Genomic DNA, 57671 nt, shown 5'->3' with positions numbered 1-57671 from the left:
TACAATGGCTTCGAGGTTGAAAAGAAATAGAATGTTTGTACCCATGCAAGACGCATATTTTGATATGACGCCGACTAAATTTGAAGAATACTCTTTACAATTATTAAGAGAACAATTTTATGGCGCGGAAAACTTAAAAATCGAACACAATGTCATTGAAAAAGCGATTGATGGAAATTATCAAATAGACGGCATTATTACCTTTACACAAGGCGGCTTTAATTTCAAAATATTAGTCGAGTGTAAACATTATAGGAGTAGTATTTCGAGAGAAAAAATTACTGTATTATATGATAAATTGCGAGCATTAAATGCACATAAAGGAATTTTTATATCAAGTTCTAATTATCAAAAAGGCGCGATACAATATGCAACAGAACACAAAATATCACTTGTGCAATTAGTGCCAGCCAATACAAATAAGCCACTATTGCGATTAAATAAAATAGTCAATCATATTTCATTTTATAATAACGGTGAACCATATATCGGCGTGTTGCAATCGTTTGATACAAGTTTACATATTGAAACATTACAATCACCCAATAAAATATTAAATCAGATAATAACAAAAGAAAATTCGTTTTAGATTAATACCACACACTCCAAAACACCCGATTTGAAACCAAGCGATTGAAATCACGTTGCCACAATATAAATGTTAAAAAGCGGCTATTACGGGCGCTTTTTTATTGGCGCTATTTACAAACCGCGATAAATGTGTTACAATTAAAAGAAAGACGGGCGAAAGGGAGAAAATATGTATTGTTTACAGAACAGGTGGAAACTCGAAAATAAGCGATTGCGGTATTACGGTTTGCGCAATAAATCGGTAATGTTCAAAAACGTCGTAAAACTTACCGCCAAACAAACAAAGATAGTCAGCCGTCTTCCGTGCGAACTTACCGACCGAGAATGTAAATGCGTCGGCAAACTTGTAGGCGTGCAAATAGTAGAAGAAAACGCAAAGCGCGTTACCCCGCGGTCGCTCGACGAAGCGCGGTTTTGCGCACGTTGCGCGGCTAACGATTTTATCATACCCGGGCTTGAATTCGACGAAAACGGTTTGTGTCCGATGTGTCAGACCGTGGACGAAACGAAAAATCTTAAAAGCGTGGTGCCCATCAAAAACGTTTTTCCCCGTTCCAAAAAGTCACGGTTCGACGTGGCGGTCTTTTACACGGGCGGCAAGGATTCTACGTTCGTTTTGTACTATCTGTCCAAGGTTTTGAACCTGCGGGTATTGGCGCTCACTTGGGAAATACCGTACATATCGGAAAACGCCGCTCAAAGCATACAAAACGCAAAGCGGAGCTTGCCTAACGTTGAGTTTATTATGCGCAAAGTATGCGACGCCGATCTTAAAAAAATATACTCGTATTTATATAAAATAGCCGACAACACGTGCCTATGTCCGTCGCTTGCGTATGTATTATTTTATCCCGAGTTGGTGGCAAACAAAGTTCCGTATTTTGTCGCGGGCAACGAACCCGCACAGCTCGCGGGGCTATACTACAATCACATGGCGCCCAAACTGGCATACGGTTTTGCCAACAACAAATTCCTCAATTTTATTATCAATCTGGGACGCGTTCTCACTCTTCATCCCCCGCTCAAAAAAGGACAGTTCCACACCCTCGCGACAATGAAACAACTCGCTTACGGCGACCCCGCAATAAAAAAGATATCGGGATACGGCAACGCGCTTGTAAGCAATGCTGTCGAGGCTATACACACCGTGCCGCTCATGGTCAAGCCGCTTAAACGCGCTATAAGAAAATCGTCGCGGAGCGGAAATAGCCCCGCGTTCGTGCAAGTGGATTTGGACGGGATTTGCGGCGGCACATATAATTGGCGACAAATCAAAGACACCATAGTATCGGAGTGCGGATGGGTTCCGCCCGACGAGAACGACAAAGGATTGCACACGAGCTGTAAGATAGAAAAGTGCAAAGAATATTCGCAATTCAAGCGTTTTTACGAAATGAAAAGCGACATGATCCCTTTCAGCGCGCTCGAAATCTCGCTTGCGAGCAGGGACAAGGCGTTGTCCAGAGCGGAAGCGATTGCGGAGCTAAACGCTGCGCTCGGGTTCAGTTTGGACGAAATTCCCGAATGCGCGATAATGAGCGAGTATTTTGAACAATGAACGCCGTGCTATACTATTCCGCAACGGGACAAAGCGAACGCATTGCCCGATATATCGCCCAAAAAACCGCGTTCGAGGCGGCGGATATACTTTCGCTCAAACACCGACAATTCGACAACGCAGTCGTCGTATTTCCCGTGCATTGCCAAAGCATACCCGATCCGATTAAACAATGTCTTAAAAAGATTGTCGTTTGCAATCTTACGGTTATCGCCGTTTACGGCAGAATGTGTCACGGGAATGTTTTACACGAGATCCAAAAAAAGTACGCGCATAACATAGTTGCGGCGGCGTATGTTCCCGCCAAACATGCGTATTTGCCCGACAAAGACTTTGACAGCTTGGACGAACTTCAACCGATTTTGAATAAGATATTCAGCCCCGCACCCATAACTATACCAAAGTCATATAAAAATCCGCTGTCCAATGTTTTTAAAAAGCTACGCAGTAGAATGGGCATAAAGCTGTATCGCGACGCGCGGTGCGACGGTTGCGGCATTTGCGACAGCGTTTGCCCTTACGGAGCAATAAACAATGGCAAGCCGAATCGAAAATGTATCAGGTGCCTTTCGTGCGTGACACACTGTCCGCAAAACGCGTTGCACAGTAAGAACCGCTTTTTCATGCGCCTGTATCTTAAAAAGAAAAAAATCGACGATCTCGAACTATTTGTTTAGCGTTTCAAATATTAGGATAAACGCCTATAATCGAAGACTTTGAAATGCCGCAATTCACCGACGGCAGAACAAGAAATATCAGGGTTTGGACTCCCGCCGATTACGACAAAGGCGACGCGACCGCGCCGTATGACCAAGTTTTCGACTCCAATAAACAGCAAAGCAAAGAAGTGAAAATCGCGTTCGCCGATTTCGACCCGAACAACATCCCCACCGTTGAATTCGTATATAACGGAGCAAATTTCGGTTAAATCGATATACAAAAAGTTTTTAAAAGCCGTTTGATTACAGCGAAAGTCTTATGCAAGCCTCGGTTTGCATAAGACTTTTTATGCAAAACTCAATTCGCAAATCGCACGAACGCAGACAGAATTTTCATTTCTTGGCGGAAACTTGACAAAGGTATTGTCGAGTTATATAATATTACGGTACAAAGTTTGCCGAACGCGGCGGAGGTATAAATGGAACAGCTTTTGCTTAAAGCATGCCAAAACGGTCAAAAAGGCGTTGTCATAGCTTTTCTCAAAAAGGACGGAATAAATGTTGACGCGGTAGACGGCGCGGGGCTTGCGCCGTTGCACTACGCGTGCCGAAAGGGGTTTAAAGACATAGTTAAACTTCTTTTGGACAAGGGCGCAAACGTCAATGCGCTGTCCAACACGTCGGTGTCGCCGCTTCACTGCGCCGCCATATCGGGCAATAAAGAAGTTGTCAAACTGCTCGCGGACGGCGACGCGGATATAGACGCGACGGACAAGGACGGCAAAACGCCGCTCATGTACGCGATTGAGGCGAAAAAAGCCGAAGCCGCCAAGTATTTGATAGAACTGGGCGCGGACACCGCGACGGCGGACAATTCGGGACACACCGCATTGGATTACGCCAATGCTTACGGGCTTGTTCAGCTTATAGGCGCGCTCCCGACGGACGGCGCGGGCACGACCGACGCATACGGCAACACTCCGTTGCATCAGGCTTGTCACAACGGGCAGAGCGAGGTTGTAAAAGCTATGCTTGCAAGCGGCAAGTGCGATATAAATGCGCGCAACGACGAAATGTTTACCCCGCTGTGCACGGTCGCGGACGACGACAATCTTTTGATTGCGGAGCTGTTGCTCGACGCGGGTGCGGACGCGAATATAAGCGGCGCGGACGGCAATATGCCGTTGCATTTTGCCGCCGATAACGGCAACGAACGGCTTGTCAAAAAACTGATTGCGTGCGGCGCGAAGCTCGACGAACGCAACGAGTCGGGCGAAACCGCGCTCATACTCGCGGCGCAAGGCGGATACAATTATATAGTCGGCGCGCTTATCGACGGCGGCGCGGACGTTACGCTCGCCGACCTCGACGGGCATACCGCGCTATATTATGCGACGGAACGGGGCTTTAACGACATTGTCGAAAAGCTGATTATAGCCGGCGCGGAAAACTAATCGATTAAAGAGGCAATTATGGACATTAAGCAGTTTTCGGAAAAGCTCTCCAAATCGAGCACAAGCAACAACAGCAAATATATACCGTGGTGGAGCGGCTGGGAAGACGACTATATGTGCAAGTACAACATTATGTCCGCCGAGGAAATTTCCGAAGGCAATGCCGCGGTCGCAACCGCTACCGACGCGGATTTGACCGCGCCGGTATGGGCGTACAAGCACTCGTTGCTCCACTTGCTCGTTTGGTTTAATTTTTACGACGCAGTCAAGTCGATAATTGCGCGCAAGCTCGACGTCAATATAACGGACGGCGGGGGCAAAGGCATTACGCCGCTAATGCTCGCATGCTGCCGCTCTAATTTCAAAATGGTCGAACTTCTTATCGAGGCAGGCGCGGATAAACTTTGTGCGGACGCAAAAGGCAGAACGTGCTGGCACTTTTTATCGGGCGGCAGACCCGACCTCGTGCCCGATTATCATTGCTCGAACGCGAGCCGCGATCAGCTTGTGAAAATTGCCGACTTGCTCGCCGACAATTACGACGTTGCGGACGCGGATGGCAAAACGCCGCTCGCCTATCTTGTCACAAGCAACGACAACGAACGATCGAGCTATTTATTCGGCAACCTGCTCGAAAGAGGCGCAAAGCCCGACTACACTGACGAAGATGGCAATTCCCTGCTCCTTGCGGCTATTAAAAATAATCACAGGACAGTCGCGCTTCGGCTCGCGAAATATAAAACGCTCAATAACGTCGCTAATACGATCACGGGCAAAACGCCGCTCCAAGCCGCGGAGGATTTCAGAAAAGAAGATATTTGCATGGCGCTCAAAGAGAACGGCGCAACGGGCGAATGTCGATACACCGGACTTCCTCTGTCCGAGCTCGAACGCATAACGTCCAACGGCTTTGCGTTTTGCAATGAGCACGACCCGCTCGAACCCGCGCTGTACCTCGCGCAAAAACTGATAAACTCGGTTGACGAAGATGACGACGACGAAATAAAGCATATTGCGAACATACTGCCCGACGCGCTCGGCAAGGACAAAAACTGCACCGTGCTCGACATGATTAAAAAATCGGGCATCAGCCTTACGGAAAAGTTCAGTAGCGGCGGCGTATGGTGCTTGCGCGATAAATGCTTTTCGTTGCGCGCGGGGCTGAACGCTATAAAAAAACTCGTCGATATAGGAGTCGATATAAACTCCGCGATCATAGACGGACAAACGCCCGTACATATTATTGCCGAACACCCCACGCCGAGCTATTTCAACGGCGAAAAGATCACTTATTTCGAGGACGCGGCGCGCATGTTCGACGGCGAGTCGGCAACCGTGCTCGACAACGACGGAGTGTCGGCTATGCACGCGGCGGCGTTTATGGGACACGCGGAAATGTTGAAAGCAATGGCGGAACGCGGCGCGGACATAAACGTCACGCAGGACGCGCCCGCCAAAGCGGGCAACACGCCGTTACATGCGGCTTGCGAGCGCTGCCGCGTCGATGCGGTTAAAACGCTTATCGAACTGGGCGCGGACGACGGAATAAAGAACGTTGACGGTTTGACCGCGGCGCATATTATTGCTGACAAAAACGCGTGCAATGTAAACAATTCCGACCGCGAACTGAAAGACAAAAACAGGCTGGCAATACTCAAAATGCTTAAAACGCTCGACGAACCGAACAACAACGGCATGACCCCGCTAATGCTTGTGCAGTACAACTATCTTAACTTTATGACGGCGGCGCAGGCGGTACTTATCGAGCGCGGCGCGGACGTCAACCGCAAGGACTCGCGCGGCAGAACCGCGCTTATCATAGCGGCGGACGAACATTGCTATAAGGACGCAATCAAAGAGCTTGTGCGCGCGGGCGCAGACATCGACGCAGCGGACACAAACGGCAGAACCGCGTTGCATTACGCTCTGCGATACGGGTCGCAAGACGTGGCGCGGTATCTGATAAAGAAAGGCGCGGACTACAACCGCGCGGACAACAGCGGCGTTACGCCCGCGTCGCTCGCCGCGGAAAAAGGCTTTGAAACCGCGCTCGAGCTTATGACCGACATCAAATAATACAACGATTTCATAAAGCGCGCCCGTTTGTTCGGGCACGCTTTTTGCAATCGGCATGACTCTACTTAAATATTGTAATTAACAATAATATCACTATATTTTTATATACCAAGGAACACGAACGATGTACGGTTTAACCTTTATAAATATTGAAAGTGAAATAAAACAAAAAGACTATCACAGAAATGCAAAATTAGCATTTTTCATTATTTGGCTGGTAATAGCGGTTGTCGTAACTGCTTTGGCTTCAATGATATTTTTTAAACCCATTATTTCTTATGTCGGAAGCGCACTATTGATTTTAATTATTATAATAAGTTATATCTTATTTCTTGAAATTACAACTTATAAATATGTTAAACATTGCGATGTGCAAACTAAAATAAAAATATTCAAAGGAACTCGCTTTGAAAAAAAGTGTCAGTTGTCATGGTATAGATTGTTTTCTGTCGGCGCCGTGTATTCAAATATACAGTCAACTATGCCGTCTATAAAAAGAATTTTTGCCGCACACGGATTTAAAGACAAGTGTGCATTAAACGTAGCGATGAATTATTATCAAAATAAAGCTAACGGATCTAAACGTTTTAACGTAAGCCTATATTCCGTCTTTACATTTACTTTAAGTCTTACCGCGGTATTGATGCAAACAAAAACATCTTCGCTTTATCAAAATATATCGTTACTGATCGCAATAATAATATTTGTCATAATTGCATATTCGTTTTTAGCATTTATCGGTTATTTTATCAATAAACATATAGGCAACAAAGTGTTTTACGAAAATATTGTCGCCGCGTTATCGGAAATCCTCGTATTCGGCAATTTAAACGACAGGGACGAAAGTCTTGACCGAAGCTCCGCCGTCAAAAATCACTACTGCAATTCCGATTCGTTTTTGTTTATTTTATAAGTTTGCGCCAAATAAATGTTTTTCTACTGCCCTGTCTTTAATTCGGGGCGGCAACGATCTCGCAATACATGTCTTTAAACGTTTTTAGATGCATACGTTCGTCGAGAAGTATGCGGCTGATAAGCGCGCCCAATACGGGGTTTGTTATTTTGCAGAGCATTTGCTCGTATGTGCGGATCGCCTCGGTTTCGGCTGTTATGTCTGCTGCTATCATAGCTGCGGGACGGGTCGCATAGTTGACGTTGCACGTCGCGTAATAGTCGCATTTGTTGGGCGGACGGCGCACGTACATCGGGCTTACGCCCATGCGCAACAGCGCCTCGCCCAACAGGTCGAGGTGCTTCATTTCGGCTATCGCTATTTCTTCGAGCGCAGTTGCAAAACGCGAATTGCCCGCCACGTCGAAGTTTACGCTTTGAAATATGTACTGCAACACCGCGGTCATTTCGCTCTCGGCGTCCGCATAAGCGGGCATTATTATTTGCGCGTTTTTGCAATCGATCGTGAGCACGGACAAATCCGGATACGGCAAATCTTCTATCATGGGCTTGGGCATTTTTACCTCCGCATTTTACGGCGCTAACTTCGCGCCGCTATCTAACAATACTATTTATGCGCCGCGCGCAATTTGGTGCGCGTTTTATTCGCTTTTTCCCTCGCCGACATCCTCTTTAAAAATATCCCGCGAGTTTTGTTTGACGAGTAAAACTATATATGTTATAATAATAACATATAGTGAGTTTTATACTGCACGGGAGCGAGCATGGAAAAATTAACGGACAAGCAAATAGAGCAACTGCAAAAGTATTCGCGCGAAACGGAAGCGCTTTATTCGGAGTACGCGACCAAGGACGGCGACGCGGTACGCTTGCACGGCGACTTGCCGCTCGACCCGTTGCGGTCGCAGTTCGGACGGGACGCCGACCGCATTATTTACTGTAAGTTTTTCAACCGCGGCGCGGACAAAACGCAGGTGTTTTCGTTCCGCAAAAACGACGATATAACGCGCCGATCATCGCACGTACAGTTGGTTTCGCGCATAGCTCGGCGGATAGGCAAAGCGTTGCGGCTCAACCTCGAACTGATAGAAGCAATCGCTATCGGGCACGATATAGGACACACGCCGTTCGGACACGCGGGCGAAGAAATTTTAAGCGATTTGTACTTTGCGCATGCGGGCAAATATTTTAATCACAACGTGCACAGCGTGCGCGTGCTCAATTTGATTTCGCACAATAATTTGACTTTGCAAACGCTCGACGGCATAATCTGCCATTGCGGCGAAAAGGTGGACGAAAAGTATACGCCCGCACCGCTGCCGAAACCCGAAGAATTTTACAAAATTTTCGAGGACTGCTATACGCAGGAAAACGCGGTAAAAAAACTGCGCCCCGCCACGCTCGAAGGTTGCGTCGTGCGGTTGAGCGACATGATAGCTTATATCGGCAAAGACAGACAGGACGCAATGTTTTCGCTCGATATGAATTTAAATTTTTCGGCGACTACTCTCGGCATGCGCAATGCGGAAATTATCGAAAACATCACAAACGACGTTATCGCCAACAGCATGGACAAGCCGTACTTGTCGTTAAGTTCGGACGTGTTCGACGCAATCGAATCGTACAAAGCCGAAAACAACGAAAAGATTTACAAACTTCCCGCCGTCCGCGCCCCGTACAACAACGTTATCCGTCCGATGACCGAAAAAATGTACGAGAAACTGCGAAACGATATAATCAACGAAAACACGAACTCCATAATTTATAAGCACTACTTGTACGACGGATATGTTATAAGCAATTACTTCGGCGACAATACGAAAAAGGGTTATGTCATATCGACCGAACCCGACGACCTTGTGACGGACTTTATTGCATCCATGACCGACGACTACTTCCTCGACGCGTTTGCGCAGTTGTTCCCCGACGACGAACTCAATAATAAAGTAAAAATTATAGGCTACTTCGACAAATTGTAAAAAATTCAAATCGCAGCAATGCGGAACAAAATGCGCCCGATAAACTATCGAGCGTATTTTTCGGCTATGCGATTTTTAATAACGGAAATATACCCGTCAATATCGGAGAAAATCCCCGCCGACAGGTCGTATTCCGCAAGCGAAGCGGCTTGAACGGCGACGGGCGTATCGTTGCCGCCCAGTGCGCGGCGCAACGAAATAAACCCGAACGGAAAGTATTCGACATAATCGACCAGCCTTGCGTCGATAAGTTCGAGCGACGGCAAGAGCCGCTTGACGGTTTCCAGCCTGTTGAGCGTGCGCGACGCGGACAAGTCGTTTTCGTGCGGCACGAACCGCAAAAGCGCAACGGAAGTCGCGTCGTAACGGCATACGCCGGAAAGTATTTCCGCCGTTCGATCCTCGCCAATCAGTATATCGACGCTGATAATCCCGCCGCGCTTATCAAGGTATAAGCACACGTCGAGCGCAACTCGATCGTTCATAAAATAGACCGCGGCGTAACGCGCAAGATCCGCCTCGCAAACAATCTTAAATTCGGGCGCGGAGCGCAACAGCGCCTGTCGATACAGCGGCTTGACAAACGCAAAGAACGACGCGACGCGTTCGGTCACGCCCTCAACCCGCATAAGCTCTGACTGCGACGCGCCGAACACTCCCACCGCCCCGCCGAATTTTTCGATAAGCCGAAGCGTAAGCTGTTCGCGGTCGCCGCCGTACAGCGTTTTGAGAATAAACCGCATAATTTCGAGATCGCTGAAATCGGTCTGCCCGATAGCCCGTTCCTTTTTCAAAACAACACTCCCGCAAAAAAAACGTAAGTTCATGCCAATAAAATATAATAAATACTAAATCAGCGCAAACAATGTATAACCATACATAATTATACCATTTTTACAAAGTTTTAGCAAGACAAAAAATGTTTAAACTTGTTTTATAAAAAACAACAAAAGTCTTTTAGATCAACTGCTCAACACACCCGACAAGATTGCCGTAAAGTCGCAGCTGGCTTTGATCATAATCCGCGCGCCTAACGAACTGCGCGACACTCCACATTTGCTATATCCGCACCATATTTATTATTGTAATACTAATATGTTTTTCTATTGCTTATCAACCAAACGATAAACGACACTACGGATAAACTTCCCATAACCGATAAATAAATCACAGTAAACTTCACCGTGAAGAAATCCATAATAGCTACTTCAATCAAACCCATAAATAAAAATGCAACAGCACAAACTATCGACCAAAAACGGACTTTTTTCTTTTTGTTCTTGGATATTTGCACGGATTGATCGTCGTCATCAAACTGTTGCTTGTTATTCATCTCCACCTCCGTCTTTTTAATAGTATATCACACTTAACCATATTTTGCAAATACATCGATTGCTTTAACTGACAAACAAATTTTATATAACGATAAACCGTACAACATCAAAAAACTTTTAGTACGACAAACTTAATACACCCGACAAGATTGCCGAAAAGTCGCGGCAAGCTTGCGATTAGCGCGAGCGATTAGCGAACTGCGCACTCTGCCATACTTACGCAAAATATTTTCTCTTGCTTCCGCATTAGCCTCATAAAGATAATCAAAAACTGAATTGATTTTACTATCGATTATATCATGGTTAGTCGAGTACGTTATGTAAAAGCGAATTGCCGTGTTCGATTTTGGGAATATCGACGTCGTGCAAAAGCATATTGGTAACGCAAAGCATATACGGGAATTGCTTTTTTTCTCTGCCGTAAATGGATTGATTATAAAGTTCGACGTCGTCGGTTGTTTTCTTTACTTTGTCGAGTTCTTTAAGCCAGCTCGTTAAAAAGCCGCCCGTGCCGCAAGCGAAGTCGGCGCAACGCTCTCCGATTTTAGGCTGTATCATTTGCACCATAAAATCGGTGACGGGGCGCGGCGTATAAAATTCACCGGCAGAACCCGCGCTTTGCAGTTCGCGCAAAATGGATTCGTAAATTTCCCCGAAAGCGTGGCTTTCTTCATAGTCACTCAAATCCAAATCGTCGATTACGTTGATGATTTGACGGAGAAGAACGCCGTCTTTCATATAGTTGTTTGCGTCCTCGAATGTGGATTTTACGATTTGTTTTTTCGGCGGCGTTGCGGGATCGACTTGTATACCAGCTATCAAAACATTGCCGATAGAATCTTTAATATCGGTTCCTTTCAGTACCCTGTCGAAAATTGCGATTGTAAATCGCACCATGAAAAGCGGGTTTCCCGCTTGTTTCGAGCGAGCGAAGCGAGCGGCTCGAAAATACCACTTTGTGGCATTTTCCTTAAATTTGTACGCACAATGGACGCAAAATACCTATACAGTAACACTAAATGCAAATGGCGGTGTAATCGGTTCCGCATCCACCGTAGTAACATTTGATAACGCAATGCCTTCGGGATTGAATGCACCTACAAGAACAGGATATGAATTTCAAGGGTATTATTCCGGTATAAATGGTTCCGGTATAAAATACTACCACAAAGATATGTCAAGTGAAGAAATTACATTTACGGAGATTCTCGACACGATTATCGGACAAGGTATGTTTTCCGGTTGCGCTTATTTGAAAACAATCAATATAGCTAGCAACAAGGAAAACCGCTTCCCTATTTAAAAGTTGTTTTAACTGTTCAGCTGTTTTGTCTTTTCGCTGTTGCTTGCTTTCTCTACCCGGGAGATTCAAATAAGTTACGACTATGCTTTCCAATAAATCCGCATCGATATGTGAACTATCTAAAAATTGCGAATCTCCATTTCCCACACAAAATGTACCTAGCTTAGCATTACGCATCCCAACCTTCAAATTACTGAGCTGCGTGGCATACTGTTCTAGCAACTCACAACTTGAACTAATAAACATTAAATCACTACCACCACTGTTACCTGCCCCACCACGCTTTATTTCAAAAGAAAATTTATCCAGTCGTTCAAACACCTTGGAGTTCTCAAATTGTTCTTTTACAAAAGTAACAGCTTCAACCATTTCGCTGTTTAAAGCGCGCCACCCATCGTTTATGGAATCAATAAATTCTGATTTTGAAATAATTCTTCCAACAACACCCGGCATTTGGGACGCAAAAACAGAAGAATATTCGTCGTTTAACATTTGTTCAAATCGATGAGAATCAAGATTAGGGATGTTTTCGTAGCTTGAAAGAATCTTTATAGTTTCCGATGGCTGCAGTGCCTTTCCGACAAGAACGCATGTGTCTTTTGTAACATCATCAAATATCCCAGTGCCTGGATATGTAAAAATAGTATTTAGGCCTAAATTTTCAATTATCAATTTTCTAATAATGCGAGCTTCCGTTCCTCTGGCAAGCAAATGAGTTTTAGGAAAAACACAAGCAATAGTTGTTCCCGGATTGACCAATAACGTAATCAACTCTAGAAATACTGCTTCAAGAGGCATTTGCCCCACATTAGTTTTAATGTCGCCATGGGCTAACGATTTTATTGCCCGGTAAAATTCTTCCTTTCTTGTCACACAATTAATACCCGCTACAAAAGGCGGATTCATAATTAAAATTTTAACATCGCAAAAAAAATCTCTAGTCAAATCCACAACATTGTAATTGTAAATAGCTGGTGAGTTCTGCTTATTAACCGTTATAGCAAAATTCAAGCCCAATCTTAAAGATAACAATTCCAATAATTTAGAATTATAGTCATTTGCGATAATCTGCTTAGGTGTAAGATGTAAAATTTCTATTGCCGAACTTATCAAATTCCCGCTTCCCGCCGCTGGATCACATACAAGATCGGTTTCAGAAAGCTCTCCACAAGAATGTTTTGCTAAAACCGCAACTAACCTGCCTAACTCCAAATCCGTGGGAACTTCACCATCATGCTCATGCCCAAATGATACAATTTGATGTAGAATCGCAGATAAAGAATCCCCTGAAACGTTCTGATTGCCCAAATCATATAGATTCGAGAGCATTGAATTAGTAATATTATGCTGCGGTTCAAATTCACTTTCAGAATAATTAAAAATATCCTTAAAATTTACCGCTGCCGCTTCTTCACAAATTTTGGGCACATCGTTACCAAAAATTCTGATATCATGAAGAACATTACGATGTAAAAATGTAAATGCGCCCCTTATATATTCATATAATAATACCGCTAAATGACTTTTCCATTGCTTCGAGTTGCTTTTAATTTGTTCCATATGAGTCGCAAACTCCTCAAGTGTAACAGAATACTCGAATTTGTTATTGAAGAAATCCGCAAGTAAATCACTAAAAAACTCTGATAGATTGTTGGTAAAGCTTTCCTCGGTGCTTGCTGAAAAATCATCAATATGGAACAATCCAGGTTTTAGCATTTGCTGAAATACACGAGGTCTTGTAGAATCATATCTAAAAGAAAAAGCATATTCAAGATTAGTAAGAATATAAAAAGGTTCCTCATTAGTATTAGCATTCATTTGAACATAAGAGAGTGCCTGATACTGATATCTGGCACTATGGATGTCCGCTGGGGTTCTTTTTACTTCGATTACACAAAAATATTTACCTGTCACAATATTTTGTATAACAAAATCCATCTCCAATGTTCCTGTGTATTGGTGATGCAGAACTCTATATTGAGCATTTTTACCCAACAATACTAACGCCCTGTTTAATGCCGTTTCACAAACTGGATGGAAATTAGCGACTTCGGAATCAGAATAAGTAATCCACATATGCCCTCCTAGGCAAGGTGCTTTTTTAATTCACGAGCAATCATTTTTGCTAACAACGGAGGAACTGCATTCCCTACAATAAGGCTTTTTCCTTGTTTGCTTGAAGAAACCAAAACATAATTATCTGGAAATGATTGTAATCTCAACGCTTCGCGTATTGTTATCAATCTATCATACTGATAGTGAATATTGCAACCCACATTGGGTCTATTGAAATATGTGTTAATTGTGTAAGCGGGCGAATCGGGGAATAGCCTTCCATAACATGTAGTATGCCCACCACTTTGTTGTAGCCTTTTTATCCTTTTGGAATCAACTGTAGAAGGTATATCCATATAATTACCGCCAGGTTTAACGTGCTTAATTATAAATTCATCAAGTTGACTCATTTTAGGAACAACATGCTCTGTAACACCAGTACAGCTATCTCGCATCATAAGCTGATACTCATTTGAAGGCTCGATATTATATGGAATTTTTTCATTCTCATTTGCTGTCGCTGCAGGCAAATCACCTAAAGCCTCATGCACACTTACATATTTGGGCAATAGTTTCCCGTCTTCGCTATGCGTAGGGAGCGGGAAAGCAAATTTCATATTATTTTTCAACCCGACCAAAAGAACTCGACGTCTCCTTTGAGGTACACCGTAATCTGCCGCATTTACAATTTGTTTTTCTAAATGGTAACCAATACTTTCAAATGTTTCTATCAGCTTATCAATAATTTTTTCTTTCTTTGAATTGCGTGCGGAAAGTAACCCAGTCACATTTTCAAATACGAATGCCTTGGGTTGCAAATGCTTGATAATTTCAATATACTTCCATACCAATTGTCCACGAGCATCTTCTGTATGACGTTTGCCAGCCAACGAAAACGACTGGCAAGGAGGGCCTCCTATTACTACATCAGCTTGAGGAATCGATTTAACATCTATTGAATTAATATCCTCACAAATAATATGATTGCCTATGTTTGTTTTATAAGTATCAACAGCATTCTGGTTATTGTCTATTGCCCAGATAATATCATATCCTTCGGATTTAAATCCTAAATCCAATCCGCCGCCACCAGAGAATATACTTACTACTTTAATCATAATTTTTATCCTCTAATCTTTCTTTTTTCAATGCACTGTACTGTTCTAAAATGTCCTTGTATCCTATTAAAGAATATTGGGATATCAATTGAGTTATAGAGTTTACTATTTCCAGGTCATTCGTTGCAATTAACTGCATTGACAAATTTTCAAGTTGATAAATAGCATTATCATCAAAACAACTTATATCCGGGAAATTAATTCTTTCCAGGTCATATCGCTGAATTTTTAATAATCCCGCACCGTAACGCTTTCCATAGCATTCTAACTGATAAAATGTATAATAATTATTTAAAAGCGCAAATAAAAGTAGCCCACTTATCTTTGGTTTGACTATATAAAAATTATCACGGACTTGATAAGATGAATTGTTATAAATGAACCTAATTTCATTTCTTATGAAGTAGCTAAATATAATCCCTTCGTTTTGTATTAGCCTTAATCTATACCAAGCTTTTTTATCGAGAATTTTATTATATAGCGTTTTGGGTGATTGAGTATTAATGATTTTTTCTTCCCATGAATTTAAATACTCTAATATAGAATTAGGCACATCTTGATTTAAAGTTAATAAATAGTCTAATTTGACATCTTTAGTGCTAAACCCTTTGATAGATTTGGGGCTAGTGATAATCGGCGTCAAACATGATGGTTCATTACATGTTAAAGCGGGATTTATGAATATCGCGTTACAGCCTGTTGTCAAACCCCTTTTAGCAGTTGCAACTTTAAAGAACGGCAAATTGAATCCTAAATCCATTTCGTGAATTAATTTTTTTTTCACTAACTTTTGGCCATCAAAAAATAGATTTTGTATGATTGGTTCTGCACATATCTTTTCTTTTTTTATTTTTAAAATTAGCACATCTACCAAAGCGTTCTTTTCAAAAACTTTTCCTGTTATATTTATTTGTTGCAATATACTACATTCAGCCCCTATTAACTCTCTAAATTTGACACCATTTCTTGCTTTTAACCATGTATTAGGGAAAATAACAATAAGTTCTCCTCCTTCACGCAAAATAGTAATGGCTTTTAAAATAAAGTACATATAGAGATTTGCATTTTGGGGTAGTTCACTAAAAATAATATTATTTCTTAACTTATTTTTAGTGACTCCTAATGGACTAAGTCCATCTATTTTCTCTTGCCGTATATACGGCGGGTTCATTATAATACCATCAAAATGATTTAGCTGTGAACTTAGGAAATCTTCATTATAAAGCTTACATTTTTTAAATTTTGATAAAACCTCATCACATAAAGTTGAATCAATTTCATACCCTGTTACATTCTTAAACCCCAGACTGTCTAAAGCTTCTAAAAAGACACCTGTACCAAAGCATGGATCCAACATTGTCGCGTTTGCATCCAATGTAAAAAGCGATGCCATAAATCTTGCTATATTCCTATTTGTAAAAACTTGACCAAGATCCATATCGCTTATGGTAAATACCGCATCCATTTTTTTAACCTCATATTTAATATATCAAAAAAATACATTATTGTCAAGACAACTGCTATTCGATTACCTCAATGCGCATAAATACATTAGACATATTTCAACTTCGAAACAGTTCAAATCCGCCCAGGCGAGATTTTTTGCCCAACTGAGTTAGAAGTGTGTTGTACAAAAAAACACTTTTGTTTTTGGCAATAAAAATTGACTGTACGAACACTCAATTCGAATATTAGTCCACGCCTAAGGGCAAATTTTAGGGCAAAAATACGATATTTTACCCCAAAATATGAAAAAAGTTGGTCGATATGATAATGACATATCGACCAACTGGTTTGGTACACCCGACAAGATTCGAACTTGCGACCCTCAGAATCGGAATCTGATACTCTATCCAGCTGAGCTACGGGTGCTCTCAATTTTTTTAATCATAACATTTGCGTAAACTTGTCGCTATATAATACAAGCGCTTAATTACGCCCCCGAAATTCGAGGGCGTAATTATTATAGCACTTTTATCGCTTATTGACAAATGATTTATACAAGTTTCCCGTTCGGCGCGGCGGTTATTTCCTTGCCGACGTTTACTATTTTACTTTTTATTTTTCTTTTGCGGTTTTTCGGGGAAAGTCGTCTTTTTAGTAGATTTGATTATTGCAACGTCCTTATCCGCAACCTTGCCTTTAAACGGTTTATACGTCATTAAATCGGTATAGTCGTCCTTGGGCAGGTTGGGCACATATTCGCTTCCCGAATTGTTGACTACTACGTACACTACCTCGTCGCCCGCTTTGCGCTTAAAAAACATTACGCCGTGTTCGGTATCGACGCCGCAATAGTGCCCGTGCGCAAAGATTTCGCGCTCGTTCGTCCTTACCGCGCCCAGTTTTTTATACCATTTGAGCAAGTCTTTATCGCCCTCGCCCCACGGATAGCAACGTCTGTTGAACGGGTCCTCAAACCCTTCCATACCCACTTCGTCGCCGTAATACACGCACGGCACGCCGGGGAGAGTATACTGCAACGCCGCGGCGAGTTTAACGAGCAATTTAGCTTCGTCCTTGTTCTTTACCGTCGCCGTCGCTTTATCGTCCTTGCTCGCAACGTTTCCGTTGTCGCCCAGCACAGTCATGAGCCGCGCCGTATCGTGATTGTCGAGCACGTTCATCAAGCTGTCAACCGCATGTTTGGGATAATTATTTATCACAAACCCGACCGTATTGTTGAGCCTGTCGCTGTCGCCGCAGCGCACATAGTTGAGTATATCCTCTTTAAACGGATAGTTGGTCACGCTGTCGAGCTTGCCGTCTATCAAAAAACTGCGCCGACTGTTATCGACAATCGCGTTCGACGCGTCCATAAACACTTCGCCGTAAACCACCGCGTCGGGGTTTTCCGTTTTTACGGCGTGCGCGCAATGCGCGATAAACTTATCCGTCAATCGCTCGCACACGTCGAGTCGCCAGCCGCCCAAGCCCATGCGCGTCCAGTACCGAATAATGCCCTCTTGACCCGTTACGAACTCGTCGTACATGGGATTGCCTACGTCGGTATCGGGCATGATGTCTATGTTATATCTGCACTCGTAATCATTGTTCCAATGTCTGAACTTATACCACGAATAGTAAGGCGACTTGACGGACTGATACGCACCCGTGCTATCGTAATTACCGTACTTATTGAAATAGATACTGTCGTCGCCCGTGTGCGAGAACACGCCGTCGAGAATAATTTTAATCCCGCGCTTGTTCGCTTTTTTGATCAAGTCTTTAAGGTCGTCAATCGTGCCGAAATCGCTATCGACGCGCATATAGTTGCCGGGGTCGTATTTATGATTGGAGTGCGCCTCGAATATGGGCGTTAGATAGACGTGCGTCACGCCCAAATTTTTAAGGTATGTAAGTTTTTTGGTAATGCCTTTTAAGTTGCCGCCGAAAAAGTCGGTATTGTCGATTTTTCCGTTTGCGTCGGGCTTATATTCGGGCACGCCGCCCCAGTCCTCGCGGTAGTTTGCATAACTCTTGGTCTTGTTGCGCTCGCCGCCGATAAAGAACCTATCGGGCATAATTTCGTAAATAACGCCGCCGTCCACCGCGGTCGGCTTGTATTCGTCGGACGTGACGGTGAGTTGCCAGTCCGCGCCCTTGCCGAGCAATGCGTTAAGGCTGTCGTCGCTTCCCACTCGGTAAAGCTGTTCTTCGTTTTGGATCTCGAAGTGATAGAAATACAGTCCCGAAGTAGTTACCTTTACCGTAAGCGAGTATGTATATTCGCCGTCCTCTTCCTTTACAAGGTTCATGGCGTAACGCACCGCGTCCTCACCGTCTTTTGTGAGGACGAAGTAAACGTCGGACGGGTTTTGCGGGCGCGTAAACTTAAAAGTCAAGCTGATAGGCTCGCCGACTGTCGACGCGCCTGTCGGCGTTTTGTACTTGTGGCAGTTCGGAAAAAACGATACGGTTTTACTCATAATATAACTCCTTGCGACGCAACGCGTCAATCGTTCTATTAACTATATTCCGATAATCGGCACAAGCGTGCGGAATTATCCGCACGCTCGCACCGTACTCGAATTATTTATTGTTGTTGATTTTAACTTTTTTGAGGTTCCAAATATTCTTGGCGTAATCGTTGATGGAACGGTCGGACGAGAATATGCCCGCCTGCGCGATATTGACAAGCGCCATTTTGTTCCATTTGTTTTTATCGGCATACGTTGCGGTCACGCGCTCCGCCGCCTTTTTGTAATCGTCGAAATCGAGCAAACACATATACGGGTCGGCGACCTGATAGCTTCCGACGATAAGGTAATCGGCAATGTCCGAAAAACTTTCGCCGTCGAACCCGACGCGCAGTCTGTCCACTATGCGGCGGATTTCGTTGTTGTGCGCGTAAATAGTCGAGGAGTTGTACCCCGCGCGCCAAGCGCGTTCGACTTCGTCGGTTTTAAGCCCAAAGATAAAGATATTGTCGTCGCCCACGCGCTCGCCTATTTCGACGTTCGCGCCGTCGAGCGTGCCCAGCGTAATCGCGCCGTTTATCATGAACTTCATGTTGGACGTGCCCGACGCTTCCTTGCCCGCGAGCGAAATTTGTTCGCTGACTTCGGACGCGGGAATAAGGTGTTCCGCCTGCGTGACATTGTAGTTTTCGACGAACATGACGTCCAGTTTCTGTTTGATTTTCGGGTTTTTCTGAATTTCCTTGGACAAGCAGTTGATAAGCTGGATTATGCGCTTGGCGTGCATATAACTGCCCGCCGCTTTCGCGCCGAATATAAACGTTTGCGGCGCGACGTCCTTTTCGGGATTGTCGAGCAATTCGAGGTAGTAATGCACGATTTTGAGCACGTTCAGCAACTGACGCTTATACTCGTGCAACCGCTTAATCTGCGTGTCGAACCGCGATTCGGGATTGAGCACAAAGCCCGTCGTCTTTTTGACGTAATCGGCATAATCCTTTTTATTCGCCTGTTTAATCTTGCCGATTTTTTCGAGCACGGTCTTGTCGCTCGCGTACTTCATAAGTCCCGAAAGGGTTTCGGGCTTGGTGTAGAAATCGGGACCGATAAGCTCGGTGATAAGCTCCGACAGACGCGGGTTGGACTGGATAAGCCAACGTCTGTGCGTAATGCCGTTTGTAACGTTGGTGAACTTGTCGGGGAACACCTCGTTAAATTCGCTGAATATGGTGTCTTTGATTATTTCGCTGTGCAACGCCGACACGCCGTTGACCTTTTGCGATCCTATTACGCAAAGGTTAGCCATTTTTACTTGATTGCCCGAAATAATGCGCATTGCGTCTATCTTACGCCCGTCGAGCTGATGCTCTTCCATAGCCGCGTTATATCTGCGGTTGATTTCGCACACAATCGCATAAATGCGCGGGAGCACGTTGCGGAACGTATTTTCATCCCATTTTTCAAGCGCCTCCGCCATAACGGTGTGGTTGGTGTAATTGACGGTGCGGATAGTGATGTCCCACGCCTCGTCCCACGACAAATCGTGTTCGTCCATCAACAAGCGCATAAGCTCCGGAATAGCGAGAGCGGGGTGCGTGTCGTTGGCGTGGATAACCGCTTTATCGGGCAGGTTTTTGACGTTTTTATACAAACGCAAGTGGTCTTTTATAATACTCTGTAACGACGCGGAAACAAGGAAGTATTCCTGTTCGAGGCGCAACTGTTTGCCCTGACTGTGGTCGTCGGACGGATAAAGCACCTTGGAAATAAGCTCGGCTTCGTTTTCGCGCTGCATTGCTTTTTCGTAATCGCCCTGCGAGAAAGAACGCATATCGAACTGTGTGGACGAAGTCGCCGACCACAACCGCAGTACGCTCACGCCCGCGTTGTCGCCGTAACCGGAAATCATAACGTCGTTGGCAAGCGCGTCCACGCTCGTGCCGTCCACATACCGAACGCGCATTTTGCCGTCCTGCACATACTCCTCGACTCTGCCGCCGAGATTGACGGTGAACCGTTTATCCGAACGCGGCATCATCCAAACTTCGCCGCTCGGCAACCACATATCGGGCAATTCGACTTGCTGATTGTCCACTATGCGCTGACGGAACAAACCGTACTGATAGCGGATAGTAAAGCCCATTGCGGGATAGTTGAGCGTCGCAAGACTGTCCATAAAACAGGAAGCGAGCCGACCCAAACCGCCGTTACCCAAGCCCGCGTCCGATTCGCGCTCGAAAATTTCGTCGAGCGAAAAATTCATTTTTTTCAAGCATTTGTCGAACTGGTCGGTAAGACCGAGGTTGAACAAATTGTTTTTGAGCGAGCGTCCGATAAGGAACTCCATACATAAGTAATAAACCCGCTTATACTTGCCTTCCGCTATACGCGCGTTGTTCTCTTGCTTTTTTTGGAGCAACAAGTCGCGCACAACCAAAGCGACAGCTTTGTAAATCTGGTCTTCGTTCGCGCGTTCGGGCGTGATAGCAAAGTAGCGTGCGAGCTTATCGAGTATAAGTTCCTGCACTTCATTAGTTGTCTTATTCATACATCCTCCGTTGCCTATAAAGAATAATTAAAAATTAGATGTGTGGGTAAAACCCTCAATGAACAATAATCATAGAGCGGGCAAAGTTTTAACCGCGCGCCCGCCGCGCGGAAGTTTGCAACCGCTATGCCGAAAGCACGCGATACAAAACATTGTATTCGAGCGCGGCTTTATCCCAAGAGAAGTCGCAAGCCATGGCGCGTTTTGCGAGCGCGCGCCATTCGGCTTTGTGATAGTAATACATAGACACGGCGCGCGTAATGGTTTTGTCCATAACGTCCGAATCGTATTCTTCGAACATAAAGCCGTTGCCCGTATCGCCTTTGTCGCAATCGATAATGGAGTCTATAAGTCCGCCCGTAGCGCGCACGATAGGCACTGCGCCGAACTTGCAGGCATACATCTGCGTAAGACCGCACGGCTCCGTTCGCGACGGCATGAGGCACATGTCGGCGGCGGCGAGCACTTTTTTAAGCAGGTCTTTATTATAAGTGATGAGCGCGCGCACTCTGCGGCTGTACATGTTTTGGATATAAGTGAAATACCCTTCTATATCGGCGTCGCCCTGTCCGAGCACTATCAACTGTATGTTTGTGTCGAGAATATTGCCCTCGGGACTGCCCTTGTTAATCGACTTACGCAACAGGTCGAAGCCCTTGTGCGGAACCATGTGCGCAATCATGCACAACAGCGGCACGTCGGGGTCTTCGGGAAGCGACAGCATGCGTTGCAACTCGCGCTTGTTTTCCGCCTTTTTTTCGAAGCTGTCGGCGGTGTAATTTACGAACAATGCCTCGGACGTCGCGGGATCGTATTCCTCGGCGATACCGTTGAGTATACCGACTATCTTGGAACGGTTTTCGATAAGTATTCCGTCCAGCCCGCCCGAAAACTCGGGCAAGCGAATTTCGCGCGCATACTGCGGCGACATGGTGGTAATCTTGTCGCAAGTGACGATCGCGCCCTTGACAAGGTTGATATTGCCATTAAATTCGACGATAGGCACATTCTCGTCGGCAATGCCGAAAACATCGCCCGCTATTATGGCGGGATACACGCCCTGATAATTTATGTTGTGGATAGTAAAAACGTTCTTGATGTTTTTGTAGCCCGCGCGCGTCTTGTAATCGAACGCGTAATAAATGGGCACAAGCGCGGTCAAGTGGTCGTTGGACTGCAAAATGTCGGGTTTGAAATCGAGGTGCGGGATAAGCTCCAACGCCGCGCGCGAGAAAAACGCAAACCTTTCCGCGTCGTCGTAATATCCGTAAATCTTGGAACGCTTGAAGTAATATTCGTTATCGACGAAGTAATACACCACGCCGTCGCGCTCCGCTCTGTACAGTCCGCAATACTGATTGCGCCAAGCAAGCCCGACGGTAATATTGCACACAAACGTCATTTCGTTCTTGTATCGCGTTGCGATATCTTCGTACAGCGGCATCATTACGCGCGCGTCCGTCTTTTTGGTCTTGTTAAGCGCACGGGGCAAGCTCGAACAGATTTCGCCGATCCCGCCCGTCGAGGCAAACGGTTCCGCCTCGGTCGTTACGAATAACACATTGTTGATTTTTGCTTTTGCCATTATGTTTCGACTCCTTTAATCCGATACGATTACATTAGCAAATTCTATCGGGCACGGTCGAATATCGACCCTATATCACGGTTTCGTATCGGCAATTTTATGCTATATTAACAAGCTATTTTGCGGACGGTTTTTTAGCCGCGGGCTTCTTTGCCGCAGTCGGCTTCTTGTCCGTAGCGGGCTTTTTAGCGGGCGCACTCTTTTTTTCCGCCGCGGGCTTTTTTTCAGCCGTCGGCTTTTTGGCAGGCGCGGGCGCGGAAGTTTCCGCCGCCTTAACTGCGGGCGCGGGCTGCGCTTTTTGCTCGGGCTTTTTAACTGCGGGCTTATCGGCGTTGGGGCAGTACAACAGTATGCCGCCCATGGGGGGAACGTCTATAATAAGCGAATCGTCCTTGCCGTGGCTCGCTATCTTTTCGGTCTTGTACTTGTTGCCGGACTGGTTCCACTCGTAAATCTGCGTGCGCAGAAGTTCGGTATATTCGCCCTCATGCGCGCCGAAGCGGTAGCCGTTGTGCGGTACGGGCGAGAAGTTGATTATAGCAATCATGCGGTTATCGTCCGAGTCGCGCCGCTCGTAAACAAGTATATTTTGCAGATAGTCGTCCGCGACAAGCCATTCAAAGCCCTTCCAGTCGTAATCTATCTGGTGCATTGCGGGATAGTTTTTGTAAATGCCGTTGAGCGTGGACACGAACTTTTTGAGATCGGCGTGCGCGGGATAGTCGAGCACGCTCCAATCGAGTTCCTTTGCGAAGTTCCACTCGTTGAACTGTCCGAGTTCCGCGCCCATAAACAACAGCTTTTTGCCGGGGTGCGAGAACATGTAAGTAAGGAAGTTGCGCACTCCCGCAAACTTCATGTCGTAATCTCCGGGCATTTTATTTATAAGCGAACCTTTGCCGTAGACCACTTCGTCGTGCGAAATGGGCAGAACAAAGTTTTCCGTAAACGCGTAAATCATGGAGAACGTAACAGTGTTGTGATGGTACTTGCGGAAAACGGGATCGACCTTGATGTAAGACAGCGTGTCGTTCATCCAGCCCATGTTCCACTTAAAGTTGAAGCCCAGTCCGCCCATATCGACGGGGCGCGAAACGCCGCCCCATGCGGTGGACTCCTCGGCAATCATGAGCGCTTTGGGGTACTTTGCGAATATAGCGGTATTCAGGCGGCGCAAAAAGTCTACCGCCTCCAAGTTTTCGTTTCCGCCGTAAATGTTGGGACGCCATTCGTATCTGCCGTAATCGAGGTAGAGCATGCTCGCAACCGCGTCCACACGCAAACCGTCTATGTGGTACATGTCCATCCAATAGAACGCGTTGGAAATAAGGAAGTTGCGTACTTCGTTGCGCCCGTAATCGAAACAGCGCGTTCCCCACTCTTTGTGTTCCATGCGCAACGGGTCGCTGTGTTCGTACAGCGGACCGCCGTCGAATTCGTACAGTCCGTCGCCGTTTTTGGGGAAATGCCCCGGCACCCAGTCGAGAATAACGCCTATGCCGCAAGCGTGCATTTTGTCCACAAGATAAGCAAAGTCCTCCGGCGTGCCGTAACGCGAGGTCGGCGCGAAGTAGCCCGTTACCTGATAGCCCCACGACCCGTCGAACGGATATTCGGCAACGCCCATGAGTTCCAAGTGCGTATAGCCGAGTTCTTTAAGATATTCGCTCATTTCGTCGGCGAACTTACGATAATCAAACGTATTGCCGTCCGCGTAACGCCGCCACGACGCGATGTGCGCTTCGTAAACGCTCATAGGCGCGGAGTATTGGTCGGGCTTGTTCTTTATATAGTCGCCGTCCGTCCATTTAAAATGTTCTATGTCCACGACCTTGGCGTTGGTGCCCTCAAACGTTTCGCGGTGGAACGCGAACGGGTCGCATTTATATATAGGATAAGTAAAACCGTTTTCGATGTAAAATTTATAGTTGTCGTAAAGTTTGACGCCCGACACAGTGGCTTCCCAAATTCCCGCCTCTGTAATCTTGGTCATGCGGTTGGCGTTTACGTCCCAGCCGTTGAAGTCGCCTATTACGGAAATAGACGTAGCGCGAGTGGACCAAACGCGGAACACGGCGGTGCCGCTGTCCTTGTTGAAATGACACCCCAAATACTTGTAGGCGTCATACATATCCCCGTGATGATAAGCGTCAAGCAATTTGATGTCCATTTAAAATCTCCCTCATACCGTTATTAGGTTTTATCACCATTACGATTATACATCATTTTATCGGAAATATCAAGCCTTTTCCGAATATTATTTTATATTGCCTCGGCGGGAAAAACGTCGAATTTTAACGCCTTAAACCGCGCGTCGGCAACAAAAAATCCCCATAGCTTTGGGGATTTTTTCATTATATAATGTATAGGCTCGGGCGGTTATTCCTGCGACGGTTGCGCGTCCGAGGGCAAGCCGTCCGCGGGCATGTTTTCCGCAGGCTCCGCGTTTTCCGCGCCGTCCGCGCGCTCCGTCGAATCGAATACTTCGACTTTTTCGGCAGCGTCGCTCGGCGCGGCAGAATATCGCTGTGCGTACATTGCTATCTGCCGACGGAAATTGCCGGAAGCGAACACGGTCATGCCGACGGCGAGCACAATGGCGAGTTCGGGAACAAGGTACATGGACTGATAAACGAGCGAATAAAAATATTCGTTGGCAAGCAACGGCATGCCGTACTGGTCGGCAAAGACCTCGGCGTACATGCCGAACGCATACACGCCCGAAAAATAGTGACATATAAAACGGAAAAGGCACGCTATGCACGCGCCCAGCGCGAACTGCGCGCGCATATTGTTTTTGAACAGTCCGAAGTCGCGAATACAGCCCGTAAGCCCTATCGCCGCGAACGCCACGGCATAATCGAGCGCGAACTGCGCGGGGTGGATAATCCACGGATCCTGTATCGCCTGCAAAACTCCGTATATCAAGCCGACGAGCACGCCCCTGCGACTGCCGAACATGAACGCAAACAGCATAAGCGGAAGCATGGACGCGAAAGTAATGCTCCCGCCCATGGGCATTTTAAACAGTCGCACATACGACAGCGCAAAGCTCAACGCCACGCACACGGCGGCGAAAGTGACCGTTTTTGTATCGAACAGGCGTTTGCCCCTGTCGGCGAAAAACGCGAGCGCGATTATTCCCGCTGTGACGAACGCCGCGCTTATGTACAGCCCGATATTGCTCGACGCGTCGCCCGCCTTGCCGCTTACATAGTATGCTATCATGCACGCAAGCACGCAAATAAGCGCCGCGCCGCACACCGACGCGCAAACTATTTTGACTACCGTGTTAGGCTTGAAGAACAACGACGTCGCGCTTGCCACAACCGCGATTGCGAGCACGAGCAAAGGATAAAACAGTATGGGTACGATCGCGTCGCCTTCGACGAAATAACAGGACGAAAACGCTATAATAAAACACATCGCCACGAACAGCGCGCTCACTATCCACGCGCCGTTTACTATGCGCGTCGCCTTGTCTATATCCGTTCCGCCGTCCGCGGCTTTAACCGCGCGCCTGCCAAGCACTGCGATATAGACCTTTGTGATGACGAACGCAACGACGAGCGCGATTGTAATCCACAGCGCGACGGTGCGGCAAATGTTGGTAGCTCCGTCGAAATCGGCGAAGTAGTTTTTGATGTCGTCTAACATAATAATGTACCTCCGATGGGCGTAATACAAGCCGTAAGGCACGGACGCAAAAACTATCGCCGCTCGAATTTTGGCAAAGCGCAAGCCGCCGAGTAGCGACTGTAAGCAAGACAAAACCGCGCAAAATAATATACGTCCGCACCTGTTTAGCCGCGAACGCATAAGAAAAAACCGAAGTATATGACGGCTCCCTACGCGAGTGCTAACTCACAGGTTCAAAGGGACCGTGCAATAACATGCAACATCTCAGCGGACTTTAAGCCGCGCCCCTGCATCTACTTTATCATTATAACGCATTTGTCGAAAAATATCAATCGTTTAAAAGGGTGTGAGCCGAAATATTTTTTATAGTTAGTGATTGATATAGTATTTACTTTTCTGCGGCGGGTCGCCTTGATTCCTCGGCGTTGCTCGGAATGATGGGTATATAAGCATTTCTATTCAATATACTCTAATCAAGTTTTGCTTTACGCAAAACTTCCGTAACTATTATCTTTTATCTCTTATTTATTATCTAAATTTCCCCCATCATTTCGACCGAAGTGAGCGTAAGCGAGCGGAGCGGAGAAATCAAGGCGAACCGCCGCAAAGAAGTAGAGCAACTACCACCCGTTCAACAAAACGCAATTCAATTATTCGGGAGAAACCTCTTATTATTATGTCAGTAAACTCACAACGGGAATCAAGCTATGCTTGTTAAACTTTCCTTTTGAGCGACGACAGGTTTTTAATCGGTACGAAGCGGTCGCGGTTGCGGTTGAGCACTTCTTCCGCCAAATTTTTATACGCTATGCCGCCCGCCGACGTCGGGTCGAACTGACTGATAGGCATGCCGAACGACGGCGCTTCGGCAAGCCGCACGCTTCGCGGTATGCGGGTAGCAAACGCTTTTTTGCCGAAGTAGTGCGTTATTTCCTCCGCAACGGAGTTGACGAGGTTGGTGCGAGCGTTGAACATTGTTACCACAACGCCCTCTATTTCTAGCGACGGGTTGAGTATCTTTTTTGCGAGCTTAATGGTATTCATGAGCTGGCTCAACCCTTCGAGCGCAAAATATTCGCCCTGCATGGGGATTAGTATGCTGTCCGCGGCGGTAAGCGCGTTGAGCGTGAGCAAGCCGATAAAGGGCGGACAGTCTATAAATATATAGTCGTAATTATCCTTGATGGGCGCGATCGCGCGTTTGAGCGAGCTTTCGCGCCTGTCGAGGCTGACAAGCTCGGCTTCCGCGCCCGCCAAATCGATATTGGACGGGATAATGTCCAGTCCGTCCACGCCCGTCGGCAGTATTGCGGCTTCGGCGGCGCAATCGCCTATTATGAGGCTGTACACCGAATTTTTGACCTTGTGTTTTTCCACGCCCAGACCGCTCGACGCATTACCTTGCGGGTCGTTGTCGATAATCAAAACGCGCTTGCCGAACGCGGCGAAGTACGCCGCGAGGTTTACGCAAGTCGTGGTCTTGCCCACGCCGCCTTTTTGGTTTGCAATCGCTATGGTTTTTGCCATTTTTATCTTTCGTCCTTTATCGTATTTTCGGGGTTAGCCGTTAAGTCGTTTTCGCTCGCGTCGTCCGCGTCCGCGTATTCGAGCGGTATGCCGTAAAACCGTTCGTACATCGCCGCCGCCGAATCGAACGCGCGTTTTGCCAAATCCGCTTTTCTGTCGCGCGGGGGCAACGACTTGTCCGCGTAAATGGGTTCGCCTATTTTTATAACCGCCTTGGGCAAGTGCAAAAGTTTGCGCAAGCCCTTGGGCTGTTTAAAGCAGTAGAACATAGGCACGACGGGAATATCCAGTTTGTCCGCGTAATAGAACGCGCCTTCCTTGTACGGACGCGGCTTGCGGTAGCCTATCCACATGCTTTTTTCGGGGTAAAAATGTATAGCCGCTTTGCGCGCCGCGACGTAGTCGAGCATGTCGTTGAACGATCGCGTGCCTTTAAGGTTGACGGGCAACGGCAATTCCGTCGCCGACCGCAGTATCGCGCCGCCGACGGTGTACTTGCAGTTGTGCGGCGCAACCACTATATATTGCTTTTTGCCGCCCATGGCTCGGCGCGTAAGCACCGCGTCGAGGTACCCTACATGATTGGAAGTCGTTATGCACGCGCCTATCTTTTTGAGTTTTTTTCGGTCCTTGACCCGCCAAACCCCAAAGACCACGCCCGCGCCGACATAGCCTATCAGCTTGAAAACGGTGCTCCAAAACGCGTGAAGTATGTACCAAAACGGATTTTTAACGTGCTTATAGACATAAGTGCCGTCCGTCTTTGCGCTGTTTTTCGTGTCGAACGGCGCGCCGTCCGTATCGAACATTCGCCGCTTTTCCAGCTCTTGCAGGTACAGCGAGTACACGCGCTCGGTCATTTTGCCGTCCTTGGCGATCTCGGCGACGACCGTATCGTAAACGTCGCGCGGGATTTCGTCCTTTTCGGCAAGCTCGCCGAAAAACCGCAGATACGCCTTGGTGTTCATCTTTTAACAACGCCGTCCGTGCTGTCGCCGTCGTCCGCCGTAATCCCGATATTCGGCGTAACGTCCTCGCTTGTTTTTTCCGCGTCGGGTTGCGCGCCGCCGTCCGCCGCACTACCTGCCAAACAGTCGTTCGCGTCGCGGTCGTCATCCGCGTCGCACAGTATTCCGCGCGCCTCGTAAGCTAACTTTTGGTTGACCGCCTCGGCATTGATAATATCCGCGACCGCTGTCGCGCCGTTGCCGTCGGCTATAAGCTCGTCGATATTGTCCTCGTACTCCATCAACTCGGATTTGTCTTTGATAAACGCGCGTATGCGCTTGACGGCGTAGCGCTTGGTAAAAGTCGTTTCGCCGCAACCGTGTTCTTTTATAAAGACTTTGACCGTGCCCGCTTCTATAACGTGCGGGCAGTAGTTGATCATAACGGGCGTGTGCATATACAGGCTGTCGAGCACCGCGTTGGGTCCGCCCTTGGTCAAAAACACGTCCGCCGCGCCGTACAGCTCGTAAGCGTTTGTCATAAACTCATACGCCTTAAACGTCATGGACGGCGCGACTTTCAGTCGGCTCGTGCCGTTTTCTATGGCTTGGAATTTTTTGTAACGCTTTTTGTTGTTGCCCGCAATCACGCACAGCGTAATGGGCAAGCCGCTCTTGATCAGGGCTTTGGCAAACTTGGGACCTCTGCCTAACATATACCCGCCGTCTGCTATAACCACGGTGAATTTATCCTGCGGCAAGCCGAACTTGTCGCGCAACTGTTCGCGGGTGAGCGTGTTTTTTTCCACGCACTGCCTGACGCACGGCGTGACCATGCGCAGGTTTTCGGGTTTAAACTTATACTTTTGCGCTTTGGCGAGCGCGAGCGGGTTATTGACGATAAACAGACCGTCGCGCTTATCCCAAAATGTGTGCAACGTCGGGTCGGGATTATAGTTGATAACAACGACGTCGGGGTCGATACGGCGTTTGTATTCGACCGCCAAAAGATTGGTAAAGTAATGATTGCTGATAATCACGTTGGGCTTGCGCATTTGCAACGCTTTAAGCCCTTGCTTGAACGACTTGACAGCCATTTGGCGGTGGAAAAACCGCATGACCTTTTGTCCGCCGAGCAACGATATTATAGGGAAAATAAATCTGCCGAAGTACGGGATTTTATTGGTGTTTTGCACTTGCTTGATAACAAACTTATTCATTCCGACAAGATTTTTAAAGCCGTCCTCCGTAAGGATATAGCTTTTTTGTATATCGTAAACGTCGCCGTACTTTTCGCAAAGCGCGTCGTATATACTGTCCATCGAGGAGATGTGACCGAACCCCGATTCGACATAAGTCAGAAGAATTTTTTGTTTCATATTATACCGATAGTATTTCCATACAAGCTATATAGTAAACTTGTTTTTGCCTTTGTTAAGCGTGATTGCGCGCCGCTCGACGTTGCGCCCTATGAGTTCGGGACAAACGACAAGCTCCGCTTTGCCGTCCGTGCGGTTGTCGATAACGATGTCTATGCGCGAGGGCGAGTATTTGTAGCGCACCTCGAACTCCCCGCTCGCAAGCCGCAGACGGGTTTGGAAGTCCTTGACCGCCGAGAAGTCAGGCGTGACCGTTATCTTGCTCGCGCCGTCCTTTACTTCTATACCGCCGAAAATCTGCACAGCCTCGAATATAACCGCCGACTGATAGCTTTGACAGCCCGTGCCGAACCCGTTAAAGTCCTCGCCGAGCGTGGTGCTTTCCGAATCCGCCGCAAGCGCATATCTGCTGTCGAACCGCTTGCGCGCAAGGTCGCGCCGACCGAGCACGGCAAGCGCCTGAATAACCGCCCACTCGGTGTACGGCGACGCGTTGGTCACCGCCGAGAGTACGCGCGCGACTTCCGCCGTGCGCTCGCTCGGAACAAGCCCCGCAAGCGCGATAAACGCGTTGGCGCGGTCGTCGTAACTTCCGCCCGTCGAGGTGTAACCCAAACCGTCCCACGTACTTTCTATAAAGTCCGCAATGTTGTCCATACGGTCGTCAAACGTCTCGTCGTAGTCGTGTTCGCCCAGCTCCGCGCCCAAGCCTTTAACAAACTTGCACGCCGAATAATACAGCGCGTTTTCGATAAGCGTTTCGTCGGCGTTGTAAAGATTATCGTACCACCGCCGCGTTCCGTCGCGCAACGCTACGCCGTGCTCGGTCATTTCCCAGAGCATCAAATACTCGCACAACCGTTCGAACTCGGCGCGGAACAACGCTTTATCTTGGGTAAAGTTTTTGTACTGAGCAAACAGTCCGTACTCGCCCAGCGCGACAAGCCCGTGCGACGGTATGTCCACGGGAATATTCCCCGGCACGCACGAATACAAAACACTGTCGCCGTCCGCATACGCGATAACGTCGTCGATTATCTTTTTTACAAGCGGCGCGGCGTCCGCATACGCAAGGTACAGCGCGCGCGCGGCAATCGACGCGTCGCCCAGCCACATGGCGCGGTCGCGCTCGGGTGAATCGACCACGGTCGATCCCATACTGCAATACAGCGTGTTTAACGCCTTGCCGAACAGCGCGTTCAGCTTGTCGTCCGCCTCGAACTCGCAGGTAGGCGCGGTGTTGTACCCGATTTCGCGGTAACCGAGCTTCATGACCTTGACGGTGCGCGGCATGGAGAATATAAGGCTGTTGCCCGTCATGGGCATCATACCTTCGTAAATATTGAGCGTCGGTTTTGTTATATACGTCACGGAGTGCGCGCGATACGCGCTGTTTTCGTCGCCGAAACAGCCCATACACTCGGTGCGGTCGGTCGTAATAGTTATTTTTTCCTGACCGTTGCCCGTTACTTCCATATACGGCGTAACGCGCATTTCGCGCGGCAGGTTGACTATATACGTGTCGCCGTCGAACTGATCGGTTGACTTTTTAGCCTTGACAAAAACGGGTTGAGCCGAAAACTTGAACATGGGCACGGGTCGCGGCACAAGCGCGCCTATGACCGAGTCGGGATAAACGTCCAGCTCCGTCGCGGGAGTAAACTGCGAAAAATTGAACGTGGGGTTGAGCACGTTTTGAATAGGACCTTCGAGCGACGCGTCGTAATTGACGTCGTAACCCGCATAGCAACAGTTGGTAGTGCGCGGCGCTTTGAACGCGGGGTTTTCGTAAACGGTAAAACTGCTGTCGCTGTATATATTAAGGTCGTTGCACTCGAATATGAATCCCGCGCGCTCGGCGCAAACAAGGTCGCGCCCTTCGTTGCCGAAGTACGAGCAATGCACGACAATTACGTTGTCGCCCTTGACAAGATACTTGCCTATATCGAATTCATCGTAATACGCGCTTTTGGCGGTGCGGTTAAGTCCGCCCTCCCACACGACGGCGTTGCCATTGACAAACATATAATAATGCGTTTCGCACGCCGCGCGGCACACCGCGCGCGACGGCGGACGATCCTGCCCGAACGAAAAAGTGCGGCGCAAAATTATATTGCTGTTCTTTTTGGTAGCGTCAGCCGCCCAAATCCATTTGGATTTACCGAACAACACGCTCGGTTCTTCATTTTTTTCCATAAACTCCTACCCCGTAAAACCCGATTGACGAATTTTTATCGAAAGTTTGTTGCTTAATGCGCGCGCCGAGCAAACCCGACGTGTCGCGTCCTACCGCGCAAAACCGCCACAGCGGGCTTATCCGCCGCGACTTATACGCTATTCAGTTTACCACAACGGTATTTATTTTGCAACCCTTTCTGCCAAAAATTACCCGATAACGGCAAAATTATAATCAACCGAGCACAGCTTGTACCTTTCTGCGGCGGTTCGCCTGGATCCCTCGGCGTTGCTCGGGATGATGAGTATATAAGCATTTCTTTTCTATATATTAAAATCAAGTTTTGCGCAGAGCAAAACTTCCGTAACTATTATCTTTTATCTCTTATTTATTATCTAAATTTCCCCCATCATTTCGACCGAAGTGAGCGTCAGCGAGCGGAGCGGAGAAATCCAGGCGTAGCCGCACAATAAATTAATACTTCACCACTCTGCGGCGGTTCGCCTTTTAGAATATAATTGAACCGTATTGACTATAATTCCATTATATTGACTGTCGGTCAATTAGTCGCGACTTATTATAGCCTACAATGTAATTATGCAATTTAATGATTTCGGCGTTAATTTATCAAAAATAAGGAGTAAGCTCGGTTTGTCCGCTTATGAGTTGAGCTTGCGTATCGATAAAGACGCGAGCTATATTCATAAAGTCGAAAGCGGTAAAATAAATATCAGTTTAAAAACCATGCTCGACATCTGCGACGCACTAAACATAGAGCCTATTGAATTATTTAAATCCGAATAATTACAGTACAAAAAACCGTCGGTATTGCCGACGGCTTTTACTTTAATTTTCCGTTTGATTTTCGTCGTTGAGGCTAAACAAGTCTGCACTTTGAGCGGCGATTTTGTCGTCCGTTGTTTCTGCTCGTTCGTCCGTCGGCGCGTCCGCCGCCGCTCCGTTCTTTTTGCGCCGAGCGCGCACGCCCTCCGCTATGCAAAACGCCAAAGTGCGCGCGCCGAGCGCCGCCGACAGGCACAACAGCGAGTACGAAAACGCCGCGCCGCGCGATATGAACTGCGACATGACCGCCGCCGCGACAAACGTTATTACGCCCGCGCCCAACATGAACATGCCGACAATTTTGCACGCGCCGCCGAAGCCTATTGACTTTGTGCCGTGAAGCGCGACCGATTTTTCTGTGCGCGCCAACCACACCGTAACGGACAGCATTACGGAACAGACCGCAAACGCAATAAGCGTCCACGGCAACGACGTGAATATGTTTATAACATACACGTATGCGTTGATCGACGTCGCCGAGTCGAACACGGCGCGCATCAGCCTGTCCACGTTATTGCGCGCCTGCGCCGTCGGCATTTCGCCGTTTACGGCAATGCCGTTAGCCTCGGCAAACGTTCCGTCGATCTGAACGGACACGCCGTCCGACGTGACGAACGACGCCGCCAACTGATTTTCGAAAACTATCAAAAATGATTTCGGCTTTTTTTCGTCGGTCTTTTTTTGATAGTAAGTGCGCACCGTCGGCGCGTTGCCGTAACGCTCGAAGTTGCTCATACTCGGATAGTAGCGTTTTACATACAGTTCGTACAGTAAATTGTTATATTCGGCTTGTGATATTTTGTCCGAGTTTACTTGCTCTTTGAGTTGCGCGAACTCCGCTTTCGCCTGCTCGCTCGCACTCTCCGTATCGAAATACTGCTCGTAACTCTCCGCGCGTGCCGCGACGTCTATTGCTTTGCCGCTGTACTCGATGCCGAACGCATAGTTTTTCCGCTGCTCCTCGTCCAGCGCAAGCCACGCCGCATAGTCTATGCGCGCGCCGCTTTTGTCGGTGCAAAACGCAATAAAGTCGTCGTAAGTGGTGCGCACGGGTCGGGTGTCTATTATAAGCGCGTATCCGTCGCCGTCGGTCAGTTTTTCCACCTGCTTATTCGCCGACATTTTATTGCCGCCTATCGAAAACTCCACGCCGTTGCCGTCGCTCGCAAACACCGAATACGCGAACTCGCGGAACTCCGTCGCCGCGGCGTAATGCTTGCCGAACGAACTGACATACCCCGTCAACAGTCCGCCGAACAACAGCACAAGCGCGATAAGCACGCACGCCAACGCGTTGAGCATGCGCCGTTCCGCCGCTTGCTTTGCGTACCTGTCCGAAAAGAACGATAGAAAAAAGAATTTGAGCCAATTAACCATTTACATTGTTATCCGTATTCGAATTTTACCGCTTTCGCGGCACAAAACGCGTAAGGGAACGACGTTTGCGTCGCTCCCTTTTTGCGCGAGTGTCTATGTCAATTATAGCAGATATGTTTAAGCCATGTCAAGCCGCCGCCTTTATAGGGGCATAGCCGCACGCCTAATTATATCCGCCGTCGAGATAACATCAAGCGAGCTTGCCGAGGAGCTGTAAGCCGGCTACCGAGTAACCGTCGCTTGCGCTCGACGAAATTTTAAGCTCGAACTCTATCAGTGCGTTCGCCGACATATCCGTCGTGTCAAAGTCGAACTCGACGATTGCGTGACCTGCGGAAGTTCCGCCCATGGCGACCGTCTTGCTCGCATACACGTTATTGCCTATGCACAGCGTGAACGTAACGTCGGCTTGGTTGCCCCACCACTTGCCCGCGTACACGCGGAGTTTGGTAACGTCCTTGCGCACCTTAACGTGGCTGACCGTTTCGGACATGATTATAGGCGCCCAGCTTTCGTACTCTTCCTGACCTTTCAAGCCCTTGATCAAGTAGCCGCCGCCGCTCGTGATTGCACCGTAAGTCGTGTTTTCGGGGCGTGCGGTAGTCGTGCCGCTCAACGTCCAATACTTACTGCCGCTCAACAGCGAGTGCGGGTCTACCGTGTCGATTTCCGTATCCCATTCCGAAATCCAACGTTCGTAAGCGAGAACCTTGTTCATGCCGACAAGCGCGTTGAGATTGACGTCCTGCGTGTTTTCCGCAATGTCGCAAGCGACGCGGACGGTCTTGTACGCAATGTTTACAACCGCGCCGTCCGCAGTCACCGTAACCGACGTATCCGCGCAATACGGCGAAGTCACCTTGTAAGCCAACGTAACAATTTCGCTTACGGGCTTACCGTCGCTCTCGAAAGTAAGCGCGCCGTTAGCCGCCGTAGTCGCAATGTACGTCAAGCTGTTTGCGATGTTGGTAAACGTGAACTTTTTGCCGACGGGTATAACCGTGGGATTGCCTTGTTCGTCGATAGCGGAAACGGTTATCTTGCTTGTCGCAACGCCCGTCGTCGCCATAAATTCCGCAGTGACGGTCGAACGACCCACAACGCCCGTAAACTTATACGTACCGCTGACAATAGCGTCCGACACGTCCTTGCCGTTGACGGTAAGCGACTTAATCTTGTAGCCCGTCGCAGGCGTGAGCGTGAGCGTAATTTCGTCCTTTGCGAGCGGATTATAGCTTGTTTTGTCCGTCGTGACCGTGCCGTTTTTGATATCGGCGTCGATAACGACCGTGCCCGCAAGATAGTTCGCCGTGTTGTCGTCTATCATAACGCGGCTGGTCTTGCCTGCAAAACCGCCCTCCCAAGTGCGCATTTTAACGAGGCACGTCGCGGTCGCCGCATTCTCGCCGAGCGCGGAGGTAAGGTCGAACGTCCGTTCAAACACGCCGTCGATAAACAGGTGGACGGTTGCGCCGCTCTTGACTATCGTGACGTTAAGCCCGTCGCCGAACAGCATGGCGCGTTCCTCCGTGTTAAACTGCCTGTTGTTGTTCAACATGTTAGCCCAGCCGTATATCGAATTATACGTACCATCGTACTCGCCGCCGTTGTTGTTTATTGTATCGGTGCCGCCGCAACTTTGCACAAACGCTTCGTTGCCCTTTTGCATTGCGCCGAACGACACGAACTTTTTGGATTCGGGGAAGTACAAAATTATTTCCCGCCGACTTTCAGACGCGCCCGTATTGCACCTGTAATCCACCGACGCAGTAAAGTCGGTTTTTGTGCCCAAGCCGAGCACGCCCCAGCCTGTACAGCTTACGTCGCCTTTGTCGATGTCGGACAAGTTCCACATGCCGGCTTCGACCGTCGCGGCGAACTTGGGTTTTGCGAACTTGGCGACTATGACGAGTTTGTTGGAACAGCAGTTTTCAATCGTGATTGCGCCGTTCGCGTATGCCGACACGTATTCTTTGCCGTTGACGGTAAACGTCATGAGCGTCGCGCTCGCGTCCTGAACAGTGGGCGTTATATTGAGTTTGACGGTTCCTCCCACTTTCGGCGTGCCTTCGAGTTCCACCTTGCAACCCGAAATAACGCTGTCTTCCGAAATTGTTACGTCGTTGCTGACCTGATCGCTAAACGTAAACGCATACGCCTGCTTGCCCAAGCCCTTGCCGTGATACTGGTGGTAGCCGACGTTAGCCGTAATATCCTCGTAGCCCTCCGGCAACAGGAACTCCGCAACGGGCTTGCCGTCCACGGTGACGGTTACGCCGCGACCTATGCGCATGACGCCGAGTTTAATGCCCTCGCCGTGATACTTGGCTATTTCCGCATCCGTAAGTCTGTATACATCGCTCCAAGACGAACCCGCAATCGCAGTGCTTTCGTTCAGCGGAGAGAACGATATGCCGTGATAATTGAGCGACGGTTGCAAAGATTTTCCGTTGGAGAATAAAATGTCGTAACCTTTGCGCTGGGTGTACTCGTCCGCGCTTGTACTTGACGCGGTTGCTGCAAGCTGGGCGTTGTATTTGAGTTCGGTTTCCATAAAGAAGTCGCCGAACTTGCTTTCGGACGCAATAAAGCACCTGCCCGCGTTGGCGTAAATTACGGGCGACGCGACGTTCTGCTCGGTCAATTCCCACGCGGCGTTCGGTCCGAACATTTTGAAATCGAGCGTGACGCTTTCGTCCTTGCCGAAATTGACAATTTTAGTGCCGTAACCCGCGATTATTATTTCGTACTCGCCCGCTATCATGTCGTCGATTTGGATAACGCCTTTGTCGATCGTCGCAGTGTAATCCTTAATGCCTTTGAGCGTGACTTGCACGCCGTCGAGGTCGGTGTAATCGCCGAACTTGTAGCCGCGAATATTAAGGCTCAATTTTTGCGGCTCGTTCTTGACCGTTTCGAACCGCAAGTCGGCTCTGCCGAGCATTGTGAAAGTATAACCGTCGCCGCTCTTTGCAAGCTCTTCGCCGTTGAGGTACACTTTTAACAGATAGTTTTCGGCGGGAGTAGCGTTAAAGCTGACCGTACTGCCTATTGCGTATTTGCCCTGCAATCCGCTCAACGTGACGGCGGTTTTGTCGTACACCGCGGTCACATTGACGGCGGGCAAGCGCGCGGGATCGGTCGTGCCCTGTACTATAACGCCGCCGTAAGCCGCGGTGGGATATTCGCCCGACACGCCCTCCTGCCCCGACAGAGTGATAGCCGTGAGCGCCGCGCCGTCGGCAAACGTCGAAACGCTTACTTTATTTATAAGATTGGTCCAGTTGCCTTGCGCATTGAGGTATGCGACCGAAACTTCCGACCCGTCGCGTATAAAAGCCAAATACATGCCGTTCAGCTTATCCATAAGCTCTTTGGCGGCGCCTGTTATGCTTGCCGAGACGTCGCGTTCTTTGCCGTTATCCTTCCAAATAAGTTTGACGTTGTAGCCGCCTTCCCAGTTCATTATTTGGAAGCGAACCCATTCCCCGCCGCAATACAACCATTGCTCGGTCACGTATCTGTTGGCGGTGGATATTTTAAGCGCGTTGTCCGCAAGCCCCAAAAATGTTTTATACACAAACCGATCGGACGCGATAGGATCTTGTTCCTTTGTGTACAGCTCTTTGCTTCCGCCCGACAACACAACGTCGTTGAGATACAGAGTGCGATTTGCGCCGTACATGGTATCGTCAATATCGAAATCGACGGTTATCGACGATTCGAGATTTGCATTGACGCTTGCGGCGGCGTATCCGCCCGTAACGGACATGACGCTTACTTGATATTCGCCGATAGGCGCTTCTATGGAGTACGCGCCCGTTGTTTCGTCGATAGTCGAAGTGTATGTGTTTGTTCCGTCAAACGCGCGCACTTCCGCGTCATCGTAGAACGCGCTGTCCGTGCCCGTGTACGTAACCGCGCCGCTTATCGTGCCTTTTTGCGACGGCGTGGTTTCAAACTCGGCTACGATATTGACGTCTGCTGTAACCGTAGGCAGGGTTATCATGCCGTTTACAAGGTCGTTTTTGCGCTCTACGCCGTTTATTTTAAGGCTTTTTAAGCGACTGCCCGCTTTTGCTTCCGCTTTGAGCGTGAGGTTGTTTTTATCCACCGCATAGTTATAGCCGCGGTACTCGCCCACCGTGCCGTCGCCCGTGCACGTAACGTTGATGTCGTGCGAAACAAGCCCGTTCGCGTTGAAGTGATAGTTGGTCGGCGGCGTCCACCCGTCGCCGTCGAGCTGTTCCAAAACGGTGTTGTACCAATATCTGTCAACGTTGAGCTTTGTGCCGGAGTATGAGTACGACGATATAAGCACGGGGTTGACGTAAAATTCTTCGGGGCGTTCGCCGTCTTCCAAAACGCCGAGCCACACCAAATATTCGTAAGGCATAAACAGTTCGAGCGTATAGCCGTAACAGCTTTCCTCATTGACCTCTCCGCCTTTGGTCGTGGATACAAGCGTTGCCATAATGTCGGTAGTGGTGTGGAAAGGCACCCATCCGCCTTTGACGCGGCGTTTGAACGTCAGCGTGCCGTCCGCCTCCATGTCCACTTCGAACGCAGTATCGGAATCTTGACTTTTAGTGCCCTGCGTTGCGAGGTACATTTCTATGCCGCTGTTAAAATACGACGCGCGCTCGTGGTTGACATAAATACGCCCGCTTTCCGTAACGTCGAAGCCCATGTATACGCCCTGCTCGCCGAAATAAGAGGTCATGCGCATGGTCGCCGTTTCGGTGCCGTTTTCTTTGCGTATTTCCATCCACCGCGTATTTTTGTACGCGTCGTCGTCGAGCTTGCCGTCGAGCGTAATATTCTCGTCCACGGGGTGCGTCGATGCGGGCGGGAACGTATAGTTGGGTAAATATTTTTTGGGGGCGGGTTGAACATTGTCGTTGCACGCGACCAACGCCGCGCCCGCGCCGATTGCGCCCAAAGCGCAAATAACCGCTAATGCTTTTTTCTGTTTTTTCATGTTATTTGCCCTCCGCCAAACCGAGTATACGGATTTCGGAAATCCCTACTTGCGATTGATCTTTTTCCACGGGCACGGTCACGCGCACGCGCGTTACTTCCGTTTGCGCGAACTCCGCAAATATAGCCGCGCCCGGCTGAACGTACTCTATTTCGCCCGAGTAGTCGTTACACGCATACAACTCATCCATGAGTTTGAGATTCATTGTGTAGGTCTTGCCGTCGGCGGTGTCGAGGTAGACGGTAGCCGTCTTGAACACGCTGTCCTCGAACTTCGATTCGTACAGCATGACCGCGCGGATTTTGCGCGGCGACGCAAAGTCAAACGCAATGGTCGTTGTTTTTGTGAGTATTGTTTCGTTTACGTATTTGACATGGAAGTCGGTATCGGTTTTGCACACCGACAGCAGTTCGTCAAACAGATACTTGGCGTTGTCTTTTTCCAAGCCCGTAATCGCCGCTTCGGTCGCTATGTTTTGGTACTCGCCGAACGGCAACGGTTGAACGTTCCACGTCGGACCGTTGGCATACATAACGTCAATCTGTTTGCCGTTGATGTCCTCTATCGTTACCCATTCTATTTCGTCCACGGCGGGGTTACGCGCCGCGCCCGCGGTAACAAAGTCGTCGTGACGGTGATAAATAACGTACATTTGATCGTTAGCCGTTATAAAGGAGTGGTGCCCCGATCCCGAAACTTCGTTACTGCCCTGCGCCAGCGACGACAATAATAAGCCGTTTTCCTCCTCGCGCAGTTTGCGAAACGGTCCGAGCGGGCTATCCGCCACGGCTTGCGCCACGGCGTAATCACTCTTTTCGTAAGAGTTAATCGAAAACGTAAGATAATACTTGCCGTTATGCTTGGTCATAACGGGGCCTTCGTTAATGGTGTTGTTAAGCGCTTCGTAAGTAACGTAACCGTCCGCGGGGATTGTCGAGTTTTCTTTGTACGCTTTAAAATCCTCCACAGTCCAGAACCGCGTAGCGGTAACAAGCTGCGCCGTCTCCCACTTGGGTTTGAGCCAGTTTTCCATTTCCACGACGGTAATAAAGTTTAAGCCTATGTTATCCACATAATACAGGTACTTTTTGCCGTCATCGTCCACAAATGCGTGCGGGTCTATCGCGCCGGGGTACTTGCGCCCTTTGCCCGTTTGCGTCGTCGAAAATTCGTAATGCTTTTCGGGATTAAGGAACAAATACTTCGCCATCGGTTCGTTGTAATACGATTCGTCGTATACATGAACGTTCTCCTCGCCGCAGCTTTCGGGGTCGAGGAAGTTGACTACGTCATACGGTCCGTAAGGGTTTTCGGACACAGCCGCCATGAGCAACATATCCATAGTGGACGAGTTGCGCGGCGACGCCGAAAAGTGCATGTAATAAAGTTCGGTATCGGGGTCGTACACGACTTCGGGCGCCCAAATATCTTCCCAAACTATTTCGAGGAGTTCGGAATCCGCCGACCACGCATTGAGTGTGGGACCCACTTCTTCCCACGTGACCAGGTCCTTGGAGCGCGACGTGGAAAAATATCCGTTAGTCGTAAAAATGTAGTAGTAGCCGTCGCGCGTCGTGTTGTCCAAAACATAGGGGTCCGCCGCGCCGTTATTCTTTTTGTCGTTGCGGTAAAACAGGTCGGTGGAAAACTCCATTTTCCCCGTCGCCGCGTCCACCCTGTCGCCTTGATAAAAAGCGAACGCGGGGGCTGCCGCTTCGTTGCCGCAACCGACAAATGCCATTGCGGAAATTGCCGCGAGCGTAACTGCGGCTATCTTATTCATTTTCCTCATATATCAGGCCTCCTGAACCGATATTTGATTTTGTTGGCGCCGCGCGGTTGCGGCAAGACGCTTATAAACCGGTTACATATAAGCGAATTGCCGCCGCCGAACGGGAATGTTTGCTGTTGAGCGTTGTCTGCCGTGAATTCTTGCCTATTGTTGCAGCGACCGAAAAATTACTCTTTTTCGCCGCCCATTGCCACGCCTTCGATAAAGTATTTTTGCATGATGATATACAGGATTATAAGCGGCAACATGCCCATAACCGCCGCCGCGCAGTGGATATTGGAATCGCCTTTATTGTTGAACAGCGTCGTAATTTCGCCGAGGTACAGCGACAGAGTTACAAACTTCGGTTCGCCGCTCAAATACAGCAAAGCCGTCATGTAGTTGTTGTAGCCGCCGACAAAGCCGAATATAAACTGCGCTATAAATGCGGGCTTCGCAAGCGGGAACATGATTTTAAAGAATATGCCCCAAAAGCCCAGACCGTCCATTTTCGCCGCTTCCAGCAAGCCGTCGGATATGCCGTCCATGTACATGCGCAGGAAGAACATTGTGCCTATTCCGCCGAACAGTCCGGGGATAATAAGCGGCAGTACGCCGGGCACCCAGTCCAACTGATAGTAGAATATCTGCGTGATTACGCCGAACGCGCCGAGCGGGAAAACCATTATAACGATTTCTATCGCGAACAGAATTTCCTTGCCTTTAAACTTGATTTTGCTGAACGCGTAGGCGGACACGCCCGACACGAACAAACCGACAATTACGGGCAACAGCGTCATCCACATGGTGTTGATAAAGCCGAGCAATAACCCGGGCATGCCCACCTCGTCTATGTACAGGTCGGTCGTGAATATCTGTTTATACGGCTCGATAGTGAATTTGGGCAACCACACAAACGATTCGGACGTGACTATCTGTTCCGACGGAGTGAACGACGTTATAAATATCGTTAGCATCGGGAAGAACAGCCACACCGTGTACAGCACGAGCAGTGTGTAACATATTACTTTCTTTACGGGGAATTTGCGCCGCTTTTTTTTCGCTTTGGGCGCTTCCTCGAACGCCGAAGAAATACCGAACTCGGCGTTATTATCCATTATCGCGGAATTATGCATTTGCCAAGCTCCTGTTTCTTACTTTGTAGACGATGATCGACAGCGTCGCGGTCATGAGGAACAGTATCCAGCTTATTATAGCCGCCGCAGACATGTATTCGCCGCCGAACTTCGGGTCGTTCGCTATCGTAGGGCTCATTAGATAGAACACAAGCCGTATCAACGTCAAGCCCATATTGTCGTCGCCGCCGACCGCAGACCCCCACCCGTCGGGCACAATCAATGCCGCAATGTCGTAGGTCAAAAGTCCCGCCGATATACCCGCCATAAGCAGATAAAAGGTTGTGGGCGCGACCGCGGGGATCGTTATATGCACTACCTTTTGCACGCCGTTTGCGCCGTCGAGCGACGCCGCTTCGTACAACGACTGATTGATGTTGCCGAGCGCCGCGTGATACATAACCGTGCCGTAGCTCGGCGCTTGCCAGATTATGGCTATAATAATGCACCACGTAAGCGAATCGCCGTCGCCCAGCCAGTCTTTTTCTATACCGAGTATCGAATTGATAATACCGCCGTCTTTTGCGAAAATCCAACGCCACATAAGCGCGACCGCAACGCCCGAACAGATGTACGGAATAAAGAACAGAACTTGAAAAACTTTCGATCCGCGCAGCTTTTGCGCAATAAGCACGCTCATTATAAACGATATTATAAGCGTTACTATTTGCGTGCTCGCTATCCAAAACGTTATAAGTATCGACTTTTCAAACAACGCCGTTACATGCACCGTCGCTTGGCTCGAATACGATTTGTCAAACAACATGCGGAACCCGCCAAAGTCGTTCCAAATCATAGGCGCGTCGGGATTGTACAGCTTAACGTCGCAAAACATCGTCCTTATGGACAGGATAATGGGCGCAATGCTGAATATGCAAAACCCGATTAACGGTAACAGTGCAAATAGATAGGCGTAACCTTTTTCGGCAACCTTGGACGCCATTCTGCGGCGTTTGCGATTGCGTTCGGCTATTGCGGCGCGTTCATCGTCGTCCGCCGTCGCCGTATTCGCCCTCCAACTCATGCTTTACCTCCCGCACATGTAGATGTTCATTGCCTCCAAGTTGGCATCTGCAATTTGCTGTATCGTTCTGCCGCCCGATCCCGGCGCGACGTAGCTGATAAACGACGAGAGCGTTCTCGTGCCTTTACGAACTTGCTTGTTGAACACGTCCGACCAGTTGTTGATCCACGTTTGCGACTGGAAGTAGTCGTAATCGCCGAGGTCAATGCCTTGGAATTGGTAAGCCAACGCCCATTGGTTGTCGCACACTCTCTTATCGCTGTTTACAAATTCGTCCGCCATGCCGAGCGAGGGCTGATTGGGTATCATGGCGTTGCTTTCCATGAGTATTTTCTGACCCTCGGGACCCGCCATCCACGCCATAAATTTGACCGACGCTTCGTAAGCGTTTTTGTCGGAATTTTTGGGCACCGCCATGGTGATCGAACTGCCCGAAGACGTCGATCTGCCGACATACGGAGTGCCGTTAGCGGCTTTATCGAGCTCGCCCGTATACACGACGCCGTCGTACTCTTTGCCTATTACTTTAAGATGTTCTTTGGCAAACGCGTCCTTTGCGTAATTGCTGTCGGATCCGTCCGTCATATACGTGCTGCCGCCTTTATATTCGCGCCACTGGCACACGGGCGCCATATCCCAGTCGAGGTTAGTAGTCGAAAAACTTATGGCTTGATCAAGTCCCTCTACAAGCAACGGCGTGTTTTTGCCCGAAGTGAACGCCGCCGTGCGCGGTTCGTCGGGGTCTTGCGCAATGCCGTAACCGTATACGTCGGTGTCCGACTGCGCGCCCGTGCCTTGCGACAAGCGCACAAATTCCAAAATAGCGTCGTACTGCGACGGGAATTGGTGAAGTTTGCTTTCGAGCTCTGCTTTTTTCGCGGAGTTGGTATTGATTACCGTCGCGTCCTCGTGCAACAGCACGTCGCCCGCATAATAAGTATTATTGTTTATAGTAAGAGTGTCCGTCGCCAACCAGTTGGGATTTGTGTCCATGATCGTAAACGTGTATTCGTCTTTGCTCTCGTCCCAGCCCACGCAGTCGCCGCCGACGGAAAAGCCGTAGTAGAACCACCACTCCGAGCAGTAGCCGTATTTAGCGCCCGTGTTCGGGTTTAATCCGCCCTGATTGATGAGCAAACGCGACAACAAGCGGTTCTCTTCCCAGCTCATGGGAATTCTGTTGTTAAACACTTTGTAAACGCTGTCGCCCGCTTCGTTGGTGCTTGCGGTCGCGCCCTCGAACGGCGCGGGGTGACTTGCGTCCGCAAGATATTCGGCATAGCCGTGCGGTTGCAGTTTGGGATATTCCGTGCCCAGCTTGCTCTCCTCGCACGAAATAATGTTAATGCCCGCCGTTTTCATAGCGGTCGCGTTGTAATACAAAATATGTATGTCGTTCTGAACAGGCAAGCCCAACTGCTGTGCGCCCTTGCCCGCAAGATAATACCCGGCGCTGTTTACGTCCGTCTTGACCAATTCGGGCGTAAGTCTGGCTCTGTTTAAATGGCTTTCGGGAATATTCTCTATGTCCAGACGCGTTTTCAGTTCGTCGGTCATATAGCTGTCCAAAGACAAAAGATAACCCTTTGTCGAATAGTCCTTAAACTGGTTGTCGTTGAGATGAATTATGTTGTATTCACATTCGCGGCGCGGATTGGCGAGCTTGGATTCGAGGTTGTTGTCCGTTTTGCCCGCATACGGCTTGCCCGTAATCCAAACATTATCTGTTACGCCCTGCGTTTCGTTGTATGTTGCAATAGCTTTTTCGTAAACCGCTTTCGTGTCGCCGTCGAAGCCGTAGTGATATTTAACAACGGTACGATTTTTTGCCTCCGGAGGAAGTTCGTCCTTGCCGCACGCCGCGAGCGGCATGACGCTGATTGCGCTCATGCACAGCGCAAGCCCCATCATTAACCGTCTTTTAGTCTTTGTCATAATTCTCTCCTTGAAATTTTTATAATTCGCTCGCCTCGGAGCTTATTATCGATGTTGCGTCGCGTCGCCGCGACCGTATAGAGTTTGTAAGAGCGAAAATCGCCCGCCGCAACTTACCTGCGTTTCGCGACTGCCCGCACACCTCGCGCGCATTGACAAAAACGCGAAAAACGAGCCGCTTCGCTCGAAAGCCGTTCAATGCGACGTGCCGTGCCTTCGTGTTGCATATCCGTTTAGACGCAAAAACCGTCGATACGATACGCCCCCGAAATTAACGACACCCTCCGATGTGACCACTTTCTCCCGAAACATTATCGTTAATAACTGCATTATAGACCACATTAACGTTAATGTCAATACTTTTTTAAAAAATTTATTAGATAAAATTCGATTATTTTTGTGCAAAACACATAAAAACGGCGCGCCGCGAAGGGAATTTTCCTTAAATGTCACAAATTTCAAAAAACGTGTAATCCCGTAAAGGAATGTGCTTGCCGAATATGTGTTGTGTGGATAGCTTTACTACCCTGCGGCGGTTCGCCTGGATCCCTCGGCGTTGCTCGGGATGATGGGGGTGTAAGCATTTCTTTCCTATATATATCTAATCAAGTTTTGCGCAGAGCAAAACTTCCTCAACTCTTATCTTTTATCTTTTATTTATTATCTTATCCCCCTCCCATCATTTCGACCGAAGCGAGCGTCAGCGAGCGGAGCGGAGAAATCAAGGCGTTAGCCGCACCAAGCACAGCTTGGATTTCTGTCGTGTGTGGACTTTGTCCGTTTATTGTGTTTGCTCCCGAATAATTGCGTTACGTTAATGTGACAAGCGTAACGGCTTATCCACTCTGCGGCGGTTCGCCTGGATTCCTCGACAAGCTCGGAATGATGGGGGTGTTTGTAATGCCGCTTCACTCTGCGGCGGTTCGCCGCTCAATCGGCAAGCTCGGAATGATGGGGGTGTTTGTAATGCCGCTTCACTCTGCGGCGGTTCGCCTGGATTCCTCGACAAGCTCGGAATGATGGGTGGTATAAGCATTTTTTTTCTATATATATCTAATCAAGTTTTGCGCAGAGCAAAACTTCTTCAACTATTATCTTTTATCTTTACAAAAAAATCAAGGCTTGAAATAATCGCAAGCCTTGATTTTTTTCATTATTAAATTTTAATTTGTTACTTACTACACATTGAGTCTGTCGTTGCCGATTTTAACGTAACCCGACAGCGTGGACGGGTCGAGGTCGAGCGTGAGCGTCGCGCCGTTTTTGGTGCGGGTAAACACGAACCGTCCCGTTTGATAATCGGTTGTGTCGAAACTGCCGCTACTGAACGACGGCGTAATCGACTTTTCGTAAGAGAACAGTTGCGGTGCGTACTGTTTACGTAAAGCTATAAGGCTTTTATAGTAAGCGTAAAGTTCCGCGAACTCGCTCTGCCGCGACCATGTTATTCTATTGAGTTTGGACGGGGAGTTGTACGAGTTTTCGTTACCGTACTTGGTTCTGCCCATTTCCTCGCCCGCGAGCATGAAACTTATACCCGTACTCATCATGTACGCCGACGCGACCAGCTTGCAACGCTTAACGTCGTTGGTTTCGGCATGGTCGTAATACAGCGCGGGCTGATTGCCGTGCTTTGCGCCGCGGATATGATCCCACAGCGTATAGTTGTCGTGCGCCGCCGCATACGCGACGTTGCGCGAGCCCGTGCCCGTGTACAAGCCTTCCGCATACCCGCCTATGCCGCCTTCGAGCATGCGCCGCACGCGTTTGAGGTCGCCGGGCGCGCCGTTTACCCAACCGCTTGTCGGGGCGCGATCGCGACACTCGCCGCGCAAGCCGTCGCGTCCGCTGCCGTTGAACACCGCAATGCGCGGGTCGAGCTGATTGAGCGCGTTCTCGTCACCGTTACTCGCCGAGGAGAACAGCAGTTTTACCATAATGTTATCGGCGTTTTGCGTATACTTGCCCGTGCCCGCTATCGCTTCGGCGGTCGATTCGATACGCAATTTGTACGAATCGGCTACATAAGTGCCGTCCGCCGACCACGGCTCGCCGTAAATAAGCAGTTTTCTGCCGTTGCCGTTGTCGAGTTTGTCGAGTTCGGCGCGCACGGCGTTGAGCGTGACTTTGTCATGTATGCCCATAAGGTCGAAACGGAACCCGTCTATGTGGTACTCGTTCGCCCAGTACAGTATGGATTCGATTATATATTTGCGCACCATGCTCCGTTCGGACGCGGTCGCATTGCCGCAACCCGAATCGTTGGTAAACTGACCGCGCGACTCGGTGCGGTGGTAATAGAACGGCACGGTGTCGTGCAACGCCTGCCCGCCCGTCGAGTACGTGTGGTTATAAACGACGTCCATGACGACGCCGATACCCGCGTTGTGCAACGCCATAACCATTTGTTTAAACTCGTTTATTCGCACTGCGCCGTTGGCGGGGTCGGTCGAGAACGAACCCTCGGGGATATTGTAGTTTTGCGGGTCGTAACCCCAGTTAAAGTTGTCTTTTGTGTTGTCGGCTTTGTTTAATTCCGTTTCGTCCACGGTCGCAAAGTCGTAAACGGGATTGAGATGCACATATGTAATTCCCAAATCCTTTAAGTAGCTTATGCCCGTTTTAAGGTTGGTCCCGGGCACGGTCGTGTTCTGCTCGGTGAACGCGAGGTATTTGCCCTTGTATTTCATACCCGAATCGGACGACGACGAGAAATCGCCGACCGACGCTTCCCATACGATAGGCACGTCCGCCGCGGCGGGATTTTTCGCGTACAGGTGCTTGTCGTTCGCCCAGCCCGCAGGGTTCGTTCCGTCGAGGTTGACCACCATGCCGCGCAAGCCGTTTGCGCCGCACGCCTTGGCATACGGGTCGATCGTTTCTGTTTCCGCGCCGTAATTGCTCACGACATAAGTATAATATTTGCCGTCGAGATTGCCGTCAACGGTAAGCTCCCAAACGCCGCTCCATGCGCCGCCGCTCTGCACGCGTTTTTTAAGCGCGAGTACGGAATACGCGTCGCCGTTCTGTCCGTCGTTGTAAAGTTTAAGCCCGACCGAGGTCGCAATGGGCGCCCACACCCTGAACGTCGTGGAAGTAGACGTGTACAGCGCGCCGTATTCGAGGTTTTGCGCGTCCGCCGTTTCGTACTTTTTGATAAACTCCGCGCTGTCGAGCAACGCGATATTCAAAATGGGCAGTTCGGTCTTTACGCCGTCCACCGTCAGTTTTAATACGTAATTGGCGGTAAAATCGAAGTTCCCGCTGTTGAGCGCGTTAAATTCGGCATAGCTCGCGCATTTTTCCTCGCCGCGCTGTTCGGCTACCGCCGTGCCCAGCTCGGTATTGCCTTTATACACTGATACTTGCGTTCCAACCAAAGGTATCGCCGACTCGAATTCTATTCGCGTCGATGACGCTGTGAGTTTCGTAAACCGCACGCCTATTACTCTGTTCAAAGCGTTTTTCGCCTCCTCTATATCGGTATAAACCGTCGAATCCCTGCGGATATAGTAAACATGCGCCTCGTTTCCGCCGAATAACGATTTCAGATTGACAGTAACGTCGCCTGTTTCCTTTTGGTACCGCGTCCAAAACTCGCCTTGCGTAGCGCCCGTAGCTCCGCAAATGAGCATGCCCAGTTCCGCAGACCCATCGTTGAGCGCAATGCGTTGCGCTTCCGTGACGTTGACGGTCATTGTCCGCGCGACATTGGTTTCCGGTTTGTTGTTGTACGTGTACGTCTTTTTAAACTGCTCGCCCGCCGCCGCAGTCTCGGATATTTTGTATTCCGCGCCGTCCAAGCTCGGCATCCATATCCAACCCGCGACATTGTAATGCTGTTCGGGATCGTAAATATGAATAGTTATTTTCGCGGTTCCCGCCGCATCCGCAGGTCGAACGCGCATACACACGGCGGTAACTACCGCCGTAAGCAGTGCGACCAAAATCGCCGCAATCAACGCGAAATATACTCGCGCGCGCATTTTAGGTTTTATATGTTCTACTCTCATCATTTTCCCCTATACATATGTTCGGACGATGTCCGCGTTTAGCCGCGCTTACCAACGAGCTTGCCGCGCCCGTCCGCGCCGCCCGTTTCGACCGTGACGGCAACGCCGCCCACCGTGAACGTGCCGAGCTTGCCCGTGCCCTTGGTCGTCGTGCCCGCGCAGTACGCGGTAACTCCGCCGTATTCCGACCCGCTCGCCGCCATGCCCGTGATAACGACCGAAGTATAGCTGTTGTTGCGCACAATCCCGCCCTCGCGGTTTATGGACACAACGCCCGCCGCCGAACGGATATTTCCGCCCGTGCCGCGCAGAGTAAGACTGCCTACCGTGTTATCCTCGACCGTGCCGCCGTTGAGGTTTTCGAGCACCACGCCCGCCATTTCGTACCCCGCAACGCCGAGCGCCGACGTTCCCGCCTGCGCGAACGTGCCCGATACCGAACAACCGCTGACCGTGCCGTAGTTATGCGCGACAATGCCGCACACCTCGCCGCCCATTGCGGTATACTGCGCGCCGACGACCGTAACGCCCGACACCGTGCCGTAATTCATGTACGCGACGGTCGCAATCGACGCGTTGAGCGGGTGTTCGTCGTCCTGAACGCGGTTGTAAATTTCCGCGCCGTCAAAAGTGATGTTCGTAACGACGGCGCCGCGCTCTAAAAACTCGAACAACGCCCAGAACCCGCCGTCGTAATTGACTCGGATATTGGACAGCTTTTTGCCGTTTCCGTCGAGCGTGCCGTTGAACGGTTTGCGCAACGTGTAAATATTGGAATCGCTTTCAAGCGCGTCAACGGCGTTGTAGTCCATATCGTTCTCTATGCGATAACACCGCCGCACGCCGTTTGTTTCGCTCCGCCGCAGTTCGTAATAATCTATAGCGCGCAGGTCGAACGGCGTTTTAATCAAGTACGGGTCTTGCGCCGTGCCGCCGCCCGATAAGTACCCGATCGAAGTCGGCGCGATTTCCGCGCTGCCCATAAGCGCATCGTCGTTCATTACGGGATAAACGCCGTAAACGAGGTTCTTGCGCGACATGTCGAAATACGTATCCTCGACGGTGGTAACATTAAAATCCAAATCGACCACGCGGTATGCAACCGCGCCGCCTATCGCGCCCCATTTAAGCGTTTCGTCGGCGATTTCGTACTCGCTCACGGGCAATACCGTAAGTCGCTTTTTAGCCGCGCTGTACATAAACGACGTGGGCGCGCTGTCGCGCTCGCCCGATCCCGCAACCGCGACAATGTCTATTCGACTGTCAACGGTGAGGTTTTTTGTGTCGTACTTGTTGGTGTGATAATAATAATCCGACGCGTCGGACACGAATTCATTGTTAATTTTAAGTATAAAGGTGGAAACTCCGCTGTCGGCTTTCCATTCAATCACGCCGTTGTTAAATGCAATAATTTCGGGGCTGCGCAACTGTTTGACCTCCATAACATATTTTATCGACGTCGGTAAGGAATCGATATATCCCTCGGCTCGCGCCGCGACCGTAATCGTTATTTCCCCGTCGTCGGGCAAGACGAATTCCGTACATTTCGACAGATTTACCGTCATCTGCGCGGTGACGGCAGTGCCGCCGCAACAGATGACGACGTATTCCGTCGCGCCGCTCACGGCGTTCCAGCTTGCTATAACTCCGTCCGACGTGCCGATCGCTTTCAACGCCGTTACGGACGGCAAACGGTCGTGCTCGGGCGGATCGCCCGTCGCAAAGCGGCGAGGCTCTTTTGCGCAAGCCGACAACCCGACCGAAGCGAGGCACAGCATAACGATTGCAACGATTATACCGATCTTACTGCGTTTCATCATTTCCCCTATCTTATCGTTTCCCGCAAACGCGGTAATAATATTGTAACACACCCGCGGGTGCGTGTCAATAGATTTAAGCCAATTGCAAACGGGCGCGAAAAAGCGCAACGCTAACCCGTATAACTAATACGCGTCGTCGATTTTCAATCGCGGCGATAAAACTCGCAAATGACGGTAAAAGCGGTTTTTATGGAAACCGACTTATTTAAATTGCCAACGGCAGACAAATACAAGTTATCAATTTGCCTGCCGCATATTTAGCATATATTGTACCTCCGACTTGTTCCACCAATATCTTTACAATCGACAAGCCGAGTCCCGTTGATTTTTTTGCGTTTTCGACTGTATAAAAACGGTCAAACAACATACTTACTTCTACTGTCGATAACTCGGACGCCATATTTGACATAGTGATTTCGCCTTTGTCGTTTAATTCGACGCAAAAGTCCCCGTTACTGTATTTTATTGCGTTTTCTATGAGATTGGAAAATATACGGTTGAGCGCAACTCGGTTCATATTGCAATATACCGTAATTTCGGGTAAATGAATTTCGGGTATGATTTTTGCTTGCCGAAATGCGTTATAGTGGTATGCGATACATTCTTCCAAAACGGAATTTACCGAGAGCCGTTCTTTGGGCGAGTCATAATCGGGCGAAGTAATCACGGAATAGCGGAATAAATCTTCCGCGAGCTGTTTTAGCGTTTCCGTGCGGTTTTTTATAATGCCTATATAGCGTTCCGCATCTTGACTTTTTTGTTCCTTTTCGAGTAATTCCAAATAACCGGATATAGCCGTAAGCGGCGTGCGGAGATCGTGAGAAATGTTTGCAACGGCGCTTTTCAGTTCCAAATCGCCTTGTTCGTATTTTAGACGCTGTTTTCGCAAAACCTTTAACTGCTCATTTATATCCGCCGCCAAACGACAAACCGTTTTGTCTTTACCGTCAACTGTAATCAAAGTGTTTGTGTCGGCTTTCAGTTTTTCGTTAAATTCGCGGTCGATACCTGCGATATCTTTTTTAATCAGAAATATCTTGACAATAAGATATACCGCCAAAAGCAACAATATCGAACAAATAACCGAAAGCCAAACCACAATTTTTCACCTTTTCATTTTATATCTTTTTTGTAAAATACGACCACACCTGCGGCTGTACACACAGCGCAAACGCCCATGGAGTACAGCGACAAAGCCCACAAAGGACTCGATACGCCCGTTAAAAATTGCATCGCTTGTCCGCTTGGCAATAAATCGCAAAGCGTCTGCAATATCGTTCTTGCAATGCCGCTTACATAGTTGGGATTGCGCACGTATTCCGATCCGTCGCCCGTACCGTGCGCCGTATAAAATTCGGGAGCCATCAACTTTGCGCACAACCATGAAGCCGCAATCAGCAGTAAAAACGCAAGCACGAGATTTACTACCGTTGCGCCCGCTTTATTGGAATAAATCATACTCACCATAGTGAACAACGAGCAAAACGCGAAAAGCGTTAAAACCCCGACAGCGACAATTTTAACGGCTTCGACCGTAGGTAATGCAACTGCCGGAAAGCCCAAAATCATTATTGGCAACATATACGCCGCCGACAGTACCAATCCGCTTGCCGCTGCCGTAATCGAATTCGCAAAATAAATCTGCCGCCTGTCGTGTCCTACGACGAGCTTATTGCGTATCGTGCCGTCGCCGTACTCCGTGCCGAAAAAGATGCTTATAAAGACCGCCGCGGCGATTTCGACGGGTATAACGAACATACATATCGCATTGTCGATTTGCGAATCGTTATTTACAATGGCATTGACGATCATAAACAAAGATACAAGCGACATAACGCCGCATAAAGCCCAAAACAGTTTATTCTTTTTTACACGCATGAAATTCGCAATCAAAAGTCTATTCATTGCTTCTCCCTCCCAAAAGGTTGATATAAAAAGCCTCTAAACTTTCGCTATGTTCGCACATTCTTTTTACGTCGCAATGCTCGTCGTGCAATTTGAGCGTTAACTCGGTTACGCCTATTTCACCGAATATTTCCGCTTCGGTATCGGATTTTACCGAATATTCGATATTCAGTCCATCGAGAACGCGACTCAATATTTTAGCGTCGCTAACGGTTATTTCGATGCGTTTACGACAAGCGTTATCGAGCTGTACGGCGCTCATTTCTTTTACGATTTTGCCTTTGTCGATAAAGCCGAAATGCGTTGCTATTTTCGACAACTCGCCCAATATGTGACTGGATACGAGGACGGTAATACCGCGCTCGCGATTCAGTTTCAAAATCAGTTCTCTTATGTCGATAATACCTTGCGGATCGAGTCCGTTGATGGGCTCGTCTAAAACGAGAAAATCGGGGTTGCCCGTAAGAGCGACGGCAATGCCGAGCCGCTGACGCATACCGAGCGAGAAGTTTTTTGCTTTCTTTTTACCCGTATTTTCCAAACCTACGAGTTGCAATATTTCTGCGATTCCGTCAAACGACGGCATCCCTAAAATACGGCATTGTTCTTTCAGGTTTTCTTCCGCGGTCATATTGAGATAGATCGACGGGGTTTCCACGACCGCGCCCATTCTGCGCCGCGCCTTGAAAATTTCTTTGTTCTCATGCCCGATACCGTAAATATTCACTTCCCCGTCCGTCGGTCGTTGCAATCCGCAAACAAGACGAATAAGCGTCGTTTTGCCCGCGCCGTTTTTGCCTACAAAACCGTAAATACTTCCCTTGGGGACGCGCATAGTAAGTCCGTTCAGAGCATGGTAGTTGCCGTAATATTTTTTTACGGCGTTTGTTTGTAAAACATATTCCATAAAAATGCCTCCTATGTTTAAGAGTCTACCAAACAACGGTTTTGATAACGGTAAAGATAGCAGTAAAGAATCGGTAAAGATTTAATCGGCTTTGAGTTTGAATCCGATCCCCCATACGGAATCGATGTAGTCTTTATCGGTAATCGACTTTAACTTTTTGCGCAAATTGGCAATGTGAATTTTAAGCGAATTATCCGTGCAATCGGGCGTATCTTCGCAAATACCGTCCATAAGTTCGGATTTTGTTACAACTTGCGCGCTTCTTTGCATAAGTATTTTCAATATTGCGTATTCCGTTCTCGTTAAATGCACTTCTCGGTTATTTACCGTAACTCGGCGCGCTGTCGTATCGAGAACTATATCGTCGTATTCGACAGTAGGAGCTATCGTGCGTTCGGACTTTTTATCCCGAAGTTGTACGGTTATCCGCGCAAGCAATTCTTTTGTATCGAACGGTTTTGTTATATAGTCTGCCGCGCCGCCGAGCAATAAATTTACTTTGTCGTTTACATCGATTTTCGCACTTACTACGATAACGGGAATATCTTTGATTTTTTCCAGAACTTTTTCTCCGCTCAACCCCGGCAACATTAAGTCGAGAAGAACGAGATCGGGTTTATTCACCGAAAGCAACAATGCCGCTTCCGTACCGGAATACGCACGTGAAACCGAATACCCTTCTTTTGTAAGGATTTCTTCCAACATATCGCCGATGTAAACATCGTCGTCTACAATAAAAATTTTTTTCAAAGTCATCTTTTACCTTCTTGGTAGTCGTTCTATTTGCAATTTAAAATAATAGCACAAATTCATTCTTTTTTCAAGGAATACGGCGATGTAATTAAAGATTGACCGACTTAAAAATCGAGATCTTTTTGGAGCCTTCCGCGAAGTCGCGTTTGCGCTCCGCGCGAAAATCAAAACATTCTTAAAAGTATTGACAAAACCCGCCGAATATTGTATTATATAATGTATTAAAATAATAAAACGCGGGAATCAGTATGGCAAACTTAAAAGACAATAATTCCGACCTCGGCAATCAGACGATAGAGGGTACAAGTCCGCCCGACGCGCTCGACGCGATTATTGTTATGCCGAATAACGACAGCCAACCCGTTCCCGACGCCGAACCCGTTATAGTCGCCGCCGCGCCGTCCGCCGCAGAACTCGACGCACAGCTCGACGCGCTTATTAACGGCGATAACTCCGCGCAACCCGCGACGCCCGATCCCGCGCCCGACCTCGACGCGCAACTCGAAGCGCTTATGGCGGAACCCGTCATCGTCGCAGAGCCCGTCGTTGCCGCTACCCACGCAACCGACGAAGTCAACCTCGACGCTATGCTCGACGACCTGTTAAAATCAGATAACGACGCCAAGCCCGACGGCTTGTCCGACGGCGAAATAACCGACCTCGAAAACCAAATGAACGCCATGCTCGCGGACGACGCACAGCCCCAAGCCGTGCCCGACGCGGACGCGCTCGATAAACAGCTCGACGATATTCTTAACGCCGCGCCCGTCGCGCCCGAAGCTCCCGCAGACGTTCCGCCCGTTGTTGTAGTCATGCCGACGGACGTTCCGCCCGTCGTTGCCGAAACGCCCGCACAGCAAGCTGATCAACCCGTTACGCCCCCGCCCGTCGAAGCGACCGCGCCCAATGCGGTGACAGACGAGGCGCGCGCAATGATGGAACAGGCGCAACGCATTATGGAGCAAGCTCAAGCAGCACAAATGCAGGCGGCGGCGCAAATGCAAGCCGCGCAGATACAAGCGCAGGTCACGCAAGCGGCGCAAGCCGTGCAAATGCAGTCCGCACCCGATCGCACAGCTTCGCGCGAACGGGACGACGCGGAGGCGCAAGCCGCGCGCGAAATGATGCGGCAGGCGCAGGCAATGTTGCAACAGGCGCAGGAGGCGCAATTACAAGCGCAACGCGCGGCGCAAGAGGCGCAACTCCAAGCCCAAAAAGCCGCGGCGGAAGCGCAAATGCAAGCGCAAGCGGTCAATGCGGCGCGCGCAATGAACGCCGCGCCCGCGCCGACTTCCGACCCGTATGCCGTCAAGGAAGTCGATAGGCTTAAATCCGAGCTCGACGGCATGCGCGAGCTTGTGAACAAACTGACCGTATCGCTCGCGCAAAATCCCAACGGCGCGGCGCAACAAAACGTTCAAGCCCCGCCGCCGCACGGGTACGGCTACAACCCCGACCAAGACCAATACCGCAAACTGGAAACCGAGCTCGACCGCATGCGGCGCGAAATTTTGGAAAAAGATTTGCGCGACCGCGAAAAAGAACTCGATCGCCGCCAGAAAGAAGCGGAAAACAACGTTAAAGATATTCGTCCCGAAATGGTGCAAATGTCCGAATCGCGCGACATTGCGCCCGTCGCAGGACAAGGCGCGGCGTTCGGCGGCGAGTTTATCCCGCTCGCCAACGGCGTGTTCTATTCCATTAAAGACAAACAAGTATACGTCATGACCCCCGCGAGCAATGCCGCCGCCGCGTCGCCCACTATCGAACCCAAACGCCCGACGGTCAAAAAGCGCGCCGTCGCCGCGCCCGCTCGCCCCGCGGCAAAACGCCGACCGTCGGCGCACGCACGGCGCAGACCGATCGGGTCGCCTATGCACCACCACCGCCCGCCGAGCGGCAGAGGCGGCAGACCCACGCATAGATAATAATAAAAATGAAAAAGTGTAAAATGACGGAAGGCTTGCGATTATCGCAAGCCTTTTATTTTAGTTGTTTGTGCGGCTTACGCCTTGATTTCTCCACTACGCGCGTGACCGCGCTTCGGTCGAAATGATGGGTGAGAAAATGCGTGCACGCCTCGGCTTGCTTTGTCGAAATGATGGGGGAAAACGGCACATGCGCCATGGTATAATATATAGGAAAGAAATGCTTATACCCCCATCATTCCGAGCCTGTCGAGGAATCCAGGCGAACCGCCGCAAAGGTGTCAAGTCATAACGCTTATCACATTAACGTAACGCATTTATTCGGGTGTAAACACAATAAACGGTCAAAGTCCACACACGACAGAAATCCAAGCTGTGCTTGGTGCGGCTATCGCCTTGATTTCTCCGCTACGCGCGTGACCGCGCTTCGGTCGAAATGATGGGGAAAACGGCACATGCGCCATGGTATAATATATAGGAAAGAAATGCTTATACCCCCATCATTCCGAGCCTGTCGA

The 57671-nt window shown here is 49.0% G+C and carries 39 protein-coding genes, 1 tRNA gene and 1 pseudogene (1 of these 41 running past the window's edge); 12 read left to right on the top strand and 29 right to left on the bottom strand.

Going from position 1 to position 57671, the window contains the following annotated elements; genetic code table 11:
- The 8 genes from NFR57_RS07365 to NFR57_RS07330 all read left to right on the top strand — a co-directional run.
- Positions 1-30: the end of an Eco47II family restriction endonuclease gene (locus NFR57_RS07365; protein ID WP_251183198.1), read on the top strand. It extends 735 nt beyond the left edge of the window; the window shows 30 of its 765 coding nt (coding positions 736-765); the start codon falls outside the window, past its left edge; the stop codon is at positions 28-30.
- Positions 17-589 (top strand): restriction endonuclease, encoded by a 573-nt coding sequence (locus NFR57_RS07360; RefSeq protein ID WP_251183197.1) that lies wholly within the window; start codon positions 17-19, stop codon positions 587-589. Before NFR57_RS07365 ends, NFR57_RS07360 begins: the two co-directional genes overlap by 14 nt.
- 171 nt (positions 590-760) lie before the next feature.
- Positions 761-2149, top strand: a complete 1389-nt coding sequence (locus NFR57_RS07355; protein WP_251183196.1) for an adenine nucleotide alpha hydrolase family protein — start codon at positions 761-763, stop codon at positions 2147-2149.
- Positions 2146-2826, top strand: coding sequence for a 4Fe-4S binding protein (locus NFR57_RS07350; protein WP_251183195.1), 681 nt, complete (start codon positions 2146-2148; stop codon positions 2824-2826). Before NFR57_RS07355 ends, NFR57_RS07350 begins: the two co-directional genes overlap by 4 nt.
- Before the next feature lie 44 nt (positions 2827-2870).
- Positions 2871-3077, top strand: coding sequence for a hypothetical protein (locus NFR57_RS07345; RefSeq protein WP_251183194.1), 207 nt, complete (start codon positions 2871-2873; stop codon positions 3075-3077).
- A gap of 210 nt (positions 3078-3287) precedes the next feature.
- Positions 3288-4262: an ankyrin repeat domain-containing protein gene (locus tag NFR57_RS07340; RefSeq protein ID WP_251183193.1), complete on the top strand. Its 975-nt coding sequence runs from the start codon at positions 3288-3290 to the stop codon at positions 4260-4262.
- Between the two features lie 18 nt (positions 4263-4280).
- Complete coding sequence (locus tag NFR57_RS07335) at positions 4281-6338, top strand: ankyrin repeat domain-containing protein (protein ID WP_251183192.1); 2058 nt, start codon at positions 4281-4283, stop codon at positions 6336-6338.
- Positions 6339-6462: 124 nt separating this feature from the next.
- Positions 6463-7251: a hypothetical protein gene (locus NFR57_RS07330; protein ID WP_251183191.1), complete on the top strand. Its 789-nt coding sequence runs from the start codon at positions 6463-6465 to the stop codon at positions 7249-7251.
- Between the two features lie 37 nt (positions 7252-7288).
- Here the strand turns inward: NFR57_RS07330 and NFR57_RS07325 are convergent, their stop codons facing one another.
- The gene (locus tag NFR57_RS07325) at positions 7289-7807 is read right to left on the bottom strand and encodes a ferritin-like domain-containing protein (protein WP_251183190.1); all 519 of its coding nucleotides are present in this window, start codon (positions 7805-7807) and stop codon (positions 7289-7291) included.
- 207 nt (positions 7808-8014) lie between these two features.
- Here NFR57_RS07325 and NFR57_RS07320 point away from each other — a divergent pair, with 207 nt between their 5' ends.
- Complete coding sequence (locus NFR57_RS07320) at positions 8015-9229, top strand: deoxyguanosinetriphosphate triphosphohydrolase family protein (protein ID WP_251183189.1); 1215 nt, start codon at positions 8015-8017, stop codon at positions 9227-9229.
- A gap of 44 nt (positions 9230-9273) precedes the next feature.
- On the opposite strand, the gene NFR57_RS07315 is transcribed toward NFR57_RS07320, so the two are convergent.
- From NFR57_RS07315 to NFR57_RS07305, 3 genes are all read right to left on the bottom strand, one after another.
- Positions 9274-10023 carry a hypothetical protein gene (locus NFR57_RS07315; protein ID WP_251183188.1) on the bottom strand — a complete coding sequence of 250 codons (750 nt, stop codon included), beginning with the start codon at positions 10021-10023 and terminating at the stop codon, positions 9274-9276.
- Between the two features lie 296 nt (positions 10024-10319).
- On the bottom strand, positions 10320-10562 hold the full coding sequence (locus tag NFR57_RS07310) for a hypothetical protein (RefSeq protein WP_251183187.1): 243 nt from the start codon (positions 10560-10562) through the stop codon (positions 10320-10322).
- 304 nt (positions 10563-10866) lie between these two features.
- Positions 10867-11460, bottom strand: a complete 594-nt coding sequence (locus NFR57_RS07305; RefSeq protein ID WP_251183186.1) for an HsdM family class I SAM-dependent methyltransferase — start codon at positions 11458-11460, stop codon at positions 10867-10869.
- Here NFR57_RS07305 and NFR57_RS08850 point away from each other — a divergent pair.
- Positions 11459-11701, top strand: a pseudogene (locus NFR57_RS08850) (hypothetical protein); the annotation flags it as partial. The gene NFR57_RS07305 and the pseudogene NFR57_RS08850 sit on opposite strands and share 2 nt — an antisense overlap.
- Before the next feature lie 39 nt (positions 11702-11740).
- Here the strand turns inward: NFR57_RS08850 and NFR57_RS07300 are convergent.
- The 13 genes from NFR57_RS07300 to NFR57_RS07240 all read right to left on the bottom strand — a co-directional run bounded on the left by NFR57_RS07300 (position 11741) and on the right by NFR57_RS07240 (position 32780).
- A complete protein-coding gene (locus tag NFR57_RS07300; RefSeq protein WP_251183185.1) occupies positions 11741-13942 on the bottom strand; it encodes a BpuSI family type II restriction endonuclease in 2202 nt (733 codons plus the stop codon).
- An 8-nt stretch (positions 13943-13950) separates the two neighbouring features.
- The gene (locus NFR57_RS07295) at positions 13951-15039 is read right to left on the bottom strand and encodes a DNA cytosine methyltransferase (protein WP_251183184.1); all 1089 of its coding nucleotides are present in this window, start codon (positions 15037-15039) and stop codon (positions 13951-13953) included.
- Positions 15032-16504 (bottom strand): Eco57I restriction-modification methylase domain-containing protein, encoded by a 1473-nt coding sequence (locus NFR57_RS07290; protein WP_251183183.1) that lies wholly within the window; start codon positions 16502-16504, stop codon positions 15032-15034. The genes NFR57_RS07295 and NFR57_RS07290 overlap by 8 nt, the downstream gene beginning before the upstream one ends.
- Positions 16505-16834: 330 nt before the next feature.
- A tRNA-Arg gene (locus NFR57_RS07285) sits at positions 16835-16911 on the bottom strand.
- Between the two features lie 179 nt (positions 16912-17090).
- On the bottom strand, positions 17091-18968 hold the full coding sequence (locus NFR57_RS07280; RefSeq protein WP_251183182.1) for a glycoside hydrolase family 13 protein: 1878 nt from the start codon (positions 18966-18968) through the stop codon (positions 17091-17093).
- A 103-nt stretch (positions 18969-19071) separates the two neighbouring features.
- A complete protein-coding gene (locus tag NFR57_RS07275; protein ID WP_251183181.1) occupies positions 19072-21507 on the bottom strand; it encodes a glycogen/starch/alpha-glucan phosphorylase in 2436 nt (811 codons plus the stop codon).
- Between the two features lie 124 nt (positions 21508-21631).
- Positions 21632-23092, bottom strand: coding sequence for a glycogen synthase (locus tag NFR57_RS07270; RefSeq protein ID WP_251183180.1), 1461 nt, complete (start codon positions 23090-23092; stop codon positions 21632-21634).
- 115 nt (positions 23093-23207) lie between these two features.
- Complete coding sequence (gene glgB / locus NFR57_RS07265) at positions 23208-25262, bottom strand: 1,4-alpha-glucan branching protein GlgB (protein WP_275557187.1); 2055 nt, start codon at positions 25260-25262, stop codon at positions 23208-23210.
- Positions 25263-25471: 209 nt separating this feature from the next.
- The gene (locus NFR57_RS07260) at positions 25472-26749 is read right to left on the bottom strand and encodes an energy-coupled thiamine transporter ThiT (RefSeq protein WP_251183179.1); all 1278 of its coding nucleotides are present in this window, start codon (positions 26747-26749) and stop codon (positions 25472-25474) included.
- Between the two features lie 696 nt (positions 26750-27445).
- Positions 27446-28258 carry a ParA family protein gene (locus NFR57_RS07255; RefSeq protein ID WP_251183178.1) on the bottom strand — a complete coding sequence of 271 codons (813 nt, stop codon included), beginning with the start codon at positions 28256-28258 and terminating at the stop codon, positions 27446-27448.
- Between the two features lie 2 nt (positions 28259-28260).
- On the bottom strand, positions 28261-29226 hold the full coding sequence (locus NFR57_RS07250) for a lysophospholipid acyltransferase family protein (RefSeq protein ID WP_251183177.1): 966 nt from the start codon (positions 29224-29226) through the stop codon (positions 28261-28263).
- Positions 29223-30584 carry a glycosyltransferase family protein gene (locus tag NFR57_RS07245; RefSeq protein WP_251183176.1) on the bottom strand — a complete coding sequence of 454 codons (1362 nt, stop codon included), beginning with the start codon at positions 30582-30584 and terminating at the stop codon, positions 29223-29225. Before NFR57_RS07245 ends, NFR57_RS07250 begins: the two co-directional genes overlap by 4 nt.
- A gap of 27 nt (positions 30585-30611) precedes the next feature.
- On the bottom strand, positions 30612-32780 hold the full coding sequence (locus tag NFR57_RS07240; RefSeq protein ID WP_251183175.1) for an alpha-L-rhamnosidase-related protein: 2169 nt from the start codon (positions 32778-32780) through the stop codon (positions 30612-30614).
- A gap of 577 nt (positions 32781-33357) precedes the next feature.
- Here NFR57_RS07240 and NFR57_RS07235 point away from each other — a divergent pair.
- Positions 33358-33564: a helix-turn-helix domain-containing protein gene (locus tag NFR57_RS07235; RefSeq protein WP_251183174.1), complete on the top strand. Its 207-nt coding sequence runs from the start codon at positions 33358-33360 to the stop codon at positions 33562-33564.
- 42 nt (positions 33565-33606) lie between these two features.
- Here the strand turns inward: NFR57_RS07235 and NFR57_RS07230 are convergent, their stop codons facing one another.
- The 12 genes from NFR57_RS07230 to NFR57_RS07175 all read right to left on the bottom strand — a co-directional run bounded on the left by NFR57_RS07230 (position 33607) and on the right by NFR57_RS07175 (position 55228).
- Positions 33607-34980: a hypothetical protein gene (locus tag NFR57_RS07230; protein WP_251183173.1), complete on the bottom strand. Its 1374-nt coding sequence runs from the start codon at positions 34978-34980 to the stop codon at positions 33607-33609.
- Between the two features lie 190 nt (positions 34981-35170).
- Positions 35171-39961 carry an InlB B-repeat-containing protein gene (locus tag NFR57_RS07225; RefSeq protein ID WP_251183172.1) on the bottom strand — a complete coding sequence of 1597 codons (4791 nt, stop codon included), beginning with the start codon at positions 39959-39961 and terminating at the stop codon, positions 35171-35173.
- Between the two features lies 1 nt (position 39962).
- Positions 39963-41753 carry a family 43 glycosylhydrolase gene (locus NFR57_RS07220; RefSeq protein ID WP_251183171.1) on the bottom strand — a complete coding sequence of 597 codons (1791 nt, stop codon included), beginning with the start codon at positions 41751-41753 and terminating at the stop codon, positions 39963-39965.
- Between the two features lie 167 nt (positions 41754-41920).
- Positions 41921-42850: a carbohydrate ABC transporter permease gene (locus NFR57_RS07215; RefSeq protein WP_251183170.1), complete on the bottom strand. Its 930-nt coding sequence runs from the start codon at positions 42848-42850 to the stop codon at positions 41921-41923.
- Between the two features lie 10 nt (positions 42851-42860).
- On the bottom strand, positions 42861-43892 hold the full coding sequence (locus NFR57_RS07210) for a carbohydrate ABC transporter permease (protein ID WP_251183169.1): 1032 nt from the start codon (positions 43890-43892) through the stop codon (positions 42861-42863).
- Positions 43893-43895: 3 nt separating this feature from the next.
- Positions 43896-45827 carry an extracellular solute-binding protein gene (locus tag NFR57_RS07205; protein ID WP_251183168.1) on the bottom strand — a complete coding sequence of 644 codons (1932 nt, stop codon included), beginning with the start codon at positions 45825-45827 and terminating at the stop codon, positions 43896-43898.
- A 1178-nt stretch (positions 45828-47005) separates the two neighbouring features.
- A complete protein-coding gene (locus NFR57_RS07200) occupies positions 47006-49843 on the bottom strand; it encodes an alpha-amylase family glycosyl hydrolase (RefSeq protein WP_251183167.1) in 2838 nt (945 codons plus the stop codon).
- Between the two features lie 35 nt (positions 49844-49878).
- Positions 49879-51660 (bottom strand): hypothetical protein, encoded by a 1782-nt coding sequence (locus tag NFR57_RS07195; RefSeq protein WP_251183166.1) that lies wholly within the window; start codon positions 51658-51660, stop codon positions 49879-49881.
- Positions 51661-51865: 205 nt separating this feature from the next.
- On the bottom strand, positions 51866-52759 hold the full coding sequence (locus NFR57_RS07190) for a sensor histidine kinase (protein ID WP_338022275.1): 894 nt from the start codon (positions 52757-52759) through the stop codon (positions 51866-51868).
- 14 nt (positions 52760-52773) lie between these two features.
- Positions 52774-53565: an ABC transporter permease subunit gene (locus NFR57_RS07185; protein WP_251183165.1), complete on the bottom strand. Its 792-nt coding sequence runs from the start codon at positions 53563-53565 to the stop codon at positions 52774-52776.
- Positions 53558-54472: an ATP-binding cassette domain-containing protein gene (locus NFR57_RS07180; RefSeq protein ID WP_251183164.1), complete on the bottom strand. Its 915-nt coding sequence runs from the start codon at positions 54470-54472 to the stop codon at positions 53558-53560. The genes NFR57_RS07185 and NFR57_RS07180 overlap by 8 nt, the downstream gene beginning before the upstream one ends.
- Before the next feature lie 81 nt (positions 54473-54553).
- Positions 54554-55228 (bottom strand): response regulator transcription factor, encoded by a 675-nt coding sequence (locus tag NFR57_RS07175; RefSeq protein WP_251183163.1) that lies wholly within the window; start codon positions 55226-55228, stop codon positions 54554-54556.
- Between the two features lie 245 nt (positions 55229-55473).
- On the opposite strand from NFR57_RS07175, the gene NFR57_RS07170 reads away from it, so the two are divergent.
- The gene (locus NFR57_RS07170; RefSeq protein ID WP_251183162.1) at positions 55474-57153 is read left to right on the top strand and encodes a hypothetical protein; all 1680 of its coding nucleotides are present in this window, start codon (positions 55474-55476) and stop codon (positions 57151-57153) included.
- Positions 57154-57671: the final 518 nt, after the last annotated feature.

It is taken from the genome of Anaerocaecibacter muris, assembly GCF_943192945.1.
Classification (GTDB): Bacteria; Bacillota; Clostridia; order Christensenellales; family Pumilibacteraceae; genus Anaerocaecibacter; species Anaerocaecibacter muris.
The sequence above is the reverse complement of the archived record's forward strand: the minus strand, read 5'-3'. Positions and strand labels throughout refer to the sequence as shown.

Coding starts and splice junctions, on each gene's coding strand:
- glgB (WP_275557187.1), bottom strand. CDS start 25,262: ATGGACATCAAATTGCTTGACGCTTATCATCACGGGGATATGTATGAC.
- NFR57_RS07340 (WP_251183193.1), top strand. CDS start 3,288: ATGGAACAGCTTTTGCTTAAAGCATGCCAAAACGGTCAAAAAGGCGTT.
- NFR57_RS07210 (WP_251183169.1), bottom strand. CDS start 43,892: ATGAGTTGGAGGGCGAATACGGCGACGGCGGACGACGATGAACGCGCC.
- NFR57_RS07240 (WP_251183175.1), bottom strand. CDS start 32,780: ATGGAAAAAAATGAAGAACCGAGCGTGTTGTTCGGTAAATCCAAATGG.
- NFR57_RS07275 (WP_251183181.1), bottom strand. CDS start 21,507: ATGAATAAGACAACTAATGAAGTGCAGGAACTTATACTCGATAAGCTC.
- NFR57_RS07245 (WP_251183176.1), bottom strand. CDS start 30,584: ATGAAACAAAAAATTCTTCTGACTTATGTCGAATCGGGGTTCGGTCAC.
- NFR57_RS07220 (WP_251183171.1), bottom strand. CDS start 41,753: ATGAGGAAAATGAATAAGATAGCCGCAGTTACGCTCGCGGCAATTTCC.
- NFR57_RS07170 (WP_251183162.1), top strand. CDS start 55,474: ATGGCAAACTTAAAAGACAATAATTCCGACCTCGGCAATCAGACGATA.
- NFR57_RS07310 (WP_251183187.1), bottom strand. CDS start 10,562: ATGAATAACAAGCAACAGTTTGATGACGACGATCAATCCGTGCAAATA.
- NFR57_RS07185 (WP_251183165.1), bottom strand. CDS start 53,565: ATGAATAGACTTTTGATTGCGAATTTCATGCGTGTAAAAAAGAATAAA.
- NFR57_RS07330 (WP_251183191.1), top strand. CDS start 6,463: ATGTACGGTTTAACCTTTATAAATATTGAAAGTGAAATAAAACAAAAA.
- NFR57_RS07335 (WP_251183192.1), top strand. CDS start 4,281: ATGGACATTAAGCAGTTTTCGGAAAAGCTCTCCAAATCGAGCACAAGC.
- NFR57_RS07350 (WP_251183195.1), top strand. CDS start 2,146: ATGAACGCCGTGCTATACTATTCCGCAACGGGACAAAGCGAACGCATT.
- NFR57_RS07235 (WP_251183174.1), top strand. CDS start 33,358: ATGCAATTTAATGATTTCGGCGTTAATTTATCAAAAATAAGGAGTAAG.
- NFR57_RS07195 (WP_251183166.1), bottom strand. CDS start 51,660: ATGATGAAACGCAGTAAGATCGGTATAATCGTTGCAATCGTTATGCTG.
- NFR57_RS07225 (WP_251183172.1), bottom strand. CDS start 39,961: ATGAAAAAACAGAAAAAAGCATTAGCGGTTATTTGCGCTTTGGGCGCA.
- NFR57_RS07270 (WP_251183180.1), bottom strand. CDS start 23,092: ATGGCAAAAGCAAAAATCAACAATGTGTTATTCGTAACGACCGAGGCG.
- NFR57_RS07230 (WP_251183173.1), bottom strand. CDS start 34,980: ATGGTTAATTGGCTCAAATTCTTTTTTCTATCGTTCTTTTCGGACAGG.
- NFR57_RS07305 (WP_251183186.1), bottom strand. CDS start 11,460: ATGGTGCGATTTACAATCGCAATTTTCGACAGGGTACTGAAAGGAACC.
- NFR57_RS07345 (WP_251183194.1), top strand. CDS start 2,871: ATGCCGCAATTCACCGACGGCAGAACAAGAAATATCAGGGTTTGGACT.
- NFR57_RS07215 (WP_251183170.1), bottom strand. CDS start 42,850: ATGGATAATAACGCCGAGTTCGGTATTTCTTCGGCGTTCGAGGAAGCG.
- NFR57_RS07180 (WP_251183164.1), bottom strand. CDS start 54,472: ATGGAATATGTTTTACAAACAAACGCCGTAAAAAAATATTACGGCAAC.
- NFR57_RS07290 (WP_251183183.1), bottom strand. CDS start 16,504: ATGGATGCGGTATTTACCATAAGCGATATGGATCTTGGTCAAGTTTTT.
- NFR57_RS07205 (WP_251183168.1), bottom strand. CDS start 45,827: ATGACAAAGACTAAAAGACGGTTAATGATGGGGCTTGCGCTGTGCATG.
- NFR57_RS07325 (WP_251183190.1), bottom strand. CDS start 7,807: ATGCCCAAGCCCATGATAGAAGATTTGCCGTATCCGGATTTGTCCGTG.
- NFR57_RS07355 (WP_251183196.1), top strand. CDS start 761: ATGTATTGTTTACAGAACAGGTGGAAACTCGAAAATAAGCGATTGCGG.
- NFR57_RS07250 (WP_251183177.1), bottom strand. CDS start 29,226: ATGAACACCAAGGCGTATCTGCGGTTTTTCGGCGAGCTTGCCGAAAAG.
- NFR57_RS07295 (WP_251183184.1), bottom strand. CDS start 15,039: ATGATTAAAGTAGTAAGTATATTCTCTGGTGGCGGCGGATTGGATTTA.
- NFR57_RS07280 (WP_251183182.1), bottom strand. CDS start 18,968: ATGAGTAAAACCGTATCGTTTTTTCCGAACTGCCACAAGTACAAAACG.
- NFR57_RS07255 (WP_251183178.1), bottom strand. CDS start 28,258: ATGGCAAAAACCATAGCGATTGCAAACCAAAAAGGCGGCGTGGGCAAG.
- NFR57_RS07200 (WP_251183167.1), bottom strand. CDS start 49,843: ATGATGAGAGTAGAACATATAAAACCTAAAATGCGCGCGCGAGTATAT.
- NFR57_RS07300 (WP_251183185.1), bottom strand. CDS start 13,942: ATGTGGATTACTTATTCTGATTCCGAAGTCGCTAATTTCCATCCAGTT.
- NFR57_RS07320 (WP_251183189.1), top strand. CDS start 8,015: ATGGAAAAATTAACGGACAAGCAAATAGAGCAACTGCAAAAGTATTCG.
- NFR57_RS07260 (WP_251183179.1), bottom strand. CDS start 26,749: ATGTTAGACGACATCAAAAACTACTTCGCCGATTTCGACGGAGCTACC.
- NFR57_RS07175 (WP_251183163.1), bottom strand. CDS start 55,228: ATGACTTTGAAAAAAATTTTTATTGTAGACGACGATGTTTACATCGGC.